61 protein-coding genes and 1 riboswitch (2 of these 62 running past the window's edge) are annotated in these 57,362 nt (G+C 38.0%); of the genes, 22 read left to right on the top strand and 39 right to left on the bottom strand.

Features of this window, described 5'->3' with window-relative positions:
• From ntdP to mutY, 3 genes are all read right to left on the bottom strand, one after another.
• Positions 1 to 216 carry the 5' portion of a nucleoside tri-diphosphate phosphatase gene (gene ntdP, locus JNUCC51_RS15090; RefSeq protein ID WP_100545160.1) on the bottom strand. Its footprint begins 333 nt before the window's first position, so 216 of the gene's 549 nt are visible here — the first part of the coding sequence; its start codon is at positions 214 to 216; its stop codon lies off the left edge, out of view.
• Between the two features lie 381 nt (positions 217 to 597).
• Positions 598 to 774: a gamma-type small acid-soluble spore protein gene (locus JNUCC51_RS15085; RefSeq protein ID WP_082172870.1), complete on the bottom strand. Its 177-nt coding sequence runs from the start codon at positions 772 to 774 to the stop codon at positions 598 to 600.
• Positions 775 to 858: 84 nt separating this feature from the next.
• Entirely contained in the window at positions 859 to 1,893 is a 1,035-nt protein-coding gene (mutY, locus tag JNUCC51_RS15080) for an A/G-specific adenine glycosylase (protein ID WP_337988729.1), read from the bottom strand.
• Between the two features lie 217 nt (positions 1,894 to 2,110).
• On the opposite strand from mutY, the gene JNUCC51_RS15075 reads away from it, so the two are divergent.
• A complete protein-coding gene (locus JNUCC51_RS15075; RefSeq protein WP_337988728.1) occupies positions 2,111 to 3,097 on the top strand; it encodes a metal-dependent hydrolase in 987 nt (328 codons plus the stop codon).
• A 39-nt stretch (positions 3,098 to 3,136) separates the two neighbouring features.
• Here the strand turns inward: JNUCC51_RS15075 and JNUCC51_RS15070 are convergent, their stop codons facing one another.
• Genes JNUCC51_RS15070 through recX form a run of 3 tightly spaced genes read right to left on the bottom strand, consistent with a single transcriptional unit; the run spans position 3,137 to position 4,536 of the window.
• Positions 3,137 to 3,406 (bottom strand): YfhJ family protein, encoded by a 270-nt coding sequence (locus JNUCC51_RS15070; protein WP_100545156.1) that lies wholly within the window; start codon positions 3,404 to 3,406, stop codon positions 3,137 to 3,139.
• A complete protein-coding gene (locus tag JNUCC51_RS15065; RefSeq protein WP_049668854.1) occupies positions 3,407 to 3,736 on the bottom strand; it encodes a YfhH family protein in 330 nt (109 codons plus the stop codon).
• Positions 3,733 to 4,536, bottom strand: coding sequence for a recombination regulator RecX (gene recX / locus JNUCC51_RS15060; RefSeq protein ID WP_049668853.1), 804 nt, complete (start codon positions 4,534 to 4,536; stop codon positions 3,733 to 3,735). The genes JNUCC51_RS15065 and recX overlap by 4 nt, the downstream gene beginning before the upstream one ends.
• Before the next feature lie 162 nt (positions 4,537 to 4,698).
• Here recX and JNUCC51_RS15055 point away from each other — a divergent pair, with 162 nt between their 5' ends.
• The 3 genes from JNUCC51_RS15055 (at position 4,699) to rlmD (ending at position 7,962) form a co-directional block, all read left to right on the top strand.
• Positions 4,699 to 5,598, top strand: coding sequence for a TIGR01777 family oxidoreductase (locus JNUCC51_RS15055; protein ID WP_337988727.1), 900 nt, complete (start codon positions 4,699 to 4,701; stop codon positions 5,596 to 5,598).
• Between the two features lie 121 nt (positions 5,599 to 5,719).
• Positions 5,720 to 6,538, top strand: coding sequence for a polysaccharide deacetylase family protein (locus tag JNUCC51_RS15050; RefSeq protein ID WP_337988726.1), 819 nt, complete (start codon positions 5,720 to 5,722; stop codon positions 6,536 to 6,538).
• A 44-nt stretch (positions 6,539 to 6,582) separates the two neighbouring features.
• Complete coding sequence (rlmD, locus tag JNUCC51_RS15045) at positions 6,583 to 7,962, top strand: 23S rRNA (uracil(1939)-C(5))-methyltransferase RlmD (protein WP_337988725.1); 1,380 nt, start codon at positions 6,583 to 6,585, stop codon at positions 7,960 to 7,962.
• Between the two features lie 407 nt (positions 7,963 to 8,369).
• Here the strand turns inward: rlmD and JNUCC51_RS15040 are convergent, their stop codons facing one another.
• Positions 8,370 to 9,005, bottom strand: a complete 636-nt coding sequence (locus JNUCC51_RS15040) for a hypothetical protein (RefSeq protein WP_337988724.1) — start codon at positions 9,003 to 9,005, stop codon at positions 8,370 to 8,372.
• 341 nt (positions 9,006 to 9,346) lie between these two features.
• On the bottom strand, positions 9,347 to 10,528 hold the full coding sequence (locus JNUCC51_RS15035) for an MFS transporter (protein WP_337988723.1): 1,182 nt from the start codon (positions 10,526 to 10,528) through the stop codon (positions 9,347 to 9,349).
• 372 nt (positions 10,529 to 10,900) lie between these two features.
• Here JNUCC51_RS15035 and JNUCC51_RS15030 point away from each other — a divergent pair, with 372 nt between their 5' ends.
• Positions 10,901 to 11,086, top strand: coding sequence for an SE1561 family protein (locus JNUCC51_RS15030; RefSeq protein ID WP_049668848.1), 186 nt, complete (start codon positions 10,901 to 10,903; stop codon positions 11,084 to 11,086).
• A 209-nt stretch (positions 11,087 to 11,295) separates the two neighbouring features.
• Here the strand turns inward: JNUCC51_RS15030 and JNUCC51_RS15025 are convergent, their stop codons facing one another.
• A complete protein-coding gene (locus tag JNUCC51_RS15025) occupies positions 11,296 to 12,087 on the bottom strand; it encodes a YwqG family protein (RefSeq protein WP_337988722.1) in 792 nt (263 codons plus the stop codon).
• Positions 12,088 to 12,464: 377 nt separating this feature from the next.
• Between JNUCC51_RS15025 and JNUCC51_RS15020 the strand changes: the two genes are divergently transcribed.
• Both JNUCC51_RS15020 and JNUCC51_RS15015 read left to right on the top strand, forming a co-directional pair.
• Entirely contained in the window at positions 12,465 to 14,003 is a 1,539-nt protein-coding gene (locus JNUCC51_RS15020) for a fumarate hydratase (RefSeq protein WP_337988721.1), read from the top strand.
• Between the two features lie 463 nt (positions 14,004 to 14,466).
• The gene (locus JNUCC51_RS15015; RefSeq protein ID WP_337988720.1) at positions 14,467 to 16,371 is read left to right on the top strand and encodes a heavy metal translocating P-type ATPase; all 1,905 of its coding nucleotides are present in this window, start codon (positions 14,467 to 14,469) and stop codon (positions 16,369 to 16,371) included.
• A 55-nt stretch (positions 16,372 to 16,426) separates the two neighbouring features.
• Here JNUCC51_RS15015 and JNUCC51_RS15010 read toward each other — a convergent pair whose 3' ends face one another.
• Both JNUCC51_RS15010 and JNUCC51_RS15005 read right to left on the bottom strand, forming a co-directional pair.
• Positions 16,427 to 17,365, bottom strand: a complete 939-nt coding sequence (locus JNUCC51_RS15010) for a YihY/virulence factor BrkB family protein (protein ID WP_337988719.1) — start codon at positions 17,363 to 17,365, stop codon at positions 16,427 to 16,429.
• A 23-nt stretch (positions 17,366 to 17,388) separates the two neighbouring features.
• A complete protein-coding gene (locus JNUCC51_RS15005) occupies positions 17,389 to 17,715 on the bottom strand; it encodes a YtxH domain-containing protein (protein ID WP_337988718.1) in 327 nt (108 codons plus the stop codon).
• A 359-nt stretch (positions 17,716 to 18,074) separates the two neighbouring features.
• Here JNUCC51_RS15005 and JNUCC51_RS15000 point away from each other — a divergent pair, with 359 nt between their 5' ends.
• Positions 18,075 to 18,296: a DUF1128 domain-containing protein gene (locus tag JNUCC51_RS15000; protein ID WP_049668842.1), complete on the top strand. Its 222-nt coding sequence runs from the start codon at positions 18,075 to 18,077 to the stop codon at positions 18,294 to 18,296.
• 64 nt (positions 18,297 to 18,360) lie between these two features.
• Here JNUCC51_RS15000 and motB read toward each other — a convergent pair whose 3' ends face one another.
• On the bottom strand, positions 18,361 to 19,131 hold the full coding sequence (gene motB, locus JNUCC51_RS14995; RefSeq protein WP_337988717.1) for a flagellar motor protein MotB: 771 nt from the start codon (positions 19,129 to 19,131) through the stop codon (positions 18,361 to 18,363).
• Positions 19,115 to 19,918 (bottom strand): flagellar motor stator protein MotA, encoded by an 804-nt coding sequence (gene motA / locus JNUCC51_RS14990; RefSeq protein WP_049668840.1) that lies wholly within the window; start codon positions 19,916 to 19,918, stop codon positions 19,115 to 19,117. Before motA ends, motB begins: the two co-directional genes overlap by 17 nt.
• A gap of 332 nt (positions 19,919 to 20,250) precedes the next feature.
• On the opposite strand from motA, the gene JNUCC51_RS24830 reads away from it, so the two are divergent.
• The 3 genes from JNUCC51_RS24830 to JNUCC51_RS14980 all read left to right on the top strand — a co-directional run bounded on the left by JNUCC51_RS24830 (position 20,251) and on the right by JNUCC51_RS14980 (position 21,685).
• Complete coding sequence (locus JNUCC51_RS24830) at positions 20,251 to 20,517, top strand: aminopeptidase (RefSeq protein ID WP_443137005.1); 267 nt, start codon at positions 20,251 to 20,253, stop codon at positions 20,515 to 20,517.
• A gap of 275 nt (positions 20,518 to 20,792) precedes the next feature.
• Positions 20,793 to 20,927, top strand: a complete 135-nt coding sequence (locus JNUCC51_RS14985) for a hypothetical protein (RefSeq protein ID WP_268637179.1) — start codon at positions 20,793 to 20,795, stop codon at positions 20,925 to 20,927.
• Between the two features lie 194 nt (positions 20,928 to 21,121).
• Complete coding sequence (locus tag JNUCC51_RS14980; protein WP_337988716.1) at positions 21,122 to 21,685, top strand: beta-class carbonic anhydrase; 564 nt, start codon at positions 21,122 to 21,124, stop codon at positions 21,683 to 21,685.
• Positions 21,686 to 21,733: 48 nt separating this feature from the next.
• Here JNUCC51_RS14980 and JNUCC51_RS14975 read toward each other — a convergent pair whose 3' ends face one another.
• A complete protein-coding gene (locus JNUCC51_RS14975) occupies positions 21,734 to 22,321 on the bottom strand; it encodes a GNAT family N-acetyltransferase (protein WP_337988715.1) in 588 nt (195 codons plus the stop codon).
• 1,294 nt (positions 22,322 to 23,615) lie between these two features.
• Positions 23,616 to 24,446, bottom strand: coding sequence for a polyphosphate kinase 2 family protein (locus JNUCC51_RS14970; RefSeq protein ID WP_337988714.1), 831 nt, complete (start codon positions 24,444 to 24,446; stop codon positions 23,616 to 23,618).
• Positions 24,447 to 24,648: 202 nt separating this feature from the next.
• Between JNUCC51_RS14970 and JNUCC51_RS14965 the strand changes: the two genes are divergently transcribed.
• Positions 24,649 to 25,362 carry a TspO-related membrane protein gene (locus tag JNUCC51_RS14965; protein WP_337988713.1) on the top strand — a complete coding sequence of 238 codons (714 nt, stop codon included), beginning with the start codon at positions 24,649 to 24,651 and terminating at the stop codon, positions 25,360 to 25,362.
• A gap of 25 nt (positions 25,363 to 25,387) precedes the next feature.
• On the opposite strand, the gene map is transcribed toward JNUCC51_RS14965, so the two are convergent.
• The gene (gene map, locus JNUCC51_RS14960; protein WP_337992243.1) at positions 25,388 to 26,143 is read right to left on the bottom strand and encodes a type I methionyl aminopeptidase; all 756 of its coding nucleotides are present in this window, start codon (positions 26,141 to 26,143) and stop codon (positions 25,388 to 25,390) included.
• Between the two features lie 179 nt (positions 26,144 to 26,322).
• On the opposite strand from map, the gene JNUCC51_RS14955 reads away from it, so the two are divergent.
• Positions 26,323 to 26,577, top strand: a complete 255-nt coding sequence (locus JNUCC51_RS14955) for a hypothetical protein (RefSeq protein ID WP_337988712.1) — start codon at positions 26,323 to 26,325, stop codon at positions 26,575 to 26,577.
• A 66-nt stretch (positions 26,578 to 26,643) separates the two neighbouring features.
• On the opposite strand, the gene thiT is transcribed toward JNUCC51_RS14955, so the two are convergent.
• Positions 26,644 to 27,204: an energy-coupled thiamine transporter ThiT gene (thiT, locus tag JNUCC51_RS14950; protein WP_134026023.1), complete on the bottom strand. Its 561-nt coding sequence runs from the start codon at positions 27,202 to 27,204 to the stop codon at positions 26,644 to 26,646.
• Between the two features lie 128 nt (positions 27,205 to 27,332).
• Positions 27,333 to 27,440, bottom strand: a riboswitch (TPP riboswitch).
• 123 nt (positions 27,441 to 27,563) lie between these two features.
• Here thiT and JNUCC51_RS14945 point away from each other — a divergent pair.
• Positions 27,564 to 27,899: a magnetosome magnetite crystal formation protein family gene (locus tag JNUCC51_RS14945; RefSeq protein WP_049668833.1), complete on the top strand. Its 336-nt coding sequence runs from the start codon at positions 27,564 to 27,566 to the stop codon at positions 27,897 to 27,899.
• A gap of 49 nt (positions 27,900 to 27,948) precedes the next feature.
• Positions 27,949 to 28,065, top strand: a complete 117-nt coding sequence (locus JNUCC51_RS24925; RefSeq protein ID WP_490356150.1) for a hypothetical protein — start codon at positions 27,949 to 27,951, stop codon at positions 28,063 to 28,065.
• Between the two features lie 42 nt (positions 28,066 to 28,107).
• On the opposite strand, the gene JNUCC51_RS14940 is transcribed toward JNUCC51_RS24925, so the two are convergent.
• From JNUCC51_RS14940 to JNUCC51_RS14925, 4 genes are all read right to left on the bottom strand, one after another.
• On the bottom strand, positions 28,108 to 31,188 hold the full coding sequence (locus JNUCC51_RS14940; RefSeq protein ID WP_337988711.1) for an SbcC/MukB-like Walker B domain-containing protein: 3,081 nt from the start codon (positions 31,186 to 31,188) through the stop codon (positions 28,108 to 28,110).
• On the bottom strand, positions 31,185 to 32,342 hold the full coding sequence (locus JNUCC51_RS14935) for an exonuclease SbcCD subunit D (protein ID WP_337988710.1): 1,158 nt from the start codon (positions 32,340 to 32,342) through the stop codon (positions 31,185 to 31,187). The genes JNUCC51_RS14940 and JNUCC51_RS14935 overlap by 4 nt, the downstream gene beginning before the upstream one ends.
• A gap of 16 nt (positions 32,343 to 32,358) precedes the next feature.
• Positions 32,359 to 33,066 carry a hypothetical protein gene (locus JNUCC51_RS14930; protein WP_337988709.1) on the bottom strand — a complete coding sequence of 236 codons (708 nt, stop codon included), beginning with the start codon at positions 33,064 to 33,066 and terminating at the stop codon, positions 32,359 to 32,361.
• Positions 33,067 to 33,274: 208 nt separating this feature from the next.
• Entirely contained in the window at positions 33,275 to 33,592 is a 318-nt protein-coding gene (locus JNUCC51_RS14925) for a hypothetical protein (RefSeq protein WP_337988708.1), read from the bottom strand.
• Between JNUCC51_RS14925 and JNUCC51_RS14920 the strand changes: the two genes are divergently transcribed.
• On the top strand, positions 33,567 to 34,151 hold the full coding sequence (locus JNUCC51_RS14920) for a hypothetical protein (protein WP_337988707.1): 585 nt from the start codon (positions 33,567 to 33,569) through the stop codon (positions 34,149 to 34,151). The two genes, JNUCC51_RS14925 and JNUCC51_RS14920, sit on opposite strands and share 26 nt — an antisense overlap.
• Here JNUCC51_RS14920 and JNUCC51_RS14915 read toward each other — a convergent pair.
• The 7 genes from JNUCC51_RS14915 to JNUCC51_RS14885 all read right to left on the bottom strand — a co-directional run bounded on the left by JNUCC51_RS14915 (position 34,135) and on the right by JNUCC51_RS14885 (position 43,069).
• The gene (locus JNUCC51_RS14915) at positions 34,135 to 35,064 is read right to left on the bottom strand and encodes an SGNH/GDSL hydrolase family protein (protein WP_337988706.1); all 930 of its coding nucleotides are present in this window, start codon (positions 35,062 to 35,064) and stop codon (positions 34,135 to 34,137) included. The two genes, JNUCC51_RS14920 and JNUCC51_RS14915, sit on opposite strands and share 17 nt — an antisense overlap.
• Before the next feature lie 198 nt (positions 35,065 to 35,262).
• On the bottom strand, positions 35,263 to 36,492 hold the full coding sequence (locus JNUCC51_RS14910; RefSeq protein ID WP_134026031.1) for an aminopeptidase: 1,230 nt from the start codon (positions 36,490 to 36,492) through the stop codon (positions 35,263 to 35,265).
• A gap of 1 nt (position 36,493) precedes the next feature.
• Positions 36,494 to 37,642, bottom strand: coding sequence for a DEAD/DEAH box helicase (locus tag JNUCC51_RS14905; RefSeq protein ID WP_337988705.1), 1,149 nt, complete (start codon positions 37,640 to 37,642; stop codon positions 36,494 to 36,496).
• Between the two features lie 269 nt (positions 37,643 to 37,911).
• Positions 37,912 to 38,613, bottom strand: a complete 702-nt coding sequence (gene cuyB, locus JNUCC51_RS14900; RefSeq protein ID WP_337988704.1) for a cysteate racemase — start codon at positions 38,611 to 38,613, stop codon at positions 37,912 to 37,914.
• Positions 38,613 to 39,842 carry a carboxylate--amine ligase gene (locus JNUCC51_RS14895; protein ID WP_100544156.1) on the bottom strand — a complete coding sequence of 410 codons (1,230 nt, stop codon included), beginning with the start codon at positions 39,840 to 39,842 and terminating at the stop codon, positions 38,613 to 38,615. The genes cuyB and JNUCC51_RS14895 overlap by 1 nt, the downstream gene beginning before the upstream one ends.
• Positions 39,843 to 40,304: 462 nt before the next feature.
• On the bottom strand, positions 40,305 to 41,291 hold the full coding sequence (locus tag JNUCC51_RS14890) for a C39 family peptidase (RefSeq protein WP_337988703.1): 987 nt from the start codon (positions 41,289 to 41,291) through the stop codon (positions 40,305 to 40,307).
• A gap of 281 nt (positions 41,292 to 41,572) precedes the next feature.
• A complete protein-coding gene (locus tag JNUCC51_RS14885) occupies positions 41,573 to 43,069 on the bottom strand; it encodes a class I adenylate-forming enzyme family protein (protein ID WP_337988702.1) in 1,497 nt (498 codons plus the stop codon).
• A 425-nt stretch (positions 43,070 to 43,494) separates the two neighbouring features.
• Here JNUCC51_RS14885 and JNUCC51_RS14880 point away from each other — a divergent pair, with 425 nt between their 5' ends.
• Entirely contained in the window at positions 43,495 to 43,713 is a 219-nt protein-coding gene (locus JNUCC51_RS14880) for a hypothetical protein (RefSeq protein WP_337988701.1), read from the top strand.
• Positions 43,714 to 43,750: 37 nt separating this feature from the next.
• On the top strand, positions 43,751 to 44,347 hold the full coding sequence (locus JNUCC51_RS14875) for a metallophosphoesterase family protein (RefSeq protein ID WP_268637235.1): 597 nt from the start codon (positions 43,751 to 43,753) through the stop codon (positions 44,345 to 44,347).
• A 94-nt stretch (positions 44,348 to 44,441) separates the two neighbouring features.
• Here the strand turns inward: JNUCC51_RS14875 and JNUCC51_RS14870 are convergent, their stop codons facing one another.
• From JNUCC51_RS14870 to JNUCC51_RS14850, 5 genes are all read right to left on the bottom strand, one after another.
• Positions 44,442 to 45,023 (bottom strand): DUF305 domain-containing protein, encoded by a 582-nt coding sequence (locus tag JNUCC51_RS14870; RefSeq protein ID WP_337988700.1) that lies wholly within the window; start codon positions 45,021 to 45,023, stop codon positions 44,442 to 44,444.
• Between the two features lie 92 nt (positions 45,024 to 45,115).
• Positions 45,116 to 45,301: a cysteine-rich CWC family protein gene (locus JNUCC51_RS14865; RefSeq protein ID WP_337988699.1), complete on the bottom strand. Its 186-nt coding sequence runs from the start codon at positions 45,299 to 45,301 to the stop codon at positions 45,116 to 45,118.
• 476 nt (positions 45,302 to 45,777) lie between these two features.
• On the bottom strand, positions 45,778 to 45,975 hold the full coding sequence (locus JNUCC51_RS14860; RefSeq protein ID WP_337988698.1) for a gamma-type small acid-soluble spore protein: 198 nt from the start codon (positions 45,973 to 45,975) through the stop codon (positions 45,778 to 45,780).
• Between the two features lie 15 nt (positions 45,976 to 45,990).
• Positions 45,991 to 46,203, bottom strand: coding sequence for a YczO family protein (locus JNUCC51_RS14855; protein WP_337988697.1), 213 nt, complete (start codon positions 46,201 to 46,203; stop codon positions 45,991 to 45,993).
• A 44-nt stretch (positions 46,204 to 46,247) separates the two neighbouring features.
• A complete protein-coding gene (locus JNUCC51_RS14850; protein WP_337988696.1) occupies positions 46,248 to 46,481 on the bottom strand; it encodes a hypothetical protein in 234 nt (77 codons plus the stop codon).
• 316 nt (positions 46,482 to 46,797) lie between these two features.
• Between JNUCC51_RS14850 and JNUCC51_RS14845 the strand changes: the two genes are divergently transcribed.
• The gene (locus tag JNUCC51_RS14845) at positions 46,798 to 47,292 is read left to right on the top strand and encodes a L,D-transpeptidase family protein (protein WP_337988695.1); all 495 of its coding nucleotides are present in this window, start codon (positions 46,798 to 46,800) and stop codon (positions 47,290 to 47,292) included.
• A 145-nt stretch (positions 47,293 to 47,437) separates the two neighbouring features.
• On the opposite strand, the gene JNUCC51_RS14840 is transcribed toward JNUCC51_RS14845, so the two are convergent.
• Positions 47,438 to 48,202 carry a DUF2935 domain-containing protein gene (locus JNUCC51_RS14840; RefSeq protein WP_337988694.1) on the bottom strand — a complete coding sequence of 255 codons (765 nt, stop codon included), beginning with the start codon at positions 48,200 to 48,202 and terminating at the stop codon, positions 47,438 to 47,440.
• Between the two features lie 172 nt (positions 48,203 to 48,374).
• Here JNUCC51_RS14840 and JNUCC51_RS14835 point away from each other — a divergent pair, with 172 nt between their 5' ends.
• The gene (locus JNUCC51_RS14835; protein WP_337988693.1) at positions 48,375 to 50,048 is read left to right on the top strand and encodes a ribonuclease J; all 1,674 of its coding nucleotides are present in this window, start codon (positions 48,375 to 48,377) and stop codon (positions 50,046 to 50,048) included.
• 199 nt (positions 50,049 to 50,247) lie between these two features.
• Here JNUCC51_RS14835 and JNUCC51_RS14830 read toward each other — a convergent pair whose 3' ends face one another.
• On the bottom strand, positions 50,248 to 50,883 hold the full coding sequence (locus JNUCC51_RS14830) for a restriction endonuclease subunit S (RefSeq protein WP_337988692.1): 636 nt from the start codon (positions 50,881 to 50,883) through the stop codon (positions 50,248 to 50,250).
• Between the two features lie 202 nt (positions 50,884 to 51,085).
• Between JNUCC51_RS14830 and JNUCC51_RS14825 the strand changes: the two genes are divergently transcribed.
• Positions 51,086 to 51,475 carry a helix-turn-helix domain-containing protein gene (locus tag JNUCC51_RS14825; protein WP_049668815.1) on the top strand — a complete coding sequence of 130 codons (390 nt, stop codon included), beginning with the start codon at positions 51,086 to 51,088 and terminating at the stop codon, positions 51,473 to 51,475.
• 212 nt (positions 51,476 to 51,687) lie between these two features.
• Here JNUCC51_RS14825 and JNUCC51_RS14820 read toward each other — a convergent pair whose 3' ends face one another.
• Complete coding sequence (locus tag JNUCC51_RS14820; protein ID WP_337988691.1) at positions 51,688 to 52,563, bottom strand: radical SAM/SPASM domain-containing protein; 876 nt, start codon at positions 52,561 to 52,563, stop codon at positions 51,688 to 51,690.
• Positions 52,564 to 52,750: 187 nt separating this feature from the next.
• Here JNUCC51_RS14820 and JNUCC51_RS14815 point away from each other — a divergent pair, with 187 nt between their 5' ends.
• Positions 52,751 to 52,978 (top strand): hypothetical protein, encoded by a 228-nt coding sequence (locus JNUCC51_RS14815; RefSeq protein ID WP_337988690.1) that lies wholly within the window; start codon positions 52,751 to 52,753, stop codon positions 52,976 to 52,978.
• A 244-nt stretch (positions 52,979 to 53,222) separates the two neighbouring features.
• On the opposite strand, the gene JNUCC51_RS14810 is transcribed toward JNUCC51_RS14815, so the two are convergent.
• From JNUCC51_RS14810 to JNUCC51_RS14800, 3 genes are all read right to left on the bottom strand, one after another.
• The gene (locus JNUCC51_RS14810; protein ID WP_443137004.1) at positions 53,223 to 54,620 is read right to left on the bottom strand and encodes a SpoVR family protein; all 1,398 of its coding nucleotides are present in this window, start codon (positions 54,618 to 54,620) and stop codon (positions 53,223 to 53,225) included.
• Between the two features lie 33 nt (positions 54,621 to 54,653).
• Positions 54,654 to 55,811, bottom strand: a complete 1,158-nt coding sequence (gene yhbH, locus JNUCC51_RS14805) for a sporulation protein YhbH (protein ID WP_337988688.1) — start codon at positions 55,809 to 55,811, stop codon at positions 54,654 to 54,656.
• A gap of 319 nt (positions 55,812 to 56,130) precedes the next feature.
• Positions 56,131 to 57,362, bottom strand: the 3' portion of a protein-coding gene (locus tag JNUCC51_RS14800; RefSeq protein ID WP_443137003.1) for a PrkA family serine protein kinase. 664 nt of this gene lie beyond the right edge of the window; only the last 1,232 of its 1,896 coding nucleotides appear in the window; the start codon falls outside the window, past its right edge; its stop codon occupies positions 56,131 to 56,133.

Here is a 57,362-nt window from a genome sequence, read left to right as displayed (position 1 = left end):
GTTAAACCAGTGCTCCGCATGGAAATAACAAATAGAAGGCTCTCTCGTTAGCCACGTACGACCATCGGATTCTGTCACAAGTGTCCGTTCATTCGCACCGATAATGATATTTTTCGTTCCTTTTAAAACCGTTGTTTCTTGCCAAACACGGTGGATACGGCCATTGTGCTTATAACTATGTATTTGTATCGTTTCTCCTTCTACCGGTATTGCCATCTTTGAAGCCCACCTTTTCGTCTATGCTACCTAAATCTAGCAGTCTCTAGTATATTATAGCAATGTGTACGCGAAAGGTGTAGTTAGAAAACCACAAATTTCCCTGCGCTCTTTTAAATTTGTACAAAATTTCGTTAATTTGAAGCGAATTTTATTATAATAACAATCCAATCGGAATTTTTTCGCTTGTTTATTCTGAATCTGAGCCACTCTTCTTTACATCCGATTAGTTCTCTGACTTACCTAATCAATTTCCTTGCCTACCCGGGCAGGTTTCTCATCTTGCTATATAAAATTCAAAAGGAGCTGCCTTTTTTAATCTTTTCGATTTTTAGACAGCTCCTTAAGAGGTAAATGCAATTATGCAATTACAAAGTGTTATTATTCACCAAGATCTTGGTTAGTTTTATTGAAGTTGCCTGAAGCTTGAGCTTTGTTTTGCTCTGCTTTAGCATTTTGCTTTTGCACTTCATTAACGTCTGTTTCATAACCAAATTCTTGACTTTGACGTTGCATGTTTTTATTCGGTTGTAAATTTTGATTGTTTTGCTTTTTCATTGTTCATTCACCTCCACGCTCATTATTGTGTACCGAGGTGAATGGTTTTATGCTCATAAATTTTTATAAATATTATTTTCTTGATTAATCTTTAATTTCTTGCCATATTTTCAGCATTGGAACGGACATTGGTAATAATTCTATTTGCTCGTGAGTCAGCCATTCGCCCTTTACTGCTGAATTACATTTCATAAAATAGCTATTTATATGCCATGTTAAATGTGAAAAAACATGTTTAAACGTTAACAATTCCTGTTTCGGTTGAACATTCATAGCGTACTCATTAATAAAAGTATCTATTGAATCTTTGCCGTGTTCAAGCATTGGAAACTGCCATAGATTAGCAAGTAAACCCTCTGCTGATCGCTGCTCCAATAAAATTCGACCTTTATCATCTTGACATACAAGCACATCGTATGAGATATGCTTCATCTTTACTTTTTTCGATTTGATAGGTAATTTTTCAGGTTCACCTTCATTAAAAGCGGTACAGTATTCGCGAACTGGACACAATAAACACTTTGGTGAAGTTGGCGTACAAATAAGTGCACCAAGCTCCATTAAACCTTGATTGAAGGACGATGTATTTTCTGGATCTATCAATTCTTCAACAGCCGCTTCAAAAATCTTTTTAGTCTTTGGAACTGCTATATCTTCATGAATATTAAGCACACGGCTTAAAACGCGCATAACATTACCATCAACCGCATGTTCGGGCTTATTATAGGCAATACTTAAAATAGCTCCAGCGGTATATGGGCCAACGCCTTTCAATTTTGAAATCTCATGGCGATTATCAGGTACTACACCACCGTAGTTCTCTAATACCTCACGAACACCCGCTTGTAAATTACGTGCACGGGAATAATAGCCTAGGCCTTCCCAATGCTTTAATAAGTATTCTTGTGGAGCTTCCGCGAGTAATTCTATTGTTGGGAAACTTTCCATGAAACGATTGTAATAAGGAATAACTGTGTCGACGCGTGTTTGCTGTAGCATCACTTCCGATACCCAGATTTTATAAGGGTCCTTAGTATGCCTCCAAGGTAAATCACGCTTCTCAACATTAAACCATTCGACTAAAGATTGTCGAAATTCTGTTACATATGGATAATTCACAGTGACCTCCAGCGCCTTTGTAATTTTATTTATGGTAAAAAGAGTATACAATTAAGAAAAGATTATCTGTCAGAAACGACAAAAAACGCCATAATTTTTCTAGCTTCAAAATTTAGCACGACGTCTTAAATAAGTAAATATCAAGTATTACAGATTATTGAAATATACATGTATGCAAATTGTACTCTATTTTGTTGCATACAAGGAGTGGATATTTTTGGATTCAGGCACACATTTCGTTATGGGTATAGCCCTCGGTGGTCTCGCATTAGCCGACCCCGTTGTAGCAGATCATTCAATGACCTTTACCGCAGTAATGGCAGGTACGATTATTGGCTCACAGGCTCCTGATGTCGATACAGTTTTAAAACTGCGTAACAATGCCATTTATATTCGACATCATCGCGGAATTACACATTCACTACCAGCAGTAGCTATTTGGCCCATCTTAATTACAGCGGTTTTAGCATTTATTATTCAAGACGCAAATGTGTTTCATTTATGGCTTTGGACATTTTTAGCTGTAGCACTTCACGTCTTTGTTGATATTTTCAACGCTTATGGTACACAAGCACTTCGACCATTCTCTAGAAGATGGGTTGCACTTGGTGTCATTAATACATTTGATCCTATTATCTTTACATTACATTGCCTTGGCATTTTACTTTGGGTATTTGGTGCAAATCCAGTTTGGACATTTGGTATCATGTATCTCATTATTATCGTCTACTACATTTTACGATTTGCAGTCCAAAAGGCTGTGAAGAATGCCGTGCATAATACCATTCAAGATGAAGAGTATGTTATTGTAGCCCCTACAATGCGATTCTTCCACTGGCGAATTGCGGCAAAATCCAAAACGCATTATTACGTTGGCCGTGCTTACGGGCGAACTGTTAATATTTACGATAAATTTGAAATAAAACCTTTACCGAAAACGCCGCTTATTGAAATAGCATTGAAAGATCGCAATCTCGCTGCATTCGTGTCATTCTCACCATTGTATCGTTGGGAAATTTCAGACCTCGAAAATGGCTTAACAGAAGTAAGATTAATTGATCTGCGTTACCGTAGTGATAATCGCTATCCTTTCGTTGCTGTTGCTCATTTAAACGATGACAATGAGATTGTCACTTCATACACAGGGTGGATTTTTACAGAAGATAAACTTCAGAAAAAATTACAGATTGGCGCAAGTAATTAAACATCAGCAAACCCTGACCAAACATTGGTCAGGGTTTTGTTATTGTATCATATCATCACTAGCATCAAGTAAATGTGCGTATTTGGGATTACGTCCTGCAAAAGCATGCAGCTTATCACCATAGCTGGTAATTAATTGACGTACTAAATTCTCAGTGTAATCAGCACCACGATAGTCGTAGCCAGCTTTTGCAGAAGTTGATTCAAAATCACTCCATAAAAGCTCAATCCATACTCGTGCACGCCCTACTGACATTTGCGGATTTTTTGCAAGTAACTCAGCAGTTAGTTTCTCAATTTTTTCATCCATTTATTTGCCCACCTTTACAGGAGATAGCATTGAAACAGGTAAAGCCTCTTGGTATTTTTCGCCCCCTAAGCGATGTCCCCACGCAAAGCGCCCTTTTAAATAATCCACTTGGAAAAATTCATTTTCAGAGCCGTCAATACGATACATTTCTCCAGGAACTATTGTATCCAAATCCACTAAATAAGCAGCAGCCATTAAAGCCTTACGCTCGTATACCGCAAATTCATTGATAATGCCTAATTGCTCTGCCTTACGTGCTTTTTCCTTTATCATGGCTATTTCCTCACGTAATTCGTGCTCTGACATTGCAGCATAATTTTTTTCGTTCATTCCTCATTCTCCTTCTCTTCTATAAAACGATCTATAACCTCTATAGGAAACCCCTTTTGATAGAGCGCCTGCTTTATTTTCATTTTCAATTCATAACCAGTATACTTCGATGAATACTTTTTCCAAACTTTTTCGCCTTGTACATCAAGTAGCTGTTGCCATTCATCTTCATCTTGCTCAATCTCTATTTGACTCAGCACATCATCTACAACATTAAAAGAATAACCTTTTCGCATTAAAAAATCTTGAATTTTAGCTTTTATTTGTGTTGGTGTCTTCTTTTTTTCCGATCGAATGACCTTCTCAGCCAATTGTGTTGCAAGCTTCACCTGTTCAGCATGACTATAAGTAGCAAGTACCTCATCCTGTAAGCTTTTATCAATTCCTTTTTTCATAAGGTCTTGTCTAATTGCTTTAGGCCCCTTTTTCATCGTAGCTTTTTTCGTATCAAGTAATGCCTTGGAATAAGTTTCATCATTTAAAAAACCATATGATTTAAGCTTTTGTATAGCCTCTAAAATAACCGCTTCGCCAAATTCTAACGTGAGAAGCTTTTTCTTTACTTCATGCTCACTACGCATTTGGTAAGATAAGAAATTTAACCCTTTATTAAAAGCTTTTCGAATCTCATCCTCGTAGGCAATTTCCTGAATATCAAATTCCTCAAGCACTTTTCCCTTCGTTAAACCAAATTGAATGAGAATTGCTTCATCTACAGGAAAAGCGTATTCTTCGTTCAAATATATATTATAACGTTCTGGATTGTTTTTTTGACGTGCAATTTTCGTAATAATACGCATTAGTAACACCTCACTATTTACCATTATAACATTTTTCGCGGGTATTGCTTTTTCCCTTAGACATTTCATGTACGCGGGTATTACTTCCCGGAAACTAACATTTGTAAATGAATAGGTGATAAACTTGCTCATATAGAATCGTTTTAAAAAGGAGGGACTCTTATGAAAATCGCTATTGCAGGTGGTACTGGTTTTGTTGGGAAAGCTCTAACAAAGCTTTTGCAAAATAAGGGACATGAAATCATCATTTTAACACGGAACAAAACAAGTCGAGAAAATGATATTCAATATGTACAGTGGCTTCAGCACGGAGCAAGACCTGAACAGTTGTTAAATGAAGTCGATGCAATTGTTAATTTAGCAGGAATTTCTTTAAATAATGGACGTTGGACGAAAAAACAGAAGAAAGCGATTTATACAAGTCGCATGGATACAACACTTGAGATAGTACGCATTATGGAGCACCTCAACTCGAAGCCAAAAGTGCTTATCAATGCGAGTGCAGTCGGGATTTATCCTACTTCTACATCGTCTATCTATACCGAAAATTCCACAGACTATGCAACTGATTTTTTAGGTTCGACAGTTTACGATTGGGAACGCCATGCAGTACGTGCTGAAAAATTAGGGGTTCGAGTTGCTCTTGCTCGTTTTGGTGTCATTTTAGGACGTGAAAATGGAGCTCTTCCCTCTATGTTACTACCATATAAGTTGCATGTCGGGGGAACAATAGGTTCAGGTGAACAATGGCTTTCGTGGGTCCATATAGAGGACGTGGCGAGAGCTATATATTTCGCAATTACGAACGATGATATGAAAGGCCCTTTTAATGTTACTGCTCCTAACGCGACACGTATGAAAAATTTCGGAAAAACAATTGCAAGTATTACGGAAAGACGTCATTGGATGCCTGTACCAAGCTTTGTAATGCGTTTAGCATTAGGTGAACAAAGCATGCTTGTATTAGAAGGTCAGCATGCACTACCTACTGTTTTAGAAAAACATCACTTTACATTTAAATTCCCTCATTTAAAAGAAGCACTTCAAGATTTATTGGTTTAACATCTTTCAGTATTAAGTACAAAGCCAATTTCAGACAAATTATGCCCAGACATAATTGCTATTGAATAGGATAATTTTTTTAAAAATACGCATTCTAATGAAAAAGAAAGGATGCGTTTTTATGTGGAAACAGCATATAGTAGGAGCGGTCATCGCAACTTTTATTATTGCCGCGGCGATTAGCTTTAATCCATATTCGGCTTCTGGCTCTGAAGAATACAACTGGGGCTTTAAACGAGCGAAAAATGGTGAACAAGCGGAGGCTGGTGCACAGCTTGATCAAGTAGTTGAGAAATATGGTGCAATTTATAAAGGAAAGCCAGATAAAAAAGTTGCTTATTTAACCTTTGATAACGGATATGAAAATGGGTTTACAGAAAGTATTTTGGATACTTTGAAGAAGGAAAATGCACCAGCTACCTTCTTTTTAACTGGTCATTATATAGAAAGTGCCCCTGATTTAGTAAAACGTATGGTTAAAGATGGACATACAATTGGCAATCATTCATACGGGCACCCTAATATGGCGAGACTAACGCCCGATGGTATGCGTGCAGAATGGAAAAAACTTGACGATAAACTGCGTGAATTGACAGGTATTAAACGTACAACATATGCTCGCCCACCTGAAGGTACATTTAATGCGAAATTATTAGAGGTAGGAAATGCTGCAGGCTATCGTCATATTTTTTGGTCCGTTGCCTTTAAGGATTGGGAAAGGGATGTACGTCGTGGTGCAGATTATGCCTATAATGCTTTAATGGAACAGCTTCACCCTGGCGCTGTTATTTTAATGCATACAGTTGCACAAGATAATGCCGAAGCTCTTCCAAAGTTTATTGCCGAAGCGAAAAAACAAGGCTATACATTTTTATCCCTTGACGATTTAGTTTTAGAATATGAAGATTTCCCTCTCGCTTTGCAATCGTCTACTCCTTAGTTATAATGGGGAGATGATATTAAAAGAACAGGGACGTGGAACGCTTGACGCAGCAAACAACAATGGAAGTAGGACAAAAATTTCCTCTAACAATAAAAAGACTTGGTATTAACGGTGAAGGAGTAGGCTTTTATAAGCGTAATGTTGTATTCGTAAAGGGCGCTATTCCTGGTGAAGAAATTACAGCACAAGTGACTAAAACACAGCGAAACTTCGCCGAAGCAGAAATATTAGCTATTCGCAAAGCTTCAAAACATCGTCAGGAAGCACCATGCCCAGTTTACAATGAATGTGGCGGCTGTCAGCTTCAACATATGACATATGAAAAACAGCTAATCGAAAAGCGCGATATCGTAATTCAGGCATTAGAACGTTATGCTAAGCCTTTAGCTAATACAGTTGAAGTTCGCAAAACTCTAGGGATGGATAATCCATGGAATTATCGTAACAAAAGTCAATATCAAGTACGTAAAGAAGGCAAGCGTGTCTATGCAGGGCTATTTGCAGAAGGTAGCAACAAATTACTGAACATCAATGACTGCCTTGTTCAGCATCCGATTACATCAAAAATTACAGTGGCAACACGTAAAATTTTGCAAAAACTGAATATTACTATTTACGATGGTCGTACGCTTGATGGATTAGTGCGTACGATTGTTGTACGTACAGGAATTCGTACTGGTGAAACGCAAGTCGTGCTCGTAACAACACGTAAAGAAATTCCACATCTAGCTGAGCTCATTGCACGTATCAAAAAAATCGACCCAAGTATCGTATCGATTGCCCAAAATATTAACCGTGAGAAAACATCGTTAATCTTTGGTGATGAAACGATTGTCCTCGATGGTAAAGAAACGATTCATGAGGAGCTTGGGGAATTAGCCTTTGATTTATCTGCTCGTGCCTTTTTCCAACTGAATCCAACACAAACCGTTCATCTCTACGATGAAATCAAAAAAGCAGCAGCATTAACAGGCAAAGAAACAGTTGTTGACGCTTACTGCGGTGTTGGGACAATCGGTTTATGGCTAGCTGACAAAGCAAAAGAAGTTCGAGGAATGGATGTTATTCCAGAAAGCATTCAGGATGCACGTAAAAACGCCCGAAACCATGGCTTTAAGCATACAAAATATGCGGTCGGCACAGCAGAAAGTGTCCTAGCAAAATGGCTCAAGGAAGGATTTACACCAGATGTTATTACGGTTGATCCACCACGCACAGGTCTAGCACCAGAATTCATCCGCACTGTATTGAAGCTAAAACCGAAGCGCTTTGTCTATACATCGTGTAATCCATCAACTTTGGCGAAGGATTTAAACGAATTAACGAAGTTTTATGATGTTGAATATATCCAGCCGGTGGATATGTTTGCACAGACTGCTCAGGTGGAGTGTGTGGCGAAGCTTGTGTTGAAGGATAAGTAATGAAAATTGGCGTCCTCAAAAAATGAGAGACTCTCTTTAAAATAAATTAAACAGCATCAAAATAGGCGTCTCCTAAAAATTAAGAGACGCCTTCTTTGTTTTGTATATTATTTTATATGTAATGCACAGCTCCAGCTGCCTAGTGGACGACAGACGGTCCAGAAAAATCAACACCTTAACCAGTAACCCAGGATTTAAAAGATTTTTATTCTTTAAGTTTTTAGCTTTAATACTAAAGAACTTTGAAACGTAAACTTTGGACTTTTAACTTTAATCTTTGAGCTTTTATCTCCGATTGTTTAAACTATCCATTGTAGTAAGACATGTTTCAGGTTTTAACTCGCACACATGTCTTGAAGCGCGAGCGACTTTTCGTTTTCTGTTTTCGCTAGGCCATGCATTTTTAGTTAGGCTTGCACTTCAATAAATGTTGTTGCATTCGATTCCGATAATACAGCATCGACCTCTGATTCGAATTCTTCAATTCGATTACTTAACGCCTCAATTTTCTTTTTAACATTCATCGGATCGATTAACTCGTACTCGTTTCTTTTCATAAATGTCTCCGTATGTAATTTTACTTCTTCTGGAGATTGTTTATCTTTATTTCCTAATATATTAACTAAATACGTTTCTAGCTTTCCTGGCAACGCATCATTTTCTTTTGCAACCGTATTTATCGCTGAACGATATTGCTGTTGCATGACTTCTAACAGTTCCTTTTCATATTGAATGGACTGTTTGCGTTCAATCGCTTCTGCTACAGTCATTTCTTCTTTTCCTACTATTACTTTTGTTTTAGCATTAGACTCTACAACTTGCGCCTTAATTCGGTTACGATAGTCAACTAAGCTAACTACTTTATCGTACGAGGCTTGCATTTGCTTTTCATATTCTTGAATCTCTACACCATTAATTTTGCTATTGCTTTTACGATTAGCTAACACCAGGCTAACTTCATTCGTTGCTGCTTCGATGCGGTGATTTAGCATCTTTAATTCTGTTAATGCACGGTGAATCGATAATTTTTTATATTCTGCCATGTGGTAATCTCCTCATTATAAATAGTCATCTTAATTAGTGTTCTTCTATTATATAGAGATAGAAATCCAAAGTCCAAATATTACCTATCTGAAAATATTATTTGATTTTATGTTTGCTTGTCTGTATAATAACTTTCTAGGTGCCAAACCTATGTGACATGGACGGAACATCCTTGTCACGCAAAGAACGCCATAACAGCACGGATTTGCTGGGCGTTTTATGTTTTATGAGCGGGAGATGAGCCCCGCTCTTTTTATTTTCTCTAAAAAAGTCTCCGAGCTGAGTAATTCTTCTGATTTCCCGAGCGTCTTCAAGGATAATTTCCAAAAGACAATGCCCCTTATACCGACACTGGTCGCTTATTTTTATTTCGTCCAAATACTAGCAAAACAATGGCTACAGCTAGCAAAAGCATTGCTACCAGTAAAAGAATGCTATAATTTTTTACATATTCTAAATAAATGCCTCCTAAAAATGGCCCTGTTAAACTACCAATGCTAAGGGCAATACCGCAAAGCAGATTTCCTGTTGGCATTAGTTCCTTCGGTGTTAAGTCAGCCATATAAGTAATACCTAATGAAAACATCGAACCGACTAATGTACCTGTAAAGAAGAATGCTACGGCTACTGCCATTTGTGAATGCTCTACAAAGCTTGCAATTCCAAATATAATAGCCCCGCCAAATGAGCCTATCATCAAGACATTGCGTCTTCCGACTTTATCCCCTATTGCTCCAAGCGGCACTTGCGTTAAAATCCCGCCAAATGTAAAGACTGATAAAATAATAGGAATCATATTCACGTCGAAACCTTTTCGCAAAGCATAAACTGGGAACAAAGCGTTTAATGAAGATTCTAAAAACCCATAAACAAATGGCCCTAAAAATGCAATCCATCCAAATACAATGGCAATTTTATAACGATGCCAGCCTCGTGCCTTTAAGTCTCCCGTTAATCGCTCTGGTTTTTCATTTTGTAAAAAGAATACAAAAACCCATGCAAGTAAACACATAATTGAGGACACAATAAACGGTAATGCTTCTGAAACTTGTATAAGTTTTACCATCAGAGGACCGATCGCAAAGCCTGTACTAAAGGACAAGCCGTAAATGGCCATACCTTTTCCTAAGCTTTTATGGTCTGAGGTGCTTGTAATCCACGTCTGTGTTGCAAAATGTAACGCATGATCTCCTACCCCGATAAGTAAGCGTAGGATAAACCAAAAGGTCACACTTTTCCATAATGGAAATACAAGAAGTGAAGCAAAGACAAGTGCACCTCCTATTAAAATAATCGGTTTATAGCCCCATTTTCGTAATGGCTGCTCGATAAACGGTGAGATTAATAAAGTTCCTATGTATAGACCCGTTGCATTCAATCCATTCAACGCAGAGGAAACTCCATCACGTTCAAAAATAATTGAAATTAGCGGTAAAAGCATCCCTTGTGAAAAACCAGAAATAGATACAATTAACACTAGAATGGCAAATCTTTTTTTGCTGTAATCTGAGAAGTATGTCATCTTTTCCTCCAACATCAAGTCAATCTTCCAAATAACAGCATACCAAAAAGCCTTAGCGCTCACCACATGTGATTTTACGCTAAGGCCTAACTAACACTTATCTCCATTTAATTGTATAAACACGAATTTCGGCTTTTATTATTGGCCGAGTACTTGTTTAAACTCCCTCCTTTTCGAGTTAGAGTTTTTTTGAATTTTTTTAAATCAGCTCCTTTACCTTTTCTTAATATTAATTTAACACAGCCCCTCAATATTGTGAATATTCAGTCTATTAATTTTCGCAAAATAATCGCTAAGTCCTAGGTGTTTACCTAAACATTGAAATTTAGTCCTGAATCAGCTAAGATGAAGGGGACGAAATGAGGTGTATGCATGTCAAATCCTATCACTGATAAAAAACAGCAAATGAATTACTTAAAAGAGCGTCTTGAAATGTTTTTAGAAGTTTTAGATGCAATTGATCCTGAAACAACTGAATTAGAAGATATCGATCGTTTAATTCAAATGATGGATGATTTAGAAGACAAAATGGAGCAATTTAATGCCCGTGAACAATAATTACTAATCAATTTCGCCTTGGTGTAATTGCGTCCAGAGTTTGAACGTGACATCTACCGGAGGCTTTATCTTCATTCATCTCACCATCTTCAAAGGTAGAAGTCTTTTGTAACTGACGCTTCGCTTTCGCACAGAAAAGATTTCTTGAATGAAGATAAAAGCAAGTGGAGGCTCTATATCCACTTGCTTTTTTTCTGTTCCATTTTCGGTTAATAGCAATCCCAATTATATAGAACTTTACTAAAATCCTTACGTTTCAGCTCATCTTCAGTGATGAAAAAATTACCGACCCCAACATCACCCCATAAAATATGTTCACCTATACTATCAATTTGAAGCAACAAGATTGTAGAATCTGTATAGTCACCATAAGCTCTTGGATCTTCTTGTGTAAAGAATGGATATCCCCCGATTTTATGACCTGTACTATTTAATGTTTCATAAAATGAGTCTACTAAATTATCATTGTCTTCTATATTAGCAAGGATCTTCGCATATAGTTTTTCACTTCTAAAATCACTTGCTGATAATGGTTCACAGCCTGCTCCAAAGGACAATGCCATTTCTTTTTCCACCGGAAAGTATAATTCTTCTTCATTCGCTTCAACAAATGAGAAGTCTCGTACTAACTGTGACTCATCACTGACAATATGCTCATGGAAAATAACGCGGAAGCCTTCCTGATTTTGACCATTATCAAAGTCCATCCCTAATACATCATCATAGCCATCAATATAAAACTGTAAAATTCCCTCTTTAGGGAAATTTGGTAAATGATTAGGTATATCTGCAAAATTTATTTGTGTTAGTAATTTTAATGGTTGCCCTTCAGGATTTTTCGGATATTCCATTGACAGCGGAAAATATGGATCTCCCGCAAACTTACTTTCAAATAAAGATGTTTTTCGTTCTTCCGTTTCAATAAATACAGTAGGCTGTATCGTTTCCTCTATTAGAGTCCTATATTGTTCAAATGCTTCAGGTAAATTAAGTAGCTTCATATTATTACCTCCTAAAGTAAATTTTATATTAATTATAGAACAAACGTTCCCTTTTAGCAATGGTTATTCGATCGGCTTGGCTTCAAATGTGATGAAAGCTTTGCTCTAAAAGTTATCGGCTTTTTTCAAAATCGATCGGTTTCTCAGGAAATACCTTCGTTTCCTACTATACTCTTCTTAAGATATTGTTTATTCCCCTGCTTCAATATCTTAATAATAGCTTAACGGTAAATAACATAATTTCACATTTATATTACCTCTTTTTGAGAATAGACCTTTAATTCCGACCACAATGAGTTGAACTCTTTTTTTCATTAGTTGAAAAGAGTATAATGTATCGTGGAAATAATCAAATTTTCTATGGGGGGCAATACCAAATGAATATCCAAACTTTGGAGAAAAGTCTTTACGATTTAATTACAGAAACATCTACTAATCTACCAAAAGACGTACGACGTGCAATTAAGAAAGCTAAAGAAGCTGAGAATGCTGGTACTCGTGCTGCAATGAGCTTAGACACAATCTCAAATAATATTATTATGGCAGAAGATAATGTATCACCTATCTGTCAAGATACTGGTCTACCAACATTCAAAATCTATACTCCTGTTGGTGTAAACCAATTAGAAATTAAAGAAGCTATTAAAAAAGCTATTAACGATACTACTGCAGATGCAAAATTACGTCCAAATGCGGTTGATTCATTAACAGGCGCAAACAGCGGTAATAACCTTGGTGACGGTCTTCCTGTTATGAAATTCGAACAATGGGAAAAAGACTATATTACAATTAAATTAATCCTTAAAGGTGGCGGCTGTGAAAACAAAAACATTCAATACAGCCTACCATGTGAACTTGAAGGTCTTGGCCGCGCTGGTCGTGATTTAGATGGTATTCGTAAATGTATTATTCACTCAGTATACCAAGCACAAGGACAAGGCTGTTCAGCTGGCTTCATCGGTGTAGGTATCGGTGGAGATCGCTCTTCTGGTTACGACTTAGCAAAAGAACAGTTATTCCGTCATGTGGAAGATACAAATCCAAATCCTGATCTTGCTAAATTAGAAGAGTATGTAGTGAAAACTGCAAACACATTCGGTATCGGTACAATGGGCTTCGGTGGTGAAGCAACATTACTTGGCTGTAAAATTGGTGTTATGCACCGTATCCCTGCATCATTCTACGTATCAGTAGCTTATAACTGCTGGGCATACCGTCGTATGGCTGTAGACATCAATCCTGAAACTGGTGAAATCATTAACTGGCATTACCAAGAAGGCGAAAAAATCACATTTAAAGAAGATGAAGTTGCAGCAACAACAGAAGATACTACTACAGATGTAGTAGAACTTACTGCACCAATTACTGAAGAACAAATTCGTGCTCTAAAAGTTGGTGACGTTGTATCAATTACTGGTCGTATGTATACTGGCCGTGACGCAATTCACCATCACTTAATGAGCCACGATGCTCCTGTTGATCTTAATGGACAAGTTATTTATCACTGTGGCCCTGTAATGGCAAAAGACGAAGAAGGCAACTGGACAGTAAAGGCTGCTGGTCCAACTACTTCTATTCGTGAGGAGCCATATCAAGGTGACATCATGAAAAAATTCGGTATCCGCGCTGTAATTGGTAAAGGCGGTATGGGACCAAAAACACTTGCTGCATTAGAAGAGCACGGTGGTGTGTACTTAAATGCTATCGGTGGTGCTGCACAGTACTACGCAGACTGCATTAAAGGTGTTGAAGGTGTTGACCTAATGGAATTTGGTATTCCAGAAGCAATGTGGCACTTAAAAGTTGAGAAGTTCACAGCTGTTGTAACAATGGACTCTCATGGTAACTCACTACACGCAGATGTAGACAAATCATCCCTAGAAAAACTTGCACTACACGCTGAACGTGTATTCTAATAGGAAAATTATCTTTTTATAATTAGATTAGTAGTGAAAATTGAATAATTTATGGTTCATCACCAATTTTGGGTATGATATTTATGTATGTCAGTTGATTAAAAGTGAGGCTGGACGCCTCCATTAAAGCGCCCAGCCGAAACGGAAATTTACCCTACTTTATGATGATGAGCCTGCACAAATTTAAAAAGCACAGAATATTCCTATGAATAGCTGTGCTTTTCTTATGTTCAAAATTAATTCAAAAAACCCCATAATTGCCTCTATCTCGATCTTGGACTACTTTTATCCCCTTTCTTTAAAAATCACTTCAAATTTCTTACTTTCTTTTTCCAAAAACCTTTGTTATAATAATTCTAAATTAGAGAGGAGCTAATCGAAAACGTTTTTCAATTCTAAATTGTTTATATACACTGTTTTACAAGGTTTTTGATATTGATTTTCATTATCAGGAGGGATAAGTATGGAGTATTCTAATCGAGAAAATTCAAATATAATTGAGAAAATTAAGGAACATGCTGAATTAATCGCTGCCCTTATAGCAGGTTTGTTTATTTTACTTGCCTGGCGTTTAGACACTAGCGGACAAACAACAGCTCCTATTCTTTTATATATTGTTGCTTTTTGCGTTGGTGGATTCGCTAAAGCAAAAGAAGGTATTGAAGAAACCATTGAAAATAAAGAGCTTAATGTTGAACTATTGATGGTATTAGCTGCAATTGGTTCCGCAGCAATCGGTTATTGGACGGAGGGTGCCATTTTAATTTTCATTTTTGCAGTAAGTGGTGCTCTTGAAACATACGCAATGAATAAAAGTCATCGTGAAATTTCGGCACTCATGAATTTGCAACCCGAAGAGGCTTGGCTTGTTCGCGGTAACTTTGAACCAATGAAAGTCGCTGTCTCCACATTACAAATTGGAGATCACCTGCTCATAAAACCTGGTGAACGTGTACCAGCAGACGGTGTAATCTTTAAAGGACAGTCTTCTATCGACGAATCCGCTATTAGCGGTGAGCCTCTTCCAGTGGCAAAGCATGAAGGTGATGAGGTATTTGCAGGTACAGTGAACTTAAATGGCGCCATTACAATGGAAATGACAAAACCGAATTCTGAAACACTATTCCAAAAAATTATCCAGCTTGTACAAAGTGCTCAGAGTGAAAAATCTCCATCTCAACAGTTTATTGAAAAATTCGAAGGTACTTACGTGAAATTCACTCTACTTACTGTCGCTCTAATGATGTTTCTACCTCACTTTTTACTCGGTTGGGACTGGACAACAACTTTCTATCGAGCAATGGTACTCCTTGTAGTTGCTTCGCCATGTGCGCTTGTTGCATCCATTATGCCGGCAACACTTGCAGCAATTTCAAATGGTGCAAAACACGGTGTGCTATTCAAGGGAGGCTTACATTTAGAGCATCTAGGTGCATTACGTGCATTAGCAGTAGATAAAACAGGTACTTTAACACAGGGTAAACCAACCGTTACTGATTTTATTGTTCGAGAAGGATTAGACCGAGAAAATACACTGGCAGTCCTTGCAGGTATTGAAGCACAATCGAATCATCCACTTGCTCAAGCAATAACTTCATTCGCAAGAAAAGAAGGTATCACACAGTTTGCTCAAGCCACTATAGAAGATATCCCAGGTTGGGGTATTAAAGGTTACGTTAATGAAGTCGAATATCTTGTTGGGAAACCAGACTTTGTTGGTCTAGATGAGGCAAACGATTTTGCAAATGGTGCAGCAGAAAACCTTGCCTCAGAAGGAAAAAGCGTTATTTTCATTCGTGACAAAGATGGTATCGCCGCATTGGCAGCCTTAAAGGATACCGTTCGCAGTGAAGCAAAAAAAGCAGTATCATTACTAAAAGAGCTAGGTATTAATGTTGTCATGCTAACAGGCGACAACGAGAAGACAGCAAAGGTAATTGCCAAGGAAGCAGGCGTGACAGAATATGTTGCTGAATGTCTACCTGAAACAAAAGTGACTGAGATGAAACGACTTCTTTCTCAGCATAAATTCGTAGGGATGGTCGGTGACGGTATTAATGATGCACCCGCATTAGCAACTGCGACTACCGGAATTGCTATGGGAGAAGGAACAGATGTTGCTTTGGAAACAGCAGATGTCGTATTAATGAAAAATGACTTATCAAAAATCGCCTATGCAGTACGTTTATCACGTAAAATGCAACGTATCGTTAAACAAAACATCTTCTTCTCAATCGGTGTTATCGTTTTATTAATCGCCTCAAACTTTTTACAAGTCGTTGATTTACCTCTAGGCGTAATTGGACATGAAGGAAGCACCATTTTAGTTATTTTAAACGGCTTACGTATGCTTAACAAAAACGTCTAAAACAAACAGCCTCGTATCACAAAACGTGATAGCGAGGCTGTTCTTTTCAATAATTCTAACTTTTCGTTAGTGTCTTCTGCTTCATAAGTTCTTTTTGCAATACTTTTTTCTGCATCGTCGCATTTAAAATGCCACCAAAAATTAAAATAATCCCCGTGAAATATAGCCAAAGCATTAAAATAATAACTCCACCAATACTGCCATATGTAGAGGAAAAATTCGCGAAATTATTAATATAAAAAGAAAAAGCATATGTTACTACCAGCCAGGCAAGAGTTGAAAACAATGCCCCTGGCCAAACTCCCATTAACTTCAAACGGGGATTTGTATTTGGAACAAATCTATATATCCCCATTAAAACTATAAAAATAAGTAGAGGTGGTATCGACCAGCGCATTCTATACCAGATTATTTCAAATTGCTCCTCAATGCCAACAATCGAAAATAAGAAATGTCCCACCTGTTGCCCAAAAATCGGTAAAAGTAGAGCAACAACAATAACAACGACAAATGCCAAGGTGAAAACAAGGGATAACCCTCGATCTAAAATACTGCCCCTAGTTTCTGTATCGTAGGCCTTATTCAAGGCTCTAATTAATGCATTAATTCCTTTGGAAGCAGACCAAATTGTCCCAAGTATCCCGACGGATAATAAACTACTATTTCGGTTTGTTAAAATTTCATCTAACGTATCTTCAATAAGCCTATATACCTCGTCCGGCATAATATTCACTAGAAATGAATACACTTGCGTCGACTTTAAATTCAAATATGGTAGTAATGTAACTAGAAAAATTAATAGTGGGAAAAAAGACAGTAAAAAGAAATAAGCCAATTGCGCTGCAAGAGCTGATATGTCAACTCGCCGGAAGCGTAGTATTAAATCTTGCATAAAGCCTCTTGATGTCATCACATCTACAGTGTCTTCGTCTGGCGAGACAAATGATTTCACCACACCGACAGCTGTATGTATCGATGCTTTTTTCTTTTCCATACAAATTCCCTCCTGTACGACAACTATTCTTTATCAGGCAAAGAAAAGGCAGATTTCGTATCTTTAATCATGCCTTCGATTGTGAAAGGTAATTCTTTAAATTCATCAACTTTATCAATGATTGAATTGACATTTTCTGAAACATTTTCACATAGCACTTTAGCCGCCAATACTTTTTCTTCAACCAGTACTTGTAATTCTTCCCGATTGGCTGAATAATAAGATATTGCTTCTTTCATCTTTTTCGTTGAAGCTATTGTTTTCTCACGCGTCGCACGGTCAAACATACTTAATGCAGCACCAACTGTAGCACCAACTACGATAGATGCTAATAATTTACTTCGTCCCATATTAAATACCCCCTGTTTTAGTAAATGTATTTTAGAAAAATTAAATGAATTATACCTCGGCATAATCGCATCCGGAATCAGCTCAAAGAACTCCTTTCCGATTACGTGACATCCGCCGGAGGCTTTTGGCCAACACTACGTTGGTCACTCAGTCGTTGTCATAAGATGTGACGTTTTCAGACTGAGTCCTCTATTTCAGCAGGTGTTTGGGACACACGCCGAAAAAAGTAAAACTGCTTACTGCCCTTATTCTACCCAATAACAGTCTATTTTTAAAGCAATGACGAAATACAGTGTTGACATTTTTTTTATTCAATGAAATGATATTTTCGAGGATTACGAAAGGTAGGTTTAAAATAATGGATTTATCAGTACCGTCAAAAGAAAACGTTATTTATATGATTGATCAAATGAAAGACAAGCTTCGCATGGTTAATGTTGATGCGATGAAATCGGAAAATTTTGATGAAGCTAATTACGAAGATCTAGTCTATTTATACGAAATGATCATGAAGCGCGATACTTTTAGCCCAAGCGAGATGCAAGCTATCGTTGCTGAATTAGGAGCTTTACGTAAATAAATAAGATTTTGAAAAAAAGCTATTAGCAATAAAGGCACCAAAGCCGTTTGCTAATAGCTTTTTTCTATTTTGTATTTTTTGCAGCAGAACCATCCTCAGTTACGAGTGGTTGTATTAACACTTCTACACGACGGTTTTTCGCACGCCCTTCTTTAGTATCATTCGGTGCAATGGCACGATTTTCACCATAACCTTGTGAACTAAAATTTCGACCATCTAACTTCGGGTTACTCTTCCATAAAAGTTCTGCGAAATTTACTGCGCGCAACACCGAGAGCTGTAAGTTAGAAGAGAAGTTTGGACCAGCTGGAACATTATCCGTATGACCCGTAACAACAATATTACGTGGAGGATTAGATACCAATACATCTGCAAGCTCTTTTGCAATTGGCTTATACTCCGGTTTAATATCCGCTTTCCCTGGATCAAACAGGATACTATCACGAATTGTAACAAGTAATCCCTCATCAGTCATCGCTGTTGCGAATTGACCTTCCATCTCATGAACAGCGATGAAATTATCAACACTATCTTTAATTTGAGCTAACTCCTGCTGATCCTTCAAGTAAGCCGAATTTTGCTGCGTTTGTGGTGTTTGGTCACTTTCTGCATTCGGACTTTGTATCGGTGAAGGCTGCTCTAAAAAGCTTGTACCACCATCAAATACTTGACTGAACACCGCGGACATTCTCTCTAGCTTTTCTTGGTCTACTGAACTGGATGCAAATAATATGATAAATACAGCTAATAGCAGTGTTAAAATATCTGCATACGGAACTAACCAAGACTCATCGATATGTTCATCATGCTTTTTTTTCTTAGCTTTCTTTGCCAAGGCCGCCCGCCCCGCTTTCATCAGATATTTGACGACGTTCTTCCATTGTTAAGTAAGAAGATAATTTTTGTTCAATAACACGTGGAGCCTCCCCTTCTAAGACAGAAAGGATGCCTTCAATCATCATTCTTTTTTGCTTAACTTCGATAGCTGATTTACGTTTTAATTTATTCGCAAATGGATGCCATAAAACATAACCTGTAAAAATACCTAATAATGTAGCCATGAAAGCAGCTGAAATAGCATGTCCTAGCTTTTCTATGTCATTCATATCTGCTAATGCGGCGATTAATCCTACTACCGCACCAAGTACCCCTAAAGTCGGGGCATATGTACCAGCTTGTGTAAAAATTGCAGAACCACTAGCATGACGTTCTTCCATCGCTTCGACTTCTTCCGTTAGGACATCACGAATATAGTCTGCATTCTGACCATCAATTGCTAATGTGAGTCCATTTTTTAAAAACGGGTCTTCAATCTCTGAAGCTTTACTTTCAAGCGCTAATAGACCTTCACGGCGAGCTAAATCAGCCCATTGTGAAAACATCTTAATAATCTCAATATCATCTGCTAATTTTGTTTCTTTAAAAAGAATTTTAAATAGCTTTGGTACACGCTTTAACTCCTTCATTGGGAAGGCAATTGTTACAGCGGAAATTGTACCGAAGATGATAATTAGAATAGCAGCTGGGTTATAAAACGCACTTAAACTTACACCCTTTAGCACCATTCCTGTTAATAGCGCAACTAGCGCAACAATTAACCCTACAATCGACGATATATCCATTCTAGAACCTCCAAATCTCCTATTAAGTATTATTTCGTCCTTTTTTCCATAATTTTAATATAGTATAAATTTATTTCACTTTTTTTTCGATGTAATAAATGCTTTTTATGCACTTTTCGACCATATTTGATTATATTGAATTAAGAATAATACACTAAATTGTCTTCAATTGAAAAAACTTAAGAATTTTTTATTATTTTTCGACACAAAATTACTAAATTTTACTGGACTAGTTACAGAATTAAGATTAATTACCCAAAAAGATCCACGTATTCATATAAGTAATTCGACCAATAATTAAAAAACAGTTCAGATAATTACTAAAATACCATATAAAAACGGTACAAAAAACATTCACTAAAAGAAGTTACATTACATATAAAAACGGGCAAATTGTTGATGTTAAGACTAAGCAAGAACAAGAAATTTTTAGGACAAGAGGAAGTGCGCATTATCTTTATAAAATAGCATTAGTACCACACCAATCATCTATTTCACAGTCTTATTTATTATTCTTCAATATATTAATGTCTCTAAATATTTTCGAGAGGATTGCCTATAACTTTTTGTTTTTTGAGGAGGAAGAAGATGTTCATTGAAGAGCTATTAAAGAATGGACTAAGTCAAAACTCTGTACATTACTTTATGATTACTTCTAGGCAAATTAATATAGCAAACACTACTTCAAATAGGTGAAAAGATTTGATTTTTTGTTTTGTTAACTGGATATTTCAAGTAATTTATACCTACTAACATTAGTCTAGACTAGGTATGTTATGGATGTCATAAATTCTCCTTAGATTTTCCTAGTAACCTATTGTATAATTACTTTAGATAATATTGTAGATCATTTTAGTAGAGAGGAGCTTTTATTATGTTCATTACGACTGTATTAGGTTTTTCAGCCGTTTTACTAATTTCTTTGGCATTCTTCATCCACTACCTACAAGTTGGTTTAGATTCTAAGTCTTCAGTAACTGTAGATCCAAAACCACACGAAAAATTTTAATTTCATTGAAAACAGCTACATTAAGTAGCTGTTTTTTTATTTATCTTCCGGCGGATGTTTTATTATTTCGATTCGCTAAATAAATTACTAAACTTCTTTTTTTTTCAAAAAAATTGCGTGAATATTGTCATTATTATTTGCATATTTATAGTTTTGCTCTAAAATAATTCCTGTAAGGAAGGGAGCAATTTTTCATGGCAATGTTACAAGATATTCTTAAGTTTAATGAAGATTTCGTTCAAGAAAAAAAATACGAGCCTTTTATTACAACAAAGTATCCTGATAAGCGCATCGTTGTGTTATCTTGTATGGATACTCGACTTGTAGAGCTATTACCTAAAGCTATGAATTTGCGTAATGGCGACGTTAAGATCGTTAAAAGTGCTGGGGCATTAGTTAGTCACCCTTTTGGTGCAATTATGCGTAGTTTACTTGTAGCTGTTTATGAACTACAAGCAGATGAGGTGTATGTTGTTGGACATTACGACTGCGGTATGAGTGCAGTTGACCCAGAAGCAATGTTAAAGAAAATGGTTGCTAGAGGGATTACTCCCGAAACTATCAACACGATAGAATATTCAGGTTTTGATTTAAAAGAGTTTTTACGTGGCTTTGGTGACGTCTCAACGAGTGTAAAGAAAAGCGTCGATACAATTCGTAATCACCCGTTAATGGTTAAAGACGTGCCTGTTCATGGATTAGTGATTGATCCAAATACTGGCCGCCTTGATTTAATCATAGACGGTAGCAAACAATAGAAAAAAGAAGCGTCTATCCTTCAAACATCGAAAGATAGACGCTTCTTTTTATTGACCCTCTAAACGTGCATACATATAGTGATCCACCCAATTACCATTAATGTACAGCAGCTTTCTCAAAAGACCCTCACGCTGAAATCCAGCCTTTTCTAAGACTCGGATAGACGGATTATTCTGTGTTGAAACATAAGCCTCTACTCGATGTAAGCCTACTTGCTCGAACGCAAATTGCACGACCATATTAACTGCTTCTGTGACAATTCCTTTTCCAATATAAATTTCATCCATCGCATAGCCAACAAACGCACTGGAATACGGTAAACGTTTTACTGAATAAAGAGCAATATGTCCTATTAGATTATTTGTATCCGGCTCAAAAATACCAAATGTAAATTCCCTCTTCGAATCCATTAAGTATAAGCTTTCTTGAATTTTTTTATATTGAGCAGTAATTGTATAATATTCTGGTCGTTGTAACGGTTCATATGTAGACCAAAAGTATTTATTGCGACTTACGAGATCGGTTAAACTTTGTGCATCTTTTTCATAAAATGTGCGAATGTAGCATTTTCCCCCTTGAATTGATACCACATTTTCACCCTTTTTCCTCAATAATCTCCAAATTTTAAGCACCATTTTCCCACACTTACCTTCCGATAATTGTCAATACGCTTTTAATGCCTGAGTTCATTTTCAATGGTTAACAAACAATTTATGAATCTTCACCATAGCGTGTGGTTGATTTCCGTTCCAACTGTGCGCTTTGTAGCTGTCGCTTTGCTTTCGCTACAGAAAACATTTGCCGCTGACGCTTCGCTTTCGCGCAGAGCAGAGCTTCCTGGGGGCGTCCGATGAGCCGCTTCGCCGCGCTGCAGGGTCTCGGGCCAACAGATGTTTTTTGCGCGAAAGCGTAGTGCTAACGCAGCGTCAGCAGCACCGATGTTGGTCACGAAGGCGTTATCACAGGACGTGATGGTTTTAGCCTTCGTTCCTCTATCGCTGATCCCCTAGGAGTCGCCCAGCCTCCACTCCAATCAACTTATATATGGTATAAACTTTAACAAATATCATGCGCAACTTTTAGTAATGAGCCCAGTTTATGGGTAAATCACCACCGAATTGAAGTTTTACTTTATCCCGCTTTAACGGTCAGTAAATGTCTTTCCTCGCTCTAAATGAAGATTGTAGTCGACATAGCAGACGATTAACTGACCGTAAAAGCCCGATTGGTTCAACTAACAATCAGTGGAAAAATAACCCACTGATTGAAGTTTTACTTTATCCCGCTTTAACGGTCAGTAAATGTCTTTCCTCGCTCTAAATGAAGATTGTAGTCGACATAGCAGACGATTAACTGACCGTAAAAGCCCGATTGGTTCAACTAACAATCAGTGGAAAAATAACCCACTGATTGAAGTTTTACTTTATCCCGCTTTAACGGTCAGTAAATGTCTTTCCTCGCTCTAAATGAAGATTGTAGTCGACATAGTAGACGATTAACTGACTGTAAAAGCCCGATTGGTTCAACTAACAATCAGTGGGAAAATAACCCACTGATTGAAGTTTTACTTTATCCCGCTTTAACGGTCAGTAAATGTCTTTCCTCGCTCTAATGAAGATTGTAGTCGACATAGCAGACGATTAACTGACCGTAAAAGCCCGATTGGTTCAACTAACAATCAGTGGAAAAATAACCCACTGATTGAAGTTTTACTTTATCCCGCTTTAACGGTCAGTAAATGTCTTTCCTCGCTCTAAATGAAGATTGTAGTCGACATAGTAGACGATTAACTGACCGTAAAAGCCCGATTGGTTCAACTAACAATCAGTGGGAAAATAACCCACTGATTGAAGTTTTACTTTATTGTATGTAAAAAAAGATGCTGCTACAACTAAAACATCTCGTCTTGTTGTTACAGCATCCATAACATTATTTCACTTTTTGTTTTTGTTTTTTAGGCTTTTCCTCTAGCAATTCAAGGCTAGACGATTCAGCATCTTCTAAATGCTCTGTGTCTAATATATTAGTTAAATGTAGGCCACGTTTTTTTGCCTCACGTTCAATATGTGCTAGTGTTTCTTGCAGCACCTGTACACGAGCATATTTTTTATCGTCTCCTGGTATTAGAACCCATGGAGCACTTTTCTTATCGGTCTTCTCAAACATTTCATTGGCAGCTTCTATATACTGAGGTGTTTTTTCACGATTTCGCCAGTCTTCATCTGTTAGCTTCCAAGACTTATATGGATCCTCTTCACGTTCATTAAAACGTTTAAGCTGCTCCTCATCAGATACTTGAAGCCAAAACTTAATAACAATATAATCTCCTGCTGTTAAAATCTTTTCAAAATTATTAATTTCTTCGTATGCACGAGACCACTCTTCATTCGTTGCAAATCCTTCAATACGCTCAACTAATACACGACCATACCATGAGCGATCAAAAATAGCGATTTGCCCATGTTGTGGCAGCTTTCGCCAAAAACGTTGTAAATAATTGTAGCGTAGCTCATGAGGCTGAGGTGCTGAAATTGGATGTACGACATAGCCACGTGGATCAACACGTTCAATTAGACGCTTAATAGCGCCACCCTTACCTGCAGCATCCATACCTTCAAATACTAGAATTAGCCCAATTTTATTGTTTAATAAAAACTGTTGAGCATTTAACATTTCATATTGGAGTACTTTTAACTTCTTTTTATACAACTTCTTATCCAGTTTAACTGATAAATCTAGATCGTTTAAATTTTGAGTCATTAAAACTTCACTCCTTACATTTGAATATTCCCATTGTACTAAAGAAATATATGGATAACTATTCAAATGGTAAATTGTAGATATTTTTAACGAAACAACGCGATACATTGTTGAAAATTTCCGTTATAATGAAAATATAATATTACAGTCCTATACTTATTTGTCTTTTCCTTATACAATTTAACACGAAGGGAGAGAAATCATGCCTCGATTTTTTTTGATGACAATAACTTTTATTGTCTCACTCATCCTAACCTTTTCATCCTATTTCATGAAAATAAACGATCACTCTTTTTTAGAGATTTTAAATCGTTTTCCAGTTATATTTGCACCGTTTAATGTTAGTTATATGATTTGGATTGTAGTTTACATGTTACTTGGTTATTGGTTAGTCATTAATCTAAAAAAGACATCTATTAAACAGACTGTTCTCTTCAGTAGCATATGTATCATGCAGGCGTTAGCAATTGTTGTTTGGCATCACGAACTATTTATCATGTCAATTATCAGTACGTTTGTTTTAGTCATGTATTTGTTAAAGTTGTACAAAACGTACCCTCTCAGCAATAATTCACTTACAGGTCGTATTCCCTTTTCGGTTTATTTAGCATGGGTTACATTTAGCCTGATGACAAATGTAAGCTTTACGCTAACATCTTATCAATGGAATGGTCTTGGCCTTAGTGATCCACTTTGGGCAGTTATTTTACTGACGATTGGAGCAGCAATAGCGCTACATATTCGATTTCATTATTTTGATATTATCTATCCAAGTGTATTTATCTGGTCCTATATTGGGGTCGCATTACATAATGGTTTTGATGAGCTACTTGTGTCAACTGCAGCCTTATTTTTATGTGGAGTGTTACTTGTCGGTATATTATTTATTAAAAAAAATCCTGCCAACCAAAAATAAATTGGTTAGCAGGATTTTTAGCTTTTTATTGTTCATCTAGTGAAGTTAAAATAATTGGTTTGTCTTTAGTGACGATAATTGAATGCTCAATTTGAGCAACTAATGATTTGTCTGGCGTAACGAATGTCCAGCCATCACCAGCCTCTACAATATGCTCAGCTTTCGCTGAGATAAATGGCTCGACAGCAAGCACCATGCCTTCTTTCATAATTGTCGAATCCCATGCATCATAGTAATTTAAAATATGATTTGGCTCATCGTGTAAAGAACGACCTAAACCATGTCCTGTTAGGTTCATAATCACTGTTAAATCATTAGCATATGCTTCACGCTCAACAGCTTTACCGATTTGGTTTAATTTCGATCCAGCTTTTACTTTTGTCATCGCACGGTCGAAAGCACTTTTAGCTACGCGACAAAGCTTTTCTTTATCCTCATAGCCTTCACCAACTACAAATGAAATGCCAGTATCAGCAAAGTAGCCATTTAGTGACCCAGATACGTCTATATTTACGATATCGCCCTCTTCAATCACACGTGTACCCGGAATACCATGTGCAACTTCCTCATTTACACTAATACATGTGTATCCTGGGAAATCATATTCCCCTTTAGGTCCAGAAATAGCTCCTGCTTCAGCAAACATACGGCCTGCAATTTCATCTAGTTCAAGTGTTGTTACACCTGGTTTTGTAGCAGCTTTCATTTCCTCACGAATTTCAGCACAAATACGGCCGATTTTTTTAAAAGCTTCAATCTCTTCTTGCGTTTTTACAATCATTTTTAACGTCCCTTTCATCTAATGTCTACTATTTAATATAACATAACTTTCTATGCATAAAACGCCAAACGCTTTAAATATTATATGCCACCTTAAATTGTAAAGTGCTGAAAAACAAGCTACTCAGCAAAGCGTGGGGTTGATTTCCGTTCCGACTGGGCGCTTCATGGGGGCGTCCAATGAGCCGCTTCGCTTCGCTGAAGGGTCTCCGGGCCAACAGATGTTTTTTGCGCGAAAGTGAAGCGGCAGCAAAAGGGGTTCATCTGCGCGAAAGCGAAGCGGCGGCGGTAACAGCAACGATGTTGGTCACAAATGTGTTATCACAGGACGTGATGGTTTTAGTCTTCGTTCCTCTATCGCTGATCCCCAAGCAGTCGCCCAGCCTCCACTCTAATCAACTTATATACTACTTTTCAATCAACTGTCATCACTAAAGATGGATGTTTTAGTTTTAAATTTAATAATAATAAAACCCTCCACTCATGTGAAGGGCGTAATAGTTATGATTTTCGTTTCATTAATTGAGGTGCTGCCGTAAATAGCAGAACACCAACAATTGCTGTTAAAATCGTAGCTGGTAGCATATATGTTCCATTATAGATGATTGAATAAATCCACGCATTTTGATCGCCAGCATACTCTGAGAAAAATACAGCGCCCGCAATGGTATGAGCTGCATAACGTAAAAAGCCAGCTAATACCGTTCCTAAAATAATATAAAGCGCCATTTTCATTTTGTTTAAATCTTTGGCTGCATCTAGCACTGGTCGGCGAACAACAGCCGCCAAGCCTACTACTGTAAAGGCAACACCATAATCAAGTAATCCTTGTAGCCAATGTATAATATAGGCGCCAAACATTGTTTGCATAACACCAATAAGTAAACCCGTTGTCAGACCTGGAATAAGGCCCCAGCGGAATGCTATTAAAATTATTGGTACCATCACTAGACTAACAGAGCCACCTTGTGCCCATACTTTAAAGGAAACCTGATCTAGCACAAGGCCAATCGCTGCGAATATCGCAATCTCCACAAGCATTAAAAGTCTTTTATTGTCCATAAATATTCTCTCCTTTGTTCCGATGTAGGATACAAGAGCAGGAATAGAAATCAGCTAGCAAATATGTCCTTATTTGACATCCATAATGGTAAAAACGATGCCAGGACAGAGCCTCACATCGTAAAAGTGTCGGTTTCTATCCACATCCCTACGCAAGTGTTAACTTACAGGTTCGAAGAGTCAAAGCATTACGTGCCCAGTCTCAGCTGACATCATCAGCTCCCCTTGTGGTCGTTACATCTTAATTTATTTGAACAACCTCATTGTACGCAAACATTGTCATGATTACAACCTCTTCCAAATTTTTTTTGAAACTTTATCATTTTTCATGCGTAAATATTAAAAAAGGAGGTACTACTATGGAGAACCAAAAAATTTTATCTGCCTTTAGTTATCTCAGTATTTTATTCGCACCCTTTATTGTTCCATTAGTCGTTTACTTTGTCACAAAAGATAGCGACGTAAAGAGTCACTCTATCCGAGCACTTATTTCACATTTAATTCCAGTCGCATTCGGAATAATATTATTTGTAGTCTTTATTTTCTCAACTTTATCGTTCAACACCAATTTCGATCTAAATTCAGGTAGTAATAATTTTCTTATCATTTGGTTTGCTTCATTCGCAATTTACATTCTCATTTCATTAGGAGTAGTTATTTGGAATATTATTCAAGCTGTTCGCGTGATTCGATAAGTTTCATCTCAACTCACGTTGAACAGATAGTCTAAGGAGCTGTTATTTTGTGAAAGTATCTAAAGTTGTCAAAGTCGCCGTAAAATTAGCACCTATCGCTATCCCAATTGTAAAAAAAGTAATTGCTGCAAAGAAAGGAACTAATCCTAACATAACTAAAAAATGATAAAGAGGCGTATTTCCACACAATGGAAACACGCCTCCTTTTTTATTTTACTTCAAAATATGTTTGACTATGACCGTTCATTGCTTTTTCGACATGCAATACAGCGGGCATTGTAGCTTTTAACTCTGCAACGTGAGAAATAACTCCAATCATACGTCCAGAATCTTGTAAATCAATAAGCGTATCAATCGCCTTATTTAACGCTTCTTCATCGAGAGAACCAAAGCCCTCATCAATAAACATTGTCTCAATGCGAATATTACCTTGATAGCTTTGAATAACATCTGCCATCCCAAGGGCAAGACTTAAAGACGCATTAAACTTTTCTCCCCCTGATAATGTTTTCACATCTCGTAATTGATCCGTATAGGCATCATACACATCTAGTCCTAGCCCACTTTGCTTGGCATGCTTTTCTAAGCGATCTGAACGCCGCAGTTCAAACTGACCATTGGATAGATGATAAAGCCGGACATTTGCTGCATCTGTAATTTTATCTAAATAATTAATTTGAATATAACGCTCAAAGGACAGCTTTTTCTCATTCTGCCCATTTAGCATTGCATAAAGTTCCTTCACCCGTCCCGCTTCTTTTTCAAGTAAACGAATCTCCTGCTCGGTCCCCTCAACTTTTTCGATAAAGTCTGCACAAGCCTTCGCAAATCCTTCCATTTGTTGCAATACTTTAAAGGCTTCCTCATATGTGATACGAAGCATCTCTAACTTTTCTTCCATTGCCGTTAAATCTTGTTTCTCTTGCCCTTTAAGATGCTTCTCCCCCTCAGTAATTTGTACTCGTAATGAGTGGATTTGTAGTGCATAATCATTGCAAGCCTTCCGTAAAGCTTCTATTTGCTGCACGCTCCGCTTCCCTGTAGCAAATTCTTCATAGCTTTCAAAGCCTGCTTCCGTCATACTTACTGAAAATTGTTCCCGCTTTTCATCCATTTTCAGCTTTAATTCCTCAAAAGTCTGTTTCGCAATTTCTACGGTCATTCTAGCATTATTCGCTGCTTCCTTGGCAGATTGCAGATTTTGTTGACTGAGATTCCATGCTGCTTGTAATGCAACCTTTTGTGAACCTATATCAGTAATCGCCTGCTTCAATGCTTGTAGCGTCGTAAGATTTTCTGGAATATGCTTTTGCTGTTCTTCCACAATTGCTTGTTGTTTAGTCAATTCCTTCGTCTTCTCAGCTAAATATTGCTCTAGTTTTATTTGCTTTTCTTGTAGCTGCTCAATTCGTGTACGATGATCCTTTTGTTGCATACGTATATCAGACAATTGATTGCTCACTACTTTTAAGATTGTTATTTGTTGCTCTAAGTTTTGCAAGGAAGCTACAATTTGTGCTTGATTCGATTGATCAATCTCATTCTTCTCTAACTGTTCTAGCGCTTCTTGTAAAAGATGCTTTGTAGAATTCAAGAAAGCCTCTTTCTCTAAAAACTTGCGCTCATCAGTAGTAGCCTTTCCTCGTAAAGCTTCCACCTGTGCTAATTCGATCATCTCTAATTGCTCACGATGTGTTTCGAGATGCGTTGTACTACCACACACCGGGCAAGGCTCTCCATCCTTAAGTTGCTGCGCCAAAATACTTGCCTGACTCGCAATCCATTGCTGCTCCAGCTTTTTAAGAGCTTGCTTACTTTCTTGATGATGAACATTAGTAGTGGCTACATCCTGCTCAGCAGTTGCAACTGCTCTCGTGTATTTTTCGACTTGCGCTAGTAATGATACGTGTTCTTTTAGCTTCGGTAGCTGTTCTAAATAACTTTCATATGGCTCAAGTTGTTTTTCATATTGTTCAATTGTTTTTGCTAATTGCTGGACTTGTATTTGTCCTGTTTCTAAGATCTTACTATTATCGTCTACTGCTAGCTTTGCTGTTGCAACATATTGTTCAGCTATTTGCATTTGCTGCAGATTATTCTCATACGCTTCGAATGTCGGTAATAATGCTTGTAGCTGTAATTCCTGCTGTAGAACGTGTTGCCGTTCAGATTCTTTCGCCTCTTCAATGTTAAACTTTTCCTGCGCTATCTTTAACCGAGCTTCTGCGTTTTGCTGCTCGGCCATCGCTTGCTGGTAGGATTGTTCTTTCCGATTTTGCTCAGCACGTAAATCGATACATTGTTGCTCAAGTATGACAAGACGTTCTGCTTTTTCTGCTAATGCAATTTCACGTTCTTTTGCGCTATATATATCTTGTTCTTGTAACAATGCTTGTAGGCGATTCTGACGGTTAGTTTGCTCATCAAATTGCTCATTTAGTGTTTTTGCCATACTATAAAATTCTTGCTCTTTTTGATGATGCGCATACGCCTCTTTATAGCGTTGCTGTTCTAATTGTATACATTCTGTATAATAGGTCTGCTCCTCTTCCAGAGCCTTCTTCAACTGATGCATATTTTCAGTATTAGTAGTAATGCAAGTAAATAAAGTTGATGAACGTTGTGGTAAAGCCCCTGCAATTTGGCCAAGAAGATGCTCCTTTAATTGTTTAGCACGCAGTAAATCACTTTCCGCTTCTTTTCGTTTCGCATCAAGTCTTTTTGTCATCACACCAAAGCGATCTGTTTTAAAAATTTTGCGCAAAATAACTTCTTTATTCGTAGAATCTGAGGTTAACAGTTTGCGAAATTCACCTTGTGGTAGCATAACAATTTGACTAAACTGATCCTTGGTGAGGCCGATTATATCCTGTAGCTTTTTATCTACCTCAAGCGTTTGCTGTTTTTCTACAATACTATAATCAAGGGTGTCTCCTTTGATTTCAGCGAGTTCAATCTTCTTGCCAGTAACACTTTTATTTTTTGCTTTAATATGACCTGGCTGACGTAAAATTTGATAGACCTTATCATGCATTTCAAAAACAAGTTCCACAGCAGTATAGACATCATCATCTGCAAACCCGCTTCGAAGCATAGCAGTATCCTGACGATCTTCACCGCTACCCGATCCGTAAAGTGCATAGCAAATAGCATCAAAAATAGTCGTTTTCCCTGCACCTGTTTTTCCGGAAATCGCAAATAGACGATGTTCACCAAGCTGTTGGAAATCAATAACCTCAGTATTTTTATATGGACCGAACGCAGTAATCGTTAACTTTAAAGGCTTCATTTTACTGTCTCCCGCTCCTCATCTAATAATTCTTGTAGCATCTCTGTGAATAGACGCTCTGTATCTTGATCAGGCTGTATGCCAATTATATCTGTAAAAAATGATCGGAATAAATCGATGTCTTCTATCTTCTCTGTCTCAACCGCCTGAATTTCATGTGGTACCTCTTGACGTATTGCTTTACGCTCAACATGCATCGCATTAGGAAACACTGTACGAATACGTTCCATCGGCGAAGTTACTGGCGTAGTATCTGTTAAGCGTACAAATACATAATCGTCACTTGGTGGTAATTGCAATAAATCATCCATTAATCCCTCTACCACACGTAAATCTCGTCTAGCTATAAGCTTTCGTTTTGCGACAGTAACTTCTCCCTGCGCATCTAGCTCAATTATTAAAAAGCCCTTCTCATGTAAGTGCTCAGATAATGAATACTTCAATGGAGAGCCAGCATATCGAATCGTTTCATTCAACACAAAATGCGCTTTATGCAAATGGCCAAGTGCTGTGTAATTAAAAGGCTTAAACAATGCTGCACTTACACAATCCGAGCCTCCTATTGATAAAGGTCGTTCAGAATCACTCGTATTCGCTTCCTCTTCTCCATACTTCGTCACAAAGGCATGTCCAACAAAAACATTGCGCTTTGTCGTATCTAAACTTTGCTCAATATGTTCGATAATTTTTCCCATCGCATCTTGATGAGATCTAATGGAATCATCCTCTAAAATAGTCCTTACTGAAGCCGGCTCTGCATAAGGAACGAGATGAAAATGTACTTCACCATACTCATCATGAAAAACTATCGGGGTATGATCTTTCGTAAATTGGCCTTTAATATGTAGTCCACTATCACTCATTAAACTACTGCCAAAATTCAATCGACCTGCACTATCATGATTCCCGGCAACCGCTAACACAGGGATTTTTTTATCAAGTATAATTTCCGCGAAAATATCATTTAGTAAATTCACTGCCTCAATCGGGGGCATCGAACGGTCATATAAATCACCTGCTATAACGATAACATCTGGTTTTTCCTCATCAATGGCTAGCATAAATTGCTGTAAAATATATTGTTGATCCTCCGTCATATAGACGCCTTGTACAAGCTTCCCTAAATGCCAATCTGCTGTATGAAATATTTTCATTCTTTGCGCCTCCTGTCTATTTCATTTTATCACGGCTGATGGATTGATTGTTTTTCCTTTTATTAGTTTGAAAATTATAATTAGGATCCTCACCATATTGTGGGGAATTGAGGTGAAGGGAATTCGTCGATTCGAGAGTTCCTTCTTTCACTCTGTGGGTTCTTTCCGTCACTTCGACGATTCTTTCCGTCGCTCCGAGGGTTTCTTCCGTCGCTTCGGGGGGGTCTTTCCGTCGCTTCAGCGTTTCTTTCCGTCGTTCCGGGGAATCTTTCCGTCGCTTCGACGTTTCTTTCCGTCGCTTCGGTTCTTTCCGTCGCTCCGGTTCTTTCCGTCGCTCCGGGGATTCTTTCCGTCGCTTCGGCATTTCTTTCCGTCGCTCCGAGGGTTCCTTCCGTCGCTTCGGTTCTTTCCGTCGCTTCGGTTCTTTCCGTCGCTTCGGTTCTTTCCGTCGCTCCGGTTCTTTCCGTCGCTCCGGTTCTTTCCGTCGCTCCGGGGATTCTTTCCGTCGCTTCGGCATTTCTTTCCGTCGCTCCGAGGGTTCCTTCCGTCGCTTCAGCGTTTCTTTCCGTCGTTCCGGGGATTCTTTCCGTCGTTCCGGGGATTCTTTCCGTCGCTTCGGCATTTCTTTCCGTCGCTTCGGCATTTCTTTCCGTCGCTTCGGTTCTTTCCGTCGCTCCGAGGGTTTCTTCCGTCGCTTCGGCGTTTCTTTCCGTCGCTTCGGCATTTCTTTCCGTCGCTTCGGTTCTTTCCGTCGCTCCGAGGGTTCCTTCCGTCACTTCGACGTTTCTTTCCGTCACTCCGAGGGTTTCTTCCGTCGTTCCGGGGATTCTTTCCGTCGCTTCGGCATTTCTTTCCGTCGCTTCGGTCTTTCCGTCGTTCCGGGGTTCTTTCCGTCGCTTCGGTTCTTTCCGTCGCTCCGAGGGTTTCTTCCGTCACTTCGACGTTTCTTTCCGTCGCTTCGGTTCTTTCCGTCGTTCCGAGGGTTCCTTCCGTCGCTTCGACGTTTCTTTCCGTCGTTCCGGGGATTCTTTCCGTCGCTTCGACGTTTCTTTCCGTCGCTTCGACGTTTCTTTCCGTCGCTTCGGTTCCTTCCGTCGTTCCGAGGGTTCCTTCCGTCGCTTCGACGTTTCTTTCCGTCGCTTCGACGTTTCTTTCCGTCGCTTCGGTTCTTTCCGTCGCTCCGAGGGTTTCTTCCGTCGCTTCGGCGTTTCTTTCCGTCGTTCCGTGGATTCTTTCCGTTGCTTCGGCATTTCTTTCCGTCGCTTCGGTTCTTTCCGTCGCTCCGAGGGTTTCTTCCGTCACTTCGACGATTCTTTCCGTCGCTTCGGTTCTTTCCGTCGTTCCGAGGGTTCCTTCCGTCGCTTCGACGGTTCTTTCCGTCGCTCCGAGGGTTCCTTCCGTCGTTCCGGGGATTCTTTCCGTCGCTTCGGCATTTCTTTCCGTCGCTTCAGTTCTATCCGTCGCTCCGAGGGTTCCTTCCGTCACTTCGACGTTTCTTTCCGTCGCTTCGGCATTTCTTTCCGTCGTTCCAGGGATTCTTTCCGTCGCTTCGGCATTTCTTTCCGTCGCTTCAGTTCTATCCGTCGCTCCGAGGGTTCCTTCCGTCACTTCGACGATTCTTTCCGTCGCTCCGAGGGTTCTTTCCGTCACTTCGACGTTTCTTTCTGTCACTCCGACAATTCTTTCCGTCGCTCTGACAATTTCATCCCTCTCTCAGAGGATTCTATCTTTCGCCCCGATGTAAACATAAAAAAGAGCATCATTGTCGATGCTCTGTTACAAATAGCTATGATTAAAAAAGTTCTTTAGCTCTTACCTTCTCCATAAAAGCAGCGTATCCTTTAAAACCACCTTGAATGGCACGCGCAGTAGGACTTGGCTTTTCTTTTTCTTTTTCTTTTTCTACTTGTTTCTGCTCTGCCTTCGCTACTTGTTCTAATATCTGCTCGAATGAAATAGGGTTAGGCTTTGGCAGTTCGTTTGAAGAAATTGCTAGTGTTTTACTTCCGCTATATTCATGTAAAAATGAATTTGCCATTTGGCGATAGCCTTCAAAATTTGGATGTACATCAGAGATATTGGGTAAAAGGTTTGTAGCGTTTAATCCATAAGAATTATATACGTCTATAAAAACTGCTCCAGCATGCTCTGCCTGTTGCTGTAAAATCTTATTTAGTTTTACAAGCTGTGCGTTTGTTCCTTCTTTTTGCGTAGCGTGAACACTTGGATATGCAAAATAATAGCCCATTACATAGACCTTTGCTTTAGGTGCTCGCACTTTCAACTCATCCAAAATCTCAGCCATATTTTTTCTAGCAATATTTAATGCATAATCTGTTTGTAGCTGCGCAAAGGCTAATGTACCGGCAGTGGGATTAACCTGCACTAGACGCAGTAAATCATTGGCACCTGCCGAAACAGTAATTAGTGTTGCATTTGCTAATAAATCACTTGCTTCCTCTGATTTTACTCGTTTCAAGACGTCAGCTGTTGTATAGCCTGGAAAAGCGAGCTCCTTTGTATAGAAACTCAATTGCCCAGTCATCCCCAATTTCATGGCAATTAAATCACTGTAGCCTGTATCAATCTGTTGATAAGGTGTTTGACCAGCAGCCAAGGAATCTCCAATTGACAGGTAGTTTTCAGACTGAGCAAAAGCAGATGAAATACCTAATGCCATCGTGAAGATAGTTGCACCAATTATACTTAGAAAACGTTTCATCTGCCCAACTCCATTCCGATTCCATGACATCCGCCGGAGGCTTTAGGCCAACAAATGTTTTTTGCGCGAAGCCTAGCGTCAGCGGCAACAACATGATATTGGTCACTCAGCCTTAATCACAGGACGTGGCGTTTTTAGACCTGGTCCCTCTATTACAGCGGGCGTTTGGAAACCCTTTGAAATAGTTAAATCAAGAGCTTAAAATGCCCAGCTACCTTTGCGGAAAATTGGTTCGACAGTTCCATCTGGTAAAATACCGTCAATGTCCATTTCACCGCTACCAATCATAAAGTCTTCATGTGTAACTGAAATATTTGCACCTAACGCTTCTAGCTGTCCGTTTTCTAAATCTCTTCCACCTTCTAAGCAAGTTGGATAAGCTTCACCAATCGCTAAATGGTTCGATGCATTTTCATCAAACAATGTATTAAAATATAAAATCTCCGATGCTGAAATTGGTGATTCATGCGGTACAAGTGCAACCTCACCTAAATAACAAGAGCCTTCATCTACATTAATAAGCTCCTGTAATAAATCATGCCCTACCTGCGCTTCAGCCTTTACAATTTTTCCTTCTTCAAACGTTAGTTTAAAGCCATCAATAATATTCCCTTGATAAACTAACGGTTTTGTATTGCTTACATAGCCGTTTACCCCTTGTTTCATCGGTAACGTATAAACTTCTTCTGTCGGCATATTAGCAATAAAGATAGTATCATCTGGCGTTTTACTACCTCCAGTAAGCCATTTATGCTGTGGCGCTAAGGCAATTGTTAAATCTGTCCCTGGCGCTGTATAGTGAAGCTTCGCATATTTTTTATTGTTCAGTAGGGCCGCACGAGATTCTAAATTTACTACGTGTTCATGCCAGTTTTCAACAGCATTGCCTTCACCGATACGAACAGTTTTAAAAATAGCTTCCCATAATGCTGGCACTTGTTCCTCAGCGGCTAAATTAGGGAATACCTTTGATGCCCACTTTGGTGAAGGGACAGCAACGATTGACCAAGCTATCAAGTCTTTCATTACGGCGTTGCGATAATTTTTCAGAGCAGCTCCGGATACTTTTTGATGGGTAGCTAGACGATCTGCTGAAATACCTGCTAATTTATCAGGGTCTGCAGCATCAATCCATAATAGTGCTCCTTTACGTTCGATTACCTCATCACGCATTTTAACTACCCATTCTGGGAAACGATTAAATTCTTCATCTGAGGCATGCTCAAAATAAGCACGATCCATTTCATCATCCGAAAAATTAACATGAACACGTCCTGCACCAGCCTTATAAGCCTCTTTCACGACTAAACGGGCGAAATCTAAAGCTTCAACTGATGTATTAACTAATAAGTATTGCCCAGGTTGAATATTGACACCGACTTTTACCGCAAGTTCTGCATATGCTTGTAATTTTTCTTCAAACGTCATATTATTTACCTCGCTTCTGTCCAATTGTTTTTGAATTGCCCTCCACTAGCTTACCTTCATGCCATACTTTTTGCACTGGTTTCCCAGGAATTTCCCGTGTCCATTTTTTATACGTTTTTTCATCACGGTAAGATAATAACGTTAATACTTCACCATCAGCACCAGCACGTCCTGTACGACCAGAACGATGCAAATACTGCTCAATTGTTCTTGGTACATCGACATGAATAACATGTGTTAAACCTGCAATATCTAAACCACGTGCAGCAATATCTGTAGCAATTAAAATACGTGCCTCGCCTTTACGGAATGCATCTAACGCCTTTTTACGTTCTTCCTTCTTCATGTCAGAATGCAATGTTACAATTGGTGCCGTACGATATTGTAATTTCGTTTCCTTCATCAGCAATTGATCTATATTGTTGACGAAAGCCAATCCACGTAATCCTTCTGTATGTGATAGTCGGCGTAGGAAATCTGTTTTATCTCGCTCCTCCACTTTCACGAAAGAGTGTACAACTTTACCAACCTTTAGCATATCTTCAGGTTTAATTTTAAAGCGTACTGGCTCGAACATCATGCGACTAGCCACTAATTCAATTTCCTCCGTAATTGTTGCCGACACAACAACTACTTGTCGCCCATATGCTGAACCTTCGATAAAGGATTTTACGACAACACGATATTCACGACTTAGTAACTGATCACACTCATCTAAAATTATTGTTTCAATTTCTTTAAGCTTTAATTTCCCAGCACGTGCTAACTCATTTAATCGGCCAGGTGTTCCTACAACAATCGTCGGTTTTTTCTTTAACTTTTCGATTTGGCGTGCAGAGTTTGCGCCACCAATTAATTGTTGAACCGTAATATCAGAACCTGCTGTCCATTCACGGATAACCTCAACTATTTGCATTGCTAGCTCCTGTGATGGGGCTACGATAAGTCCTTGTGTTTGTTTTTTTGAACCGTTTACTTTATTTAGTAAAGGAAGTACATACGCTAAAGTCTTTCCCGATCCTGTCGGAGATTCAGCTACAATATCTTTGCCCTCAAGCATTGCCGGAATCATTTCTTCTTGAATTTTCATCGGCTCTTCAAATTTCCATTTTGCTTGCACATCTTCATTTAATAAATTTATTACTGACATGTAATTTCCCACCTTCTATCTGCTTGACACTAGTTTAACACACTAATCATTTTCCTACTTCATATGTACGTAAACCTTTGTATAATCGTTTCAAAAATGGCGCTTTCTTAAGCTTCTCTAATGAATTTTAAGTATGCAGATAAAAAAATCTGCACGTCTTTTCACGGGATTGGTTAGCCCTCAAGCCCTTATAGACACTTGAGCTTCTTTTGAAGGTTTACAACTTACCTGTGAAAAGCGAACAGATTTTTATTTCGTTCATTTAATTGTTAATCTACTAATTCATAGCCACTTGCTAATATAGCACGTTCTGCTAACACGATTAATGAGTCGATATATTTGTCACTTAATTTTAAATCGCGATTGACGATTGATAATTCTGTACATCCCAGTACGATACGATCACAATTAAGTGCAAGCATTGCCTTTTCTATTGGTTGCCAATCCTCATGAGAGACATTTTTTCCAGCCTTTACATAATCGTAAATAATAGACATGACTTTTTCCTTCATGACATCGTCTGGAACAACTGGCGTGATACCAAATTCCTCTAACGCATCTTGATACATGTGTGAGGTTAATGTACCCGTTGTCGCTAAAATCCCTACACGCTTTGCCCCTAAGTCAGAGGCACGCTTTGCTGTTTCCCTGATCATATGTAAAACAGGAACTGGGGAACCTTCAACAATCTCATCATAAAAGGTATGTGCCGTATTACATGGAATAGCAATCATATTTGCTCCAACAGAAGCAAGCTTTTTAGCATCTGCGACTATCACTGGTACAGGATTTTCCTTTGTACTATCTAAAATAAAGGCAGTACGATCAGGGATATTCGTATCATTATCAATGATAGTATGTAAATGCTCCTGATCCTTCGTTGCCTTCGTACGTCTTACAATCATTTCACCGATAAACATCGTTGCAAGTGGACCAACGCCACCAATTATACCTAAAGTTTGTTTTTTCATTAGTTTGACAGACCTTTGTTGTTAAAATATTTCTTATATTGGCGATAAAAGCTTAAATTATCTAGCGTTATATTCAACCAGCGCTTCGCATTCATATCCTTATAATTAAAGATGGAATCCGTAGCCATTCCTTGGCGAATAAGACTTTTCGCTTCAATCACAAGTTGTTCATTTTGTACATATTTAAAGAGGACACCATTCGGCACAATTGTCCAAAGATGCTTGTTCTGAACATACGTTAGCTGTTGCTTGCTTCCACGGATAAAATCATCCGCGACATATTGCATTAAATTATAGCCACTTGCTGTCACATAATAATTTGAAAGTTCATTATGTAATTCAATACTCAATAACTTATATTGACCATCACGTTCATCATACTTCATATCAAACGTTGCAAAGCCCTGGAACCGTATTTCCTCAAGAAACAATTTCACACGATCCATTAAGTCTTTATCGTATGCGGTCATAATGGCTACATAGCGACCAATACCCTCTGGAGAATGCTCCTCTAAAATTGGATTACCTACAGAAAGCAGTTTTACCTTACTATCTTGACCAACATAAGCATTTACGACACACATATGAGCATCTTCGCCAGGAATATATTGCTGTACCATTAGGTCATCTCGGTATGCCGATTCCTTATAAATGGCATGGAAAATAGCATCCTTTTCGTCGTTATCTTTTGCAATATACACTTTTTTCTTACCTGGAAAAATACATGTAGCATACTTTGTCATATTCAAAGGTTTAATGACAACTGGGTATTCAAAAGGGATGTCAAATTCCTCGTAATCATTTACGGTGCAAACATGCATTGCCGGATAGAGAAAACCGAATTTCGCACAAAGTTCATACATGCTCTCACGTGTTAATAGCTCGTTAGCAAGGTTTGCATCCACATAAGGAATTGCAAAATAGTCCGCTAGCTCCTCTTTATGTTGCACAATTTTTTTTACGTAAAATTCATCGCAGGCTAATAAAAGCAATTTTTTACCTGCAAATTCCTCTGCAATTGCCTTTAACGCAACGACAAAACGTTCTTCAACATGGAGTCTTGGAACTTCGCGAAATATTAATAAATCACTCTGCTGTATTTTCTCCATATTCGTATGATTTAATGCAAGTGGTTTAACTCCATAGGACTCGTAAAATGCTCTTGCCATGCCGTAAGCATTCATTTCATCTCCTAATAAAACCGGTAAAAAAGTGTGCTCAATGGCCATTCTACTCAACTCACTTTAGCTTTTATTAGGCTTATCACCATAACGTGGGGTTGATTTCCGTTCCGACTGGGCGCTTTGTTGCTGTCGCTTCGCTTTCGCACAGATAAAACATTTGCCGCTGACGCTTCGCTTTCGCGCAGAGCAGAGCTTCCTGGGGGCGTCCGATGAGCCGCTTCGCTTCGCTCCAGGGTCTCGGGCCAACAGATGTTTTTTGCGCGAAAGCGTAGTGCTAACGCAGCGTCAGCAGCACCGATGTTGGTCACGAAGGCGTTATCACAGGACGTGATGATTTTAGCCCTCGTTCCTCTATTCGCTAATCCCCAAGGAGTCACCCAGCCTCCACTCCAATCAACTTATATACATGACATTCGTTTTAAGAATGTCATCCTTAATATTTAGTGACGAGCCTTTTTTTACAAGTGTAACATACTTTCCCTGTACTCCTTATAACTCTTCTTTGAATCATTTATGAACGGCTACAGCTTGTTTACCTAACTCTCTATAGCTGTTAAAAAACTGATCCACATTATAAGTGACAAAGCCTTTTAATGGGTCCATGACAACTACTTTATCGCCTAGATGCCCAGTTAAAACAACAGCATGCAAGTTCATGTACGCTTTATGTGGCACTGTTTCACCTTCATAGATCCAGCCCTTTTCTGAATTATCTTTTGGTGCTGATAAATCCAATGTAACCCATGTCACAACAGGAACTCCTTCTCGAACAAGTTGTAAAATCTCGTCCTGAGAGGCACCACTCTTATTTGTCACTCGTAAGTCTGCCTGTTTATCTGTTATTACTGCCTCTGCTGCTTTGACAATCGGAGCTGCAAAGACATACATACCGCTTGCTTTGTCACGAGGATTACCAGCAAAAGCCTGTGCTGGATTTGGACCAAATCGTTGTCCATCTACAATACTAATCTTTTGCTTCGGTAAATAGTTATCAGCCATTTCCAGCTTCGTAACATCTAACCCATAATAATTTAATACAGCCGTTAATGATGTTATTTCACAGCCATGTGGTAGTTCAGGATTTTGCATAACAGCTGAGACACCCAGCTCTTGCTTGTCCCTTGAAAAATATGTCTCCAATCGATAATACGGCTTTGTCGAATCATATGTAAAATTTTCGATTGTCGTATAACCATCGTTCTTCGTACTATTTTCAATCGTAGTTGCAGCTATAGCATATTTCCGTCCCTCTTGAAGTTTTGAAAATGTTGCTTCGCCCTCTTCTGAGCCAACTGCATCCTCCACTACCTTACCTGTTTCTACATCTGTGGCAGTTATATAAAGGTTAGGTATGGGTGCACCGCTATTAAACTCTACTGTTAACACAGTTAATTCTTTGTTTTGCATTTCCTGCTGCGAAATCTGATTGCAACTCGAAAGTAGCATAATTATCATAATACCTATTAGTAAAAGGCGTTTATTCCACGTCCACAAGACAAATTCCGCTCCTATCTTGTTTGAAGACAAAAACTTCAATTCTATTATTTCAATTTGTCGCAGACTCTATTATACGCTAATTTCATAGACGTTCCTATTTTAACTTCTTTCGCGGTTGTCCAAACATCCGCTGAAAGAAGTTAAAGCCTAGGACACAATTATGCAGAAACCTAATGATTTTTATATACCCTTTATATATGACACATTAACATCTCTAAATTCAGCATAATCTGATCAAGGTATTACTAGATTTGCTACTTTCAAACATCAAACCGTTTTTATGGCGTACTTACTCTTGGACGTAATGTATGCTTCAAAACTTTACCGGAAGCATTTCGTGGCAATTCAGTTAAAAATTCGATTTCATGTGGCACTTTATATTTTGCTAGCTGAGTCCTACAATAAGCCAAAATCGCCTCATCATCGGAAGGCTTCCCTTCCTTCAATACGACAAAAGCTTTCGGGACTTCGCCATATACTTCATGTGGTAAACCTACAACGGCTGCCTCCAAAATTTCTGGCAGTTGATATAAAACCTCTTCGATCTCGATAGGATAAATATTTTCGCCACCTCGAATAATCATATCCTTTTTACGATCTACAATATAGAGATAGCCTTCCTCATCAAAACGCCCTAAATCTCCTGAATAGAGCCAACCATCTTTAATTGCTCTAGCTGTTTCTTCAGGATTACGTAAATAACCTTTCATGACTTGTGGTCCTTTGACACAAATTTCTCCTACCTCACCCGCTGGCACAGTTTCACCAAAGCTATCAACAACACGGACTTCTGTTTGTGCTAATGGTTTTCCTACTGATCCAATCTTCGTCAATGCATCCGTATCTAAAAGAGAAGTGGCTGCAGGGGAATTTTCAGTTTGTCCATACAGGTTTTGTACTTTCACATTAGGGAATGCCTCTTTAACTTGCTTAACAAGCTCATAAGGCATCGGTGCCGCTCCGTAACATAATAAACGTAAATTTTTAAATGTATGTTCCTTAAAGTTAGGTGTGTTTAAAATAATTGTATACATTGACGGAACTCCAAAGAAAATTGTCGCATCTGTAACAGCAAGCTGTTCTAATGTATTTGTCGAAGAAAAAGCCTCTTCTATAACCAACGTACCGCCTTTATAAAACATCGGCATCGCAAATACATGAAGACCTGCACAATGAAATAAAGGCGTACAAACAAACATTTTATCCTCATTGGTCATATCCATTGACGACGACCATATATCTGCAGCTGATACAACATTTTGATGAGTCAACATTACTCCTTTTGGTTTTCCCGTCGTACCAGAAGTATACATAACAATAGCCGTATCATGAGGTTCCAATTTGACAGCTTTTCTTTGACCTGGATAGTTTTTAATAACGTCTTTCATTTCTTGGAGCCCTATAATATGCTGAAACGGATATGCAATAGTTGCGAGCACACCCTCTAACCTTTCATCATAAATAAGTCCTTTAGCTTCTGAATGATTAAAAATGAATTCGACCTCTGGAGCTGCTAATTTTGTATTAATAGGCATGACAACATAGCCCGCTAGCTGAACACCGAAATAAGCGATTAAAAATAAATCAGAATTGAGCGTATATAATGCAATTACATCATCTTTTTCATACCCTTGTTCTTGCAAGTATGCTGCGAATATTTCTGCACTTTTATAAAATTCACTATAGGATAGCTTTGTCCCATCGTAAACCGTTGCGATCCCATTTGGTTGCTGCATAGCATAATTTTGTAGAATGTCTGTCATCAACATCGTCATCATTGCCCCCCAAATTTTTAATATTCATTACCCTCATACCACGCAAAATTACAATAAGAAAATTCAGAAAATTACAATTACATTTTATCAATCTATTAAAAAGATGGCAATTTATCTTATATAAAAATATAAGGCTCCTTACCGAAAGTTAGAGAAGACATTTTGTTAAAGCATATGTCATTCGGAGAAGTTGATTGGGGTGGAGACTAGGCAACTTCTTGAAGATTTGAGACCCTGCAGCGAAGCGGATGTTTTCTGTGCGAAAGCGAAGCGTCAGCAACAATGTTTTATCTGTGCGAAAGCGAAGCGTCAGCAACAATGCTCTAATCGGAACGGAAATCAACTGGACGTCATGGTGATGAACCAAATATACTGATACATTTTACTTTTCTATCAATTTCTGTTAGGTGTATGATATTCATATAATGATTAACTTCTTTCAGCAAATGTTTTATGTAGCGAAAGCAAAGCGTCAGCTACAAATGTTTTATGTAGCGAAAGCGAAGCGTCAGCTACAAATGTTTTATGTAGCGAAAGCGAAGCGTCAGCTACAGGTGTTTGGACACCCGCTGAAAGAAGTTAAAGCCTCCGGCGGATGTCACTTAATCAGTTTTGTGCAGACACAAAGCCGATTTCGGACATAATTATGCAGAGGCATAATTCATGAAAGGCCTGATTAATATGCTGTACGCACTTTTAGGAGATTTACATTCTAGTATAGAAGATACTAAGGCAGTTCTAGACCATATTCAGCAATCTGCGAAAGATGCAAAGGTATTGGGACTAGGTGATTTATATGAATGCACTGTAAGTAAGAAAAAGGCTCAAACAATGTCGGGTATACCGCTTCAAAAAGCTGCAATAGTAGAAAACGATTTTGAAAACTTACTAACATTCCCCTCTATTCGTGGCAATCAGGAAGAGCGTATTACACGTGTAACTGGTATCGAACGTTTTACTGAGTTACCTGAAACAATGGAGATTGATGGAGCAACACTTATGCATGGACATCAATTTAAATGGAGTGTGACGTGGCAACCTACATTTCCGCCATTTAAAAAATCAATTCTTTTCTTCGGACATAGTCATGAATCAGGTCTTTATCATCGTAATAAAAAATTACCTATTCGTATTCGCTATGGCCAACCAATCGCATTACAAGAAAAACAATACGGCATCAATGTTGGGTCGGTTGTTGATCACCGAGAGTGGTGTCTTTACGATAGTAATAAACGAACAGTAACATTTATGTGCGCTCCTTCTGTTGAGAATGTTTGATTAGTTTCCATCAAGAGCAATCGTAGTCACACAAAAAACGCTAAAATCGACTTCGACTCTAGCGTTTTTTCACTTTATAAATGTTCCGTTCAAACTAGCAATTCTCGCAATCCTTTAAAGCATCCAGTAATTTTTCCATTTCACAAATACGATCGCACATAGTTTGAATCATATTTCGAAGGATTGGTATTAATTCTTGGCAAATACAGAACCTTAAAACGTTTTGTGCTAGTCGAACTCCTCCCTGATGGTGGACAATCATTTCTCGCAAAAAGTTTATATTAATATTATTAGAAACTGGCGGCAAACTCATTGCTTGGAACATAGCCCCGGTAATTTCTTTATAAGCACACATGTATTCGTACAATTCACATTCCGAATTTTGTACGATACAGCATCTATTTTGTATCGCTTCGAGGCATTCAACAGTCTCTGTACTTGTTGCTATTATTTCTAATGCGAGATTTTGTACAAATAAATTAGTGGTATATTGCAAAACATTTTCCGACATTCTAATAGCAGCTACTTGATGCGGTAATATTTGCTTAATAAAATTATCTGAAATACTACATGTAATTGTCACATAGGTCATGCCCTGCATCATTTTATCGAGGATCCTTTGGTATTCCTCTAAATATGCCTTAGTTACATTACTGAGTACAATTGGTTTAGTCATTAGACACACTCCTTTCAGAGTAATATATGTCCGATAGGTTGTTGTGTGGTAGACAATTGTACCAAATAATCTCTACAGCAATTGAAGTATTTTTAAGGCCTTAACGAATAATCTTTATTATATGTATCTAAGCACTTTTGACAAATGCATTGATCTTTAGGTGCCACTTCAAGAATTTCTTTAGGAAAGCTTTCTGTCATACACCAACAATCCTTTTTTCCATTTACTACTCCACAATGATTTTCTTGCCCACATAACGGACAACGTTTTTCCTCCATTCGTATACCTCCTTACCTTTACATCTTATTGTAAAATAAAGCGAAGTTTAATTTCTTTCAGCAAATTTTTTCTGTAGCGAAAGCAAAGCGTCAGCTACTATTGTTTTCTGTAGCGAAAGTGAAACGGCAGTTACAAATAAAACGAAGCGTCAGATTAAAGAAGTCTCCCACCTGTATTTGGTCGTGAGATGAATCTATTTTATGTCACATTTCAGAGGGTGTCCAAGCATCCGCTGAAATAAAGGAACTCAGTCTAAGAACGCCTCGTCCTGTGGCAACGACTGAGTGACCAACATCTTGTTGTGGCTGCCGCTTCGCTTTCGCACAAAAAACATTTGCAGGCCTACGCACAAAGCCGATTTCGGACGCAATTATGCCGAGGCATAATTGATTCAGTGATTTATTTTTTCATCCCAAGCGCACTTTTACAAAATAAAAATAGAGGAGTACTTAATTTCATACTCCTCCCAATTAGCCTATTGATTTTTCCCATGAATCTGTTGCTTTACTTCTTCGACATCTGTATCACTATATATTTCCGTACCAGCTCCACCTCTTTGAGCTAGAAGCTTTTTCACTTCATTGTAAGATAAACCACTTTCTGCATTTTGTCTTTTCACTTCATTAATATCCGTCCCAGCAGAAGTAAACTGTGCTTCGTTATGGTTAGTCATGAAAATCCCTACCTCCTATAATTCATCAGGCTGCAATTCAATTAATTCATCGCCTTCTCGTTCTACTCTTTTATTGAGTTCCCTTACCGGTATAGGATCAACCGTTTGCATATCTTCGTGTAAATCGAAAAGACTTATATTATCTGAGTCAACCATATCAGGTTTATCCTTACTTGCTAAGTTCATAAACATTTTTTTCTCATGTGGTATTATTTTTTCTATATCCATCATTGCTCACTCCTTTACTTATAGCATGTGCAACGTTGGACAAATCATGTGCCTTTCGCTTTCGAACTTTTATCAATGCGATGATATTCAGATATTTGAATGACCCGAACATGTCTTGTATGCAACTCATGATACATCCCTCTACTATCTGTAAAGGATATATATTGATCTCGTTCGCTACGAACTAATGCCTCTGCTTTTTCTTGTGATTCGATATGGATAAATCTCCGTACATAATGCATCTCATCAAAAAAATAAGTAATTTTAAATTCTTTCATAAATGCTCCTTGGTTACTGGTTATAGTTTTTTACTGCTTATCATATCCAACTAACTGCAGTTGCTATCCTCATGAAAAATCAATCATGCCTAGGCATAATTGTAGCTGTCGCTATAAAAGACATTAGCTGAAAGAAGTTAAAGGATTTTTCTATATCTTCGGCATAACCTGTATATTAAAGCAAATATTTTAGGAACATCACCATAACGTGAGGTTGATTTCCGTTCCGACTGGGGTCGTCCGAAACGATATACATTTTTACAAATGTCATCCCTAACTTATGGTGGTAAACCTTATTTTATTGGAGGTGATAAATTTGATTCATACAGTTAAGGCAGGCGAAACATTGGCCCAAATAGCTAGAAATTATCGTACACCGTTAACATCCATATTGGCTGCTAATCCTGGATTAGATCCGAATGTACTTTATTTAGGCCAACAAATTGTTATACCTGGATTTCCTAATCCAAATACTATTCCTTATAGAATAGATATTTCTACTGAAAACCGATGGCTACGGTTATATAAGGATAATATTCTTCAAAAGCAATACCCAATTGCGGTTGGAAGGATGTTACACGATACACCTACTGGCGATTTTATAATCATTAATAAGGCTCCAAATCCCGGTGGTCCTTTTGGAACAATGTGGATGAGTTTATCTAAAGAGCACTATGGTATTCATGGAACTAATGATCCTAGCTCTATAGGTCATGCCGTTTCACGTGGCTGTATTCGTATGCATAATAAGGATGTCGAAGAGCTTGCAAGCATTGTCCCAATCGGTACTGAGGTTATTATTCATCCCTAAAAATAAACAAGGCTATCTCAAAACAAGATAGCCTTGTTGAAAAATGAATTCGCGACGGTCATCTAGAGTGAAGTGGTTGATTAGAGAGCCCAGTCGAAACGGAAATCAACCACTTGTTTTGCCAATGAGACCATTGCAGTGCAAATTAACCTTCACCTCTAGATTGTGCAAGCTTCGATAAATAGTATTGCTCTTCTCTTAGCATATGATCCGCCATTAAAGCTGTAAACGTGCCTAATACTTCTGCACTTAACTCCATCTCCTCTAACTCCCGTAAAAAAGTTTTGAATAATCCCATTTCTATATCCACATCGTGATTAAAGCGAGTTAATGCGGGGAATGATTTTATATTTGAACGCAAATATCCTGTAAGCTCCACTGCTTTTAAATAAAATTCTTCAAAATGTTGAGCAAAGGTAGTACTTTTTTGCCTCAATCTTCTTTCTACACCATCTAAATCGTCATGAATGATACCTGCATGTCCTGATGCATCTAATAGCCAGAGTAAGTGATGATGTAGCTCATGAAAGATTGGCGGGACTTCTCCCTTCTTCAGATAGCTAAGTACATTTTGATACTCCTCTAATTCATTCACCATGTGATTAATAAAGGTAGGTGGTAGATGGGTATTAATATTTCCCGTTAATTGCTTTCTAAGCAAATAAAATTTAAATTGCTTTAGTTGTTCTACAGCTTCATCGATTGTAAGTGAAAAGGAAACCACATTATTTGCATCTATCGAATTAACATAGGCAAGCAGTTGAGAAAATTGAAGTATAAATGAACTCGCTCTTTTTATATCCTCTGTTTCCGATGGATACAAGGAATCATGAATAAATTGAGAATGGTCTTTCAGTATCCTTAACCAAAACTTATGTTCAAACATCGCATGCTGTAAGTAATTCGACAACCAGTCACATCCCCTTTATTTTATACGTTCCTCTATTCTATTCTTCATGAAAATCTTATATTAACGCTTATCCTCAAATTGTCTTTTCGTATAGGATGAAACGCTTAAAGCTATACTACTAATGCTGAATTTTCATTAAAAGAACATACTGAAACATTAGGAGGGAATATGCTTGTCCACAAAAGACAATACATTATCAATTTTCGCATTAGGTGGCATTAACGAGATTGGGAAAAATATGTATGTAGTACAGTACGGGAATGATATTTTAATTATCGACTGCGGCGCTAAGTTTCCAGACGAAAGCTTACTGGGTATCGATTTAATAATTCCTGATATTACGTACCTACAGGAAAATAAGGAGAAAATCAAAGCTTTAATTGTGACACATGGTCACGAGGATCATATCGGCGGTATCCCTTATTTGTTAAAGAAATTAAATGTCCCTATTTATGCGACACGTTTTACTCTTGGGCTAATCGAGCTAAAGCTGAAAGAACATAAGCTTTTAAGAGAGACAGAATTAATAGAAATTAATTCCGATTCATCATTAGATATCGGACAAGTTGATGTTAGTTTCTTTAGAACAAACCATAGTATACCTGATTGCTTAGGAATCGTTATTAATACACCAGAAGGTAATGTAGTACACACTGGAGATTTTAAATTTGATTTAACGCCTGTCAATAATCAATTCGCAGATATTCATAAAATGTCTGAGATAGGATCAGAAGGCGTACTAGTACTTATTTCAGAAAGTACTAATGCCGAGCGACCTGGGTTAACTCCTTCAGAGAAGCTTGTCGGTAGTCACATTGAAGATGCATTTTTACATGCCGAACGTAAAATCGTTATCTCTACTTTCGCTTCTAATGTTAATCGCATACAGCAAATTGTAAATGCAGCAATTGCTACAAATAGAAAGCTTGCATTGCTTGGCCGTAGTATGGTGAATGTTGTAGATGTTGCACTAGAGCGAGGCTATTTAAACATTCCTGAGGATATGTTATTAGATGCACGTGAGGTAAAATATCTCCCTCCTGAAGAAGTTGTTGTACTATGTACAGGAAGTCAGGGTGAGCCATTAGCTGCACTCTCTCGATTAGCAAATGGCAATCATCGTGAAGTCAAAATATTACCTGATGACACAGTTATTTTAGCTTCATCCCCTATCCCAGGGAATGAGAAGGGTGTTTCACGGATCGTCGATAATTTGTTCCAGCTAGGTGCGAAGGTTATTTATGGCTCGTCTAGTCATACAGGTATGCACGTTTCAGGTCATGGCCATCAAGAAGATTTAAAACTAATGCTAACGCTAATGAAGCCCAAATTTTTCATTCCGATTCACGGTGAATTCCGTATGTTACATCAGCACCGTTTATTAGCTGAGTCCGTCGGTGTCAAAAGAGGACATACGTTTATTATGAAAAACGGGGATGTTGTTGATATTGAAAATGCAATGGCTAGGCAAACACGTAAAATTCCTTCTGGTGATACGTATGTCGACGGTATTGGTATCGGTGAAGTCGAAGGGATTGTCTTACGAGATCGCAAACAGCTGTCAGAAGACGGTATGCTCGTTATCGTTATAACACTAAATAAAATAGATGGTGCCTTCATTTCAGAACCAGATACAATTTCACGAGGCTTTGTTTATGCCAAAGACTTTGAGGAGCTTTTAACTAAAGTAAATATTCTCGTCAAAGAAACGATAAATGAGCTTCAGGAAGAAAGTAAACAACCGATCCATGTCTTAAAAAGAGAAATCAAAAGAGCTGTCGGTCAATATCTATTTACACAAACAAAAAGAAAACCAATGATTTTACCTATAATTATCGAAATTTAACTTCTTTCAGCATTGTTTTTCAGTAGCGAAAGCGAAGCGTCAGCTACAAATGTTTTCTGTAGCGATAGCGAATTTAGCATAAAGCCTCCGGCGGATGTCATGGAATTATGCCGAGGCATAATTGATAAAAGTCGGTGTGAGGGGTTTTTGCCTTTACACCGACTAATTCATTTTCCCTGACTCCAGCGAGGATAACATTTTATTTAAGCTCACCCTTAAAAATTTTATATTGCATAACATTGTAAAGATGCTGAGCCTGATTAAAGCCCTGATGTAAACTTTTTGAGTGATTTTCTAATTGCGTCGAAAAATTCTCAATATGCTGCGGTGGCCCCTCTACTGCTGTCATTAAAGACTCTTTATTTTTTAATAAAAGCTGAATCGTATTTAAAATTTGTACCATTTTGTGTTGGATAGTTAACATCGGAATATCTATGGATATTTGGTACAAATGATGCCATTCTTTATTAATTTGATACCATCTAAGAAAGTGTAATAAATAATCACTTAAAATAATTGTTTCATTTGGAATAATAGCGACCATATCATTTGCAATACATATTTCAGTTTCGCATTGATATATGTATTTATTTGTTTCCTTCAAATTAGCTTTAGTAAGAATAATGGTTTTAGCTGGTACTGGTACACACTTAAAATGTTTATTAAATGTAATATTAACTTTTGGTAATTGTTCAATATCACCATTTAGCATTAACTTTTTTAAATTATCTGCTGTAATTAGGGGTACTCCGACGTTTGTAAAATACTTTTTCTTCGGTACTATTTTCCCCTCTTCTATTTTAGCAACTTCATCTAATCGATAACGCTTTACCATGCTTGAATCCTCCAATCCTTAAATAGAATTAGCTGTACTCTAAAACAAGCTACTGAAGAATCATCAACACCGTTTTTCTCTCAATAAACACTCACTACTAACCATTGTACCATTTTAATGTAACATTATCTCTATTATACCACTATAATGGTATAGGCATTTTTAATGTTTTTCACTAGCTTTTTACTTAGAGGTGAATCATATGTCAGACTTTTTAAAGCTAGTAGGCGAACAACTCCGAATTATTAGGGTTTCCAAGGGGCTTAGTCAGGAAGAAGTAGCAGAAAAGACGGGGAAACTAGGTTTTAGTAAAGGACGAATCTCAAATATTGAACACGGGCAATCTAATATCACATTAAGCACTTTAGAAACGCTGATGAAAGCGCTAGATATTGCCCCTGAAGAGCTTTTTAATTTTCAAAAATTATCTGGTGTTACTGATATTGAAGAAAAGAACCTTGTGCTTGACATACATCGTTCAGTTTTGAGGGAGCGCAATTTAGACGAAGTGAAATACGTAGTACGCATTACGAAGGATTTTTTAGATACTATTGATTCACAATCAAAGAAAAACAGCTCCAATGGTCAATGACGTTGGAGCTGTTTTGACGACTAGCTACAATCTATTTTTCGAAAATTCTTGATACACTGCTTTAATGCGGCTAATATCCACCTACACATGGTATCCGTTATAACAAATGTCATCCATAACTTTTGGTGATGAACCCGTTTTAGCATGGTGGCATGCTATTGCTTCGACCATATAAAAAATCCATTTAGCCTAAAACCAAATGGATCTTTCTATTACATTCCAAACTTTTGACGATAGCCGCATTTTCTGCATAGCTCTTCGACTGCTTCTCTACGTGAAAATCCGTCGACAATATTATTTGCACGTTCTCCTTGAACAATGTCTGTGAAAGATTTCTCGTTCACATTCCCCAAATTAATAACGCCCTCACCATCAAGACAGCACGGTACTACTGTACCATCCACTAAAATAGCAGCTTGGCTTCGTAGTGCATGGCAAAAACCTTTGCCTTCATCCTCCGGCTCCAGTAAGCTTGGCCACTTGAATTCATGATCTTGATTTAAATAAATATTATTAGCAATCTTTACACCTTTACCGGGCTGCACTTTTTCTTCGATACGATAATCAAGATTATATTCATTTTCTAAAATTTCGAGCGTTTCACGATTTCTCCGTGCCGCAATATCTGTAACATGATCCTTTTGTAAATTCCATAAACGATACGAAATAATCGTACTATAGTCTCTCGAAGCTCGCACAAAATCTAATATATCCTCTAAATATTTCTCACGATTTTCCGATCCCTCATGACCGTCGAAACTATGCAAAGAAAAATTGATTTGGCGTAAGGCTGGTTTCCCTAATATCTTTTCACGATTCTTTTTAATCAGTGTACCGTTCGTTGTAATGTTAACTTTAAAACCTTTCTCATGTGCTGCGTCAAGTAGCTGATCAATACGTGGGTGTAAAAGTGGCTCTCCTTTTACATGCAAATAAATATATTTCGTATGAGGACGTATTTCATCCAATATTTTATTAAATTGTTCTACTTTAATAAGTCCCTTTGCACGAGCAGTTGGAGGACAAAAGCTACATGCTAAATTACAGACACTTGTTATTTCTATATAAACCTTTTTAAATGTTCTCAACGTTGATTCACCGTTCCAGTTCTTCTTATATTCAAATCCTATTCATTTTAACAAATTTTACGATAAGGAACAGTTTTTCAGCCTCCATCCTCTCACATTATTTATACAACTTAGGGCTACATAAACAAGTATGCTTGAGAAAGATTAATAACTTAAGAGTAATGCTAAAATGAAGGAGGTGAAAATTATGCCTGATAATGAACATTCAAAGGATTCATCTAAAAATCATATTACCATCAATCTTACTATTAATATTGGCAATAAAGAAATCCATCTTAATCAAAGGGCTGAAGGTGGAGGACAAATCAATAAGGATGTAGGTACTAATGCCAACCGAGGCGGTCAAAATGCCATAAACGACAGAAGTGGTATTGCTGGCGACAATAATGATGAAGTGGCGGACAACGAGGAATAAAAGTAAAAGACAGCAGAGTAATCGACAGCGCTATCCATTCATCTTCGATTGAAAATAATAACGAATAAAGTTTATTGGGCTCATCGGACGGCCTAGGTAAGCGGGCGCCTAGTAAGGAACGGAAATCAACTCCACATGATGGCGATGAACCTTTATTAGGGACTGTAAAAAACTTCTATCTGCAGGAATATTTCATACCAACAGATAGAAGTTTTTGTTTAAATATCCACAAAGGAATTACACCTCAAACATTGCGCTTATAATTTTTCGTACCATCATAAGAATAAAGCATTGGCTTTCCATCCACATATGTTTCTAGATGAACAGGACGACCCCATAGCTGATAAATATATGGCAAAACATTTTCTAAGTAGTGTGGATCGAGCTCCATTCCCTCATAGCCATGCACTAAATAGAGCTCTCCGTTACGAAGGTAATCTCCATTTTTCACAAAAATATACGGGAATCCCCCGTTTACACGCATCGATACGAGCTGATCTCGTACCATTTCATGCTCCTTATCAGTAATACGGTATTCATTGCCCTTTTTCTGGAACAAATAAAGATCTTCTCGTTTTGCTAAATCCTTCGTCAAATAGTTACGGATAAAGGATATATCCGACTCTATCTCTCTAACCTCAAACATTTTCTCCCGTCCAGAGTTCGGTTGTACACCTAGCTTTCTCATCTCTTCCGTTGGATGATTAAAGCGCTCTTCAATATCCTCAAATATTTTCACACCAAGGTAATAAGGATTAATGGATGTTTTTGAAGGCTGCACAACACCTGCATTTAATTTCGCATACTCAATTGTTTCTGCTGTCGTTAGCTTAAGCTCACGCATGATGCGTTGATGCCAAAAGGAAGCCCAGCCCTCATTCATAATTTTTGTCTCTAATTGCGGCCAAAAATAAAGCATTTCCTCACGCATCATCGTTAATATATCTCGCTGCCAGTCCTCGAGCTCTCGACTATGCTCCTCTAAAAATAGCAATAAATCTTTTTCTGGCTGTGGCGGGAATTGCTTTATTTTTCTCCTTACCGATTTATATTCTTTTTCCTTATCGTCTAAACGCCATAGATCATCATACGGTGATTTTGATTGAGGAATATCCTCTTCAAATTCATCCTCCGAATTCCAAGACAATTTTGGTCGTAAAAGGGAAGGATCGATATGCTCCTGAATCGCTAAAACCGCATCTAAAAACTGTTCGACCTCTTCCTTCCCATATTCTCTTTCATAGCCAGCTATCCTTTCAGCTGTTGCAGTCATACTCTCCACCATATCTCTTCTAGTATTGGAGAAACGTACATTATTTTTAAAGAAATCGCAGTGCGCCAATACATGCGCAATAATCAATTTATTTTGTGTTAACGTATTTGTATCAAGTAAAAATGCATAACATGGGTTTGAGTTAATTACTAGCTCGTAGATTTGACTTAGCCCTAAATCATATTGGAGCTTCATTTTGTGAAACTGTTTACCGAAGCTCCAATGTGAAAATCGAGTAGGCATACCATATGCGCCAAATGTATAAATAATATCTGCCGGACAAATTTCATAGCGCATTGGAAAGAAATCTAAGCCAAAACTAGAGGCAATTTCTGTAATTTCATCAATCGCTCGTTCAAGCTCGTTCATCTCCACTTTTCCGTCCCCTCCTTGGAACATGATTTAAGATTCACTTTTTTTGAAAAAGCTCTTTAAAGCATCGTAAACATCGCCTTTTTTTCTCAAAATATGATATCTAAACTTAGGGTCATCTATTTTTTTATATGTGTACATAAGTGTAGAAAAGCGGTTATGTTGATTGACTTCACCATAGCCAAACATGCTCGATACATCCATTAACTCTCCCACTAGCTTTAAGCACTTTTCATTATCCATTGATATATTTTCACCATCTGAAAAATGTACGGGATAAATATTATAGCGAGAGGGATTATACTTTTCCCGAATTAGTTCCAATGCCTTTATATAAGCAGATGAACAAATTGTTCCACCGCTTTCTCCCTTCGTGAAAAACTCCTCTTCTGTCACTACTTTTGCCTCGGTATGATGCGCAATAAACTCAATTTCCACCTTTTCATACTTGGAACGTAAAAATTTTGTCATCCAAAAGAAGAAGCTCCGTGCACAATATTTTTCGAAGGAACCCATCGAGCCACTTGTATCCATCATGGCAAGGACCACTGCCTTCGATTCAGGTTTTTCAACTTCATCCCACGTTTTAAAACGCAGATCATCATTATGAATTGGCGTAATTTCTGGTTTTCCTTTCATAGCATTACGCTTTAACGCATTTAGGATTGTGCGCTTTTTATCGACATTTCCCATTAAACCTTTTTTACGAATATCGTTAAACTCAATTTTTTCCGTCTTAATATCCGCCTTTTCTTTCTCCTGTAGGTTTGGTAGCTCAAGCTCGTTAAATAACACATTTTGAACCTCTTCAATGCTTACTTCAGCTTCATAATAATCCTGACCTGGCTTGTCGCCAGCTTCTTTCCCTTTACCATTAGCCGGATTGCCTCTGCTTGCATCACGTGCAACCACATCACCAACATTACTGTCTCCTTGACCTTGCCCAACATGCTTGGAGTTATCATAGTTATATCGAATTTTATATTCATCAAGTGAACGTATAGGTATTTTAATTACCTCGCGACCATTGGACATGACAATACTTTCTTCACTAACTAAATCGGGTAAATTATTCTTAATAGCATCTTTTACTTTTTCCATATGCCGTTGCTGGTCCTGGTGCCCTTTACGATGGAGGGACCAATTTTCCTGAGAAATGGCAAAACGTTTATTTTCGTTTTCAGTCATTTTTATCCTCACCCATCTATCAAATTCGCTTTTTCTATACTATGCTAGTGATTCGCTTTCTTGAACTAACATTAAAACCGTATTTATCTCACCACCTATAGAGGTGGGAGTCTTCTGTACCTGCCGCTACGCTTTCGATAAAGAAAATAATTGTACCTGCTGTTTCACTTACGTTACATAAAAAATTTGTGACGCTTTGCTTTCGCTACAGATTTGCTGAAAGAAGTTAAAATGAAGATAAAAGGAGTGCCCTAAAATGGGACACTCCTATTCATTCCTATCAATAGTTTTATAGTTTCCACTGAATAGGTCAAAGCCACTAACGATTTAACAGACTACCTACATACTGCAATAATTCATTAGCAGATGTTGTATTATAGCCATGCTCATCAACAAGTCTTGCTACAACCTCATTAATCTTCTTCAGCTGTGATTCATCCGGCATTTTTGAGGATGTTGTAATTTTTACGACATCCTTAAGATCCGCAAATAGTTTCTTCTGTATCGCTTCTCGTAATCTTTCATGAGAATTATAATCAAAACGCTTACCTTTTCGAGCATAAGCAGAAATACGAATTAATATCTCCTCACGGAATGCTTTTTTTGCATTTTCCGAAATGCCTATTTGTTCCTCTATAGAGCGCATTAATTTTTCATCAGGATTCATTTCCTCACCAGTTAATGGATCGAGAATTTTATTTTTATTACAAAACGCCTCTACATTATCGAGGTAATTATTCATCAATGTTTTTGCAGACTCTTCATACGAATAAACGAATGCTTTTTGCACTTCATTTTTGGCAATTTCATCATACTCTCTTCGAGCAACTGCAATATAATTCATATATTTTTCTCGATCTTCCTGAGAAATAGAAGCATGCTGGTCAAGCCCATCCTTTAGTGCACGCAGAACATCTAACGCATTAATAGATGGTACCTCTTTTCGGATAATAGCAGAAGAAATACGATTAATAATATATCGCGGATCAATACCGTTCATGCCTTCGTTTGGAAACTCTTTTTTAAGCTCCTCTAAGTCAACGGAATTAAATCCCTCCACATTTTCTCCGTCGTACAGTCGCATTTTTTTAATAAGATCCACACCTTGTTTTTTCGGAACTTCCAATCTTGTTAGAACCGAAAAGATTGCTGCGGCCTTCAATGCATGTGGCGCAATATGAACATGTGCCATATCGCTTTCTTTAATCATTTTTTTGTAAATCAATTCTTCCTGACTAACTTTTAAGTTATAAGGAATCGGCATGACAATAATACGTGAATGTAGCGCCTCATTCTTTTTATTTGAAATAAATGAACGATACTCTGTTTCGTTTGTATGCGCAACAATTAACTCATCTGCACTAATCAATGCAAATCGCCCTGCTTTAAAATTACCTTCCTGTGTTAAAGATAGTAAATTCCATAAGAATTTTTCATCAAGCTTTAACATTTCTTGGAACTCCATCATACCTCTGTTTGCCTTATTAAGCTCACCGTCAAAACGATAAGCACGAGGGTCGGATTCTGAACCAAATTCTCCGATTGTTGAAA

Source organism: Lysinibacillus sp. JNUCC 51 (assembly GCF_015999525.1).
GTDB classification, from domain to species: Bacteria; Bacillota; Bacilli; order Bacillales_A; family Planococcaceae; genus Lysinibacillus; species Lysinibacillus xylanilyticus.
This window is presented reverse-complemented; position numbering and strand designations above follow the sequence as displayed.

Coding starts and splice junctions, on each gene's coding strand:
- JNUCC51_RS15085 (WP_082172870.1), bottom strand. CDS start 774: ATGAAAAAGCAAAACAATCAAAATTTACAACCGAATAAAAACATGCAA.
- JNUCC51_RS15070 (WP_100545156.1), bottom strand. CDS start 3,406: ATGGATGAAAAAATTGAGAAACTAACTGCTGAGTTACTTGCAAAAAAT.
- JNUCC51_RS15065 (WP_049668854.1), bottom strand. CDS start 3,736: ATGAACGAAAAAAATTATGCTGCAATGTCAGAGCACGAATTACGTGAG.
- recX (WP_049668853.1), bottom strand. CDS start 4,536: ATGCGTATTATTACGAAAATTGCACGTCAAAAAAACAATCCAGAACGT.
- JNUCC51_RS15055 (WP_337988727.1), top strand. CDS start 4,699: ATGAAAATCGCTATTGCAGGTGGTACTGGTTTTGTTGGGAAAGCTCTA.
- JNUCC51_RS15050 (WP_337988726.1), top strand. CDS start 5,720: ATGTGGAAACAGCATATAGTAGGAGCGGTCATCGCAACTTTTATTATT.
- JNUCC51_RS15040 (WP_337988724.1), bottom strand. CDS start 9,005: ATGGCAGAATATAAAAAATTATCGATTCACCGTGCATTAACAGAATTA.
- JNUCC51_RS15035 (WP_337988723.1), bottom strand. CDS start 10,528: ATGACATACTTCTCAGATTACAGCAAAAAAAGATTTGCCATTCTAGTG.
- JNUCC51_RS15030 (WP_049668848.1), top strand. CDS start 10,901: ATGTCAAATCCTATCACTGATAAAAAACAGCAAATGAATTACTTAAAA.
- JNUCC51_RS15025 (WP_337988722.1), bottom strand. CDS start 12,087: ATGAAGCTACTTAATTTACCTGAAGCATTTGAACAATATAGGACTCTA.
- JNUCC51_RS15020 (WP_337988721.1), top strand. CDS start 12,465: ATGAATATCCAAACTTTGGAGAAAAGTCTTTACGATTTAATTACAGAA.
- JNUCC51_RS15015 (WP_337988720.1), top strand. CDS start 14,467: ATGGAGTATTCTAATCGAGAAAATTCAAATATAATTGAGAAAATTAAG.
- JNUCC51_RS15010 (WP_337988719.1), bottom strand. CDS start 17,365: ATGGAAAAGAAAAAAGCATCGATACATACAGCTGTCGGTGTGGTGAAA.
- JNUCC51_RS15005 (WP_337988718.1), bottom strand. CDS start 17,715: ATGGGACGAAGTAAATTATTAGCATCTATCGTAGTTGGTGCTACAGTT.
- JNUCC51_RS15000 (WP_049668842.1), top strand. CDS start 18,075: ATGGATTTATCAGTACCGTCAAAAGAAAACGTTATTTATATGATTGAT.
- motA (WP_049668840.1), bottom strand. CDS start 19,918: ATGGATATATCGTCGATTGTAGGGTTAATTGTTGCGCTAGTTGCGCTA.
- JNUCC51_RS14985 (WP_268637179.1), top strand. CDS start 20,793: ATGTTCATTACGACTGTATTAGGTTTTTCAGCCGTTTTACTAATTTCT.
- JNUCC51_RS14980 (WP_337988716.1), top strand. CDS start 21,122: ATGGCAATGTTACAAGATATTCTTAAGTTTAATGAAGATTTCGTTCAA.
- JNUCC51_RS14975 (WP_337988715.1), bottom strand. CDS start 22,321: ATGGTGCTTAAAATTTGGAGATTATTGAGGAAAAAGGGTGAAAATGTG.
- JNUCC51_RS14970 (WP_337988714.1), bottom strand. CDS start 24,446: ATGACTCAAAATTTAAACGATCTAGATTTATCAGTTAAACTGGATAAG.
- JNUCC51_RS14965 (WP_337988713.1), top strand. CDS start 24,649: ATGCCTCGATTTTTTTTGATGACAATAACTTTTATTGTCTCACTCATC.
- map (WP_337992243.1), bottom strand. CDS start 26,143: ATGATTGTAAAAACGCAAGAAGAGATTGAAGCTTTTAAAAAAATCGGC.
- JNUCC51_RS14955 (WP_337988712.1), top strand. CDS start 26,323: ATGAGCCGCTTCGCTTCGCTGAAGGGTCTCCGGGCCAACAGATGTTTT.
- thiT (WP_134026023.1), bottom strand. CDS start 27,204: ATGGACAATAAAAGACTTTTAATGCTTGTGGAGATTGCGATATTCGCA.
- JNUCC51_RS14945 (WP_049668833.1), top strand. CDS start 27,564: ATGGAGAACCAAAAAATTTTATCTGCCTTTAGTTATCTCAGTATTTTA.
- JNUCC51_RS14940 (WP_337988711.1), bottom strand. CDS start 31,188: ATGAAGCCTTTAAAGTTAACGATTACTGCGTTCGGTCCATATAAAAAT.
- JNUCC51_RS14935 (WP_337988710.1), bottom strand. CDS start 32,342: ATGAAAATATTTCATACAGCAGATTGGCATTTAGGGAAGCTTGTACAA.
- JNUCC51_RS14930 (WP_337988709.1), bottom strand. CDS start 33,066: ATGCCGAAGCGACGGAAAGAAACGCCGAAGCGACGGAAGAAACCCTCG.
- JNUCC51_RS14925 (WP_337988708.1), bottom strand. CDS start 33,592: ATGCCGAAGCAACGGAAAGAATCCACGGAACGACGGAAAGAAACGCCG.
- JNUCC51_RS14915 (WP_337988706.1), bottom strand. CDS start 35,064: ATGAAACGTTTTCTAAGTATAATTGGTGCAACTATCTTCACGATGGCA.
- JNUCC51_RS14910 (WP_134026031.1), bottom strand. CDS start 36,492: ATGACGTTTGAAGAAAAATTACAAGCATATGCAGAACTTGCGGTAAAA.
- JNUCC51_RS14905 (WP_337988705.1), bottom strand. CDS start 37,642: ATGTCAGTAATAAATTTATTAAATGAAGATGTGCAAGCAAAATGGAAA.
- cuyB (WP_337988704.1), bottom strand. CDS start 38,613: ATGAAAAAACAAACTTTAGGTATAATTGGTGGCGTTGGTCCACTTGCA.
- JNUCC51_RS14895 (WP_100544156.1), bottom strand. CDS start 39,842: ATGGCCATTGAGCACACTTTTTTACCGGTTTTATTAGGAGATGAAATG.
- JNUCC51_RS14885 (WP_337988702.1), bottom strand. CDS start 43,069: ATGACGATGTTGATGACAGACATTCTACAAAATTATGCTATGCAGCAA.
- JNUCC51_RS14880 (WP_337988701.1), top strand. CDS start 43,495: ATGATTAACTTCTTTCAGCAAATGTTTTATGTAGCGAAAGCAAAGCGT.
- JNUCC51_RS14875 (WP_268637235.1), top strand. CDS start 43,751: ATGCTGTACGCACTTTTAGGAGATTTACATTCTAGTATAGAAGATACT.
- JNUCC51_RS14870 (WP_337988700.1), bottom strand. CDS start 45,023: ATGACTAAACCAATTGTACTCAGTAATGTAACTAAGGCATATTTAGAG.
- JNUCC51_RS14865 (WP_337988699.1), bottom strand. CDS start 45,301: ATGGAGGAAAAACGTTGTCCGTTATGTGGGCAAGAAAATCATTGTGGA.
- JNUCC51_RS14860 (WP_337988698.1), bottom strand. CDS start 45,975: ATGACTAACCATAACGAAGCACAGTTTACTTCTGCTGGGACGGATATT.
- JNUCC51_RS14855 (WP_337988697.1), bottom strand. CDS start 46,203: ATGGATATAGAAAAAATAATACCACATGAGAAAAAAATGTTTATGAAC.
- JNUCC51_RS14850 (WP_337988696.1), bottom strand. CDS start 46,481: ATGAAAGAATTTAAAATTACTTATTTTTTTGATGAGATGCATTATGTA.
- JNUCC51_RS14830 (WP_337988692.1), bottom strand. CDS start 50,883: ATGGTAAAGCGTTATCGATTAGATGAAGTTGCTAAAATAGAAGAGGGG.
- JNUCC51_RS14825 (WP_049668815.1), top strand. CDS start 51,086: ATGTCAGACTTTTTAAAGCTAGTAGGCGAACAACTCCGAATTATTAGG.
- JNUCC51_RS14815 (WP_337988690.1), top strand. CDS start 52,751: ATGCCTGATAATGAACATTCAAAGGATTCATCTAAAAATCATATTACC.
- JNUCC51_RS14810 (WP_443137004.1), bottom strand. CDS start 54,620: ATGAACGAGCTTGAACGAGCGATTGATGAAATTACAGAAATTGCCTCT.
- yhbH (WP_337988688.1), bottom strand. CDS start 55,811: ATGACTGAAAACGAAAATAAACGTTTTGCCATTTCTCAGGAAAATTGG.